57 protein-coding genes and 1 pseudogene (1 of these 58 cut by a window edge) are annotated in these 56,710 nt (G+C 50.8%); 24 read left to right on the top strand and 34 right to left on the bottom strand.

What is annotated here, in order from left to right; translation table 11 throughout:
• Positions 1-658, top strand: partial view of a murein transglycosylase A gene (gene mltA / locus AACR41_RS09070; RefSeq protein WP_030006869.1) — the 3' portion only. The gene continues 491 nt to the left of window position 1, outside the view; the window shows 658 of its 1,149 coding nt (coding positions 492-1,149); its start codon lies off the left edge, out of view; the stop codon is at positions 656-658.
• A 79-nt stretch (positions 659-737) separates the two neighbouring features.
• On the opposite strand, the gene AACR41_RS09065 is transcribed toward mltA, so the two are convergent.
• Both AACR41_RS09065 and AACR41_RS09060 read right to left on the bottom strand, forming a co-directional pair.
• Positions 738-1,301, bottom strand: a complete 564-nt coding sequence (locus AACR41_RS09065) for a hypothetical protein (RefSeq protein ID WP_012307965.1) — start codon at positions 1,299-1,301, stop codon at positions 738-740.
• Positions 1,302-1,611: 310 nt separating this feature from the next.
• Positions 1,612-1,935 carry a thioredoxin family protein gene (locus AACR41_RS09060; protein WP_012307964.1) on the bottom strand — a complete coding sequence of 108 codons (324 nt, stop codon included), beginning with the start codon at positions 1,933-1,935 and terminating at the stop codon, positions 1,612-1,614.
• Between the two features lie 109 nt (positions 1,936-2,044).
• Here AACR41_RS09060 and fabG point away from each other — a divergent pair, with 109 nt between their 5' ends.
• Positions 2,045-2,809: a 3-oxoacyl-[acyl-carrier-protein] reductase gene (gene fabG, locus AACR41_RS09055; protein WP_030006868.1), complete on the top strand. Its 765-nt coding sequence runs from the start codon at positions 2,045-2,047 to the stop codon at positions 2,807-2,809.
• Between the two features lie 9 nt (positions 2,810-2,818).
• Here fabG and AACR41_RS09050 read toward each other — a convergent pair whose 3' ends face one another.
• Positions 2,819-3,418 (bottom strand): methyltransferase domain-containing protein, encoded by a 600-nt coding sequence (locus tag AACR41_RS09050; RefSeq protein ID WP_030006867.1) that lies wholly within the window; start codon positions 3,416-3,418, stop codon positions 2,819-2,821.
• 179 nt (positions 3,419-3,597) lie between these two features.
• Between AACR41_RS09050 and AACR41_RS09045 the strand changes: the two genes are divergently transcribed.
• The 3 genes from AACR41_RS09045 (at position 3,598) to AACR41_RS09035 (ending at position 7,535) form a co-directional block, all read left to right on the top strand.
• Positions 3,598-4,716 (top strand): PAS domain-containing sensor histidine kinase, encoded by a 1,119-nt coding sequence (locus tag AACR41_RS09045; protein ID WP_030006866.1) that lies wholly within the window; start codon positions 3,598-3,600, stop codon positions 4,714-4,716.
• A gap of 33 nt (positions 4,717-4,749) precedes the next feature.
• Entirely contained in the window at positions 4,750-6,558 is a 1,809-nt protein-coding gene (locus AACR41_RS09040; RefSeq protein ID WP_030006865.1) for a putative bifunctional diguanylate cyclase/phosphodiesterase, read from the top strand.
• An 86-nt stretch (positions 6,559-6,644) separates the two neighbouring features.
• A complete protein-coding gene (locus AACR41_RS09035; RefSeq protein WP_030006864.1) occupies positions 6,645-7,535 on the top strand; it encodes a S1 RNA-binding domain-containing protein in 891 nt (296 codons plus the stop codon).
• Between the two features lie 109 nt (positions 7,536-7,644).
• Here the strand turns inward: AACR41_RS09035 and AACR41_RS09030 are convergent, their stop codons facing one another.
• A complete protein-coding gene (locus AACR41_RS09030; RefSeq protein ID WP_012307958.1) occupies positions 7,645-7,989 on the bottom strand; it encodes a DUF760 domain-containing protein in 345 nt (114 codons plus the stop codon).
• Positions 7,990-8,193: 204 nt separating this feature from the next.
• Here AACR41_RS09030 and AACR41_RS09025 point away from each other — a divergent pair, with 204 nt between their 5' ends.
• Genes AACR41_RS09025 through rsmI form a run of 3 tightly spaced genes read left to right on the top strand, consistent with a single transcriptional unit; the run spans position 8,194 to position 11,104 of the window.
• Complete coding sequence (locus tag AACR41_RS09025; protein WP_030006863.1) at positions 8,194-9,117, top strand: class I SAM-dependent methyltransferase; 924 nt, start codon at positions 8,194-8,196, stop codon at positions 9,115-9,117.
• A gap of 3 nt (positions 9,118-9,120) precedes the next feature.
• Complete coding sequence (locus tag AACR41_RS09020; protein WP_030006862.1) at positions 9,121-10,224, top strand: NAD(P)/FAD-dependent oxidoreductase; 1,104 nt, start codon at positions 9,121-9,123, stop codon at positions 10,222-10,224.
• 34 nt (positions 10,225-10,258) lie between these two features.
• Positions 10,259-11,104: a 16S rRNA (cytidine(1402)-2'-O)-methyltransferase gene (rsmI, locus tag AACR41_RS09015; RefSeq protein WP_030006861.1), complete on the top strand. Its 846-nt coding sequence runs from the start codon at positions 10,259-10,261 to the stop codon at positions 11,102-11,104.
• A gap of 2 nt (positions 11,105-11,106) precedes the next feature.
• Here the strand turns inward: rsmI and AACR41_RS09010 are convergent, their stop codons facing one another.
• The 5 genes from AACR41_RS09010 to AACR41_RS08990 form a co-directional block, all read right to left on the bottom strand.
• Positions 11,107-11,940 carry a helix-turn-helix domain-containing protein gene (locus AACR41_RS09010; protein WP_045441842.1) on the bottom strand — a complete coding sequence of 278 codons (834 nt, stop codon included), beginning with the start codon at positions 11,938-11,940 and terminating at the stop codon, positions 11,107-11,109.
• Positions 11,937-12,716 (bottom strand): pseudouridine synthase, encoded by a 780-nt coding sequence (locus AACR41_RS09005; RefSeq protein ID WP_030006859.1) that lies wholly within the window; start codon positions 12,714-12,716, stop codon positions 11,937-11,939. Before AACR41_RS09005 ends, AACR41_RS09010 begins: the two co-directional genes overlap by 4 nt.
• 191 nt (positions 12,717-12,907) lie before the next feature.
• Positions 12,908-14,392, bottom strand: a complete 1,485-nt coding sequence (locus AACR41_RS09000; protein ID WP_030006857.1) for a TldD/PmbA family protein — start codon at positions 14,390-14,392, stop codon at positions 12,908-12,910.
• Between the two features lie 30 nt (positions 14,393-14,422).
• Positions 14,423-15,664: an NAD(P)/FAD-dependent oxidoreductase gene (locus AACR41_RS08995; RefSeq protein ID WP_030006856.1), complete on the bottom strand. Its 1,242-nt coding sequence runs from the start codon at positions 15,662-15,664 to the stop codon at positions 14,423-14,425.
• A gap of 6 nt (positions 15,665-15,670) precedes the next feature.
• Positions 15,671-15,940: a hypothetical protein gene (locus tag AACR41_RS08990; protein WP_198158652.1), complete on the bottom strand. Its 270-nt coding sequence runs from the start codon at positions 15,938-15,940 to the stop codon at positions 15,671-15,673.
• Between the two features lie 36 nt (positions 15,941-15,976).
• On the opposite strand from AACR41_RS08990, the gene leuB reads away from it, so the two are divergent.
• Positions 15,977-17,062 carry a 3-isopropylmalate dehydrogenase gene (gene leuB, locus AACR41_RS08985; protein WP_030006854.1) on the top strand — a complete coding sequence of 362 codons (1,086 nt, stop codon included), beginning with the start codon at positions 15,977-15,979 and terminating at the stop codon, positions 17,060-17,062.
• A gap of 204 nt (positions 17,063-17,266) precedes the next feature.
• Entirely contained in the window at positions 17,267-19,858 is a 2,592-nt protein-coding gene (gene clpB / locus AACR41_RS08980; RefSeq protein WP_030006853.1) for an ATP-dependent chaperone ClpB, read from the top strand.
• A gap of 350 nt (positions 19,859-20,208) precedes the next feature.
• On the opposite strand, the gene AACR41_RS08975 is transcribed toward clpB, so the two are convergent.
• The gene (locus tag AACR41_RS08975; protein WP_152550989.1) at positions 20,209-21,585 is read right to left on the bottom strand and encodes a choice-of-anchor I domain-containing protein; all 1,377 of its coding nucleotides are present in this window, start codon (positions 21,583-21,585) and stop codon (positions 20,209-20,211) included.
• A 443-nt stretch (positions 21,586-22,028) separates the two neighbouring features.
• Here AACR41_RS08975 and AACR41_RS08970 point away from each other — a divergent pair, with 443 nt between their 5' ends.
• The gene (locus tag AACR41_RS08970) at positions 22,029-22,862 is read left to right on the top strand and encodes a DUF3598 family protein (RefSeq protein ID WP_030006851.1); all 834 of its coding nucleotides are present in this window, start codon (positions 22,029-22,031) and stop codon (positions 22,860-22,862) included.
• Here the strand turns inward: AACR41_RS08970 and AACR41_RS08965 are convergent.
• Positions 22,825-23,799 (bottom strand): CHAD domain-containing protein, encoded by a 975-nt coding sequence (locus tag AACR41_RS08965; RefSeq protein WP_030006850.1) that lies wholly within the window; start codon positions 23,797-23,799, stop codon positions 22,825-22,827. The two genes, AACR41_RS08970 and AACR41_RS08965, sit on opposite strands and share 38 nt — an antisense overlap.
• A gap of 130 nt (positions 23,800-23,929) precedes the next feature.
• A complete protein-coding gene (locus AACR41_RS08960) occupies positions 23,930-24,334 on the bottom strand; it encodes a DUF4332 domain-containing protein (RefSeq protein WP_030006849.1) in 405 nt (134 codons plus the stop codon).
• Positions 24,335-24,406: 72 nt separating this feature from the next.
• Here AACR41_RS08960 and def point away from each other — a divergent pair, with 72 nt between their 5' ends.
• The 5 genes and pseudogenes from def (at position 24,407) to AACR41_RS08935 (ending at position 28,511) form a co-directional block, all read left to right on the top strand.
• Positions 24,407-24,970 carry a peptide deformylase gene (def, locus tag AACR41_RS08955; protein ID WP_030006848.1) on the top strand — a complete coding sequence of 188 codons (564 nt, stop codon included), beginning with the start codon at positions 24,407-24,409 and terminating at the stop codon, positions 24,968-24,970.
• Positions 24,971-24,977: 7 nt separating this feature from the next.
• Positions 24,978-25,100, top strand: a complete 123-nt coding sequence (locus AACR41_RS08950) for a hypothetical protein (RefSeq protein ID WP_255447914.1) — start codon at positions 24,978-24,980, stop codon at positions 25,098-25,100.
• Between the two features lie 472 nt (positions 25,101-25,572).
• Entirely contained in the window at positions 25,573-26,439 is an 867-nt protein-coding gene (gene bchL / locus AACR41_RS08945) for a ferredoxin:protochlorophyllide reductase (ATP-dependent) iron-sulfur ATP-binding protein (RefSeq protein ID WP_397427743.1), read from the top strand.
• Positions 26,440-26,622: 183 nt separating this feature from the next.
• Positions 26,623-26,976: a DUF5331 domain-containing protein gene (locus AACR41_RS08940; protein ID WP_012307942.1), complete on the top strand. Its 354-nt coding sequence runs from the start codon at positions 26,623-26,625 to the stop codon at positions 26,974-26,976.
• A 117-nt stretch (positions 26,977-27,093) separates the two neighbouring features.
• A pseudogene (locus AACR41_RS08935) lies at positions 27,094-28,511 on the top strand (ferredoxin:protochlorophyllide reductase (ATP-dependent) subunit N).
• A gap of 56 nt (positions 28,512-28,567) precedes the next feature.
• On the opposite strand, the gene AACR41_RS08930 reads toward AACR41_RS08935, so the two are convergent.
• From AACR41_RS08930 to AACR41_RS08915, 4 genes are read right to left on the bottom strand one after another with little or no spacing between them, the layout of a single operon-like run.
• Positions 28,568-29,890 carry a DUF3370 domain-containing protein gene (locus AACR41_RS08930; RefSeq protein WP_030006846.1) on the bottom strand — a complete coding sequence of 441 codons (1,323 nt, stop codon included), beginning with the start codon at positions 29,888-29,890 and terminating at the stop codon, positions 28,568-28,570.
• A gap of 58 nt (positions 29,891-29,948) precedes the next feature.
• A complete protein-coding gene (gene map, locus AACR41_RS08925; protein WP_030006845.1) occupies positions 29,949-30,791 on the bottom strand; it encodes a type I methionyl aminopeptidase in 843 nt (280 codons plus the stop codon).
• On the bottom strand, positions 30,788-32,113 hold the full coding sequence (locus AACR41_RS08920) for a peptidoglycan-binding protein (protein ID WP_072007982.1): 1,326 nt from the start codon (positions 32,111-32,113) through the stop codon (positions 30,788-30,790). Before AACR41_RS08920 ends, map begins: the two co-directional genes overlap by 4 nt.
• Entirely contained in the window at positions 32,052-32,381 is a 330-nt protein-coding gene (locus tag AACR41_RS08915) for a hypothetical protein (RefSeq protein ID WP_045441838.1), read from the bottom strand. The genes AACR41_RS08920 and AACR41_RS08915 overlap by 62 nt, the downstream gene beginning before the upstream one ends.
• Between AACR41_RS08915 and sbcD the strand changes: the two genes are divergently transcribed.
• Positions 32,349-33,575, top strand: a complete 1,227-nt coding sequence (gene sbcD / locus AACR41_RS08910; protein ID WP_030006842.1) for an exonuclease subunit SbcD — start codon at positions 32,349-32,351, stop codon at positions 33,573-33,575. The two genes, AACR41_RS08915 and sbcD, sit on opposite strands and share 33 nt — an antisense overlap.
• Positions 33,576-33,587: 12 nt before the next feature.
• Here sbcD and AACR41_RS08905 read toward each other — a convergent pair whose 3' ends face one another.
• The 5 genes from AACR41_RS08905 to AACR41_RS08885 all read right to left on the bottom strand — a co-directional run bounded on the left by AACR41_RS08905 (position 33,588) and on the right by AACR41_RS08885 (position 38,451).
• Positions 33,588-34,937, bottom strand: coding sequence for a UDP-glucose dehydrogenase family protein (locus tag AACR41_RS08905; RefSeq protein WP_030006841.1), 1,350 nt, complete (start codon positions 34,935-34,937; stop codon positions 33,588-33,590).
• Between the two features lie 28 nt (positions 34,938-34,965).
• Complete coding sequence (locus AACR41_RS08900; protein WP_030006840.1) at positions 34,966-35,895, bottom strand: UDP-glucuronic acid decarboxylase family protein; 930 nt, start codon at positions 35,893-35,895, stop codon at positions 34,966-34,968.
• A 66-nt stretch (positions 35,896-35,961) separates the two neighbouring features.
• Positions 35,962-37,452 carry a BCD family MFS transporter gene (locus AACR41_RS08895; RefSeq protein WP_030006839.1) on the bottom strand — a complete coding sequence of 497 codons (1,491 nt, stop codon included), beginning with the start codon at positions 37,450-37,452 and terminating at the stop codon, positions 35,962-35,964.
• Between the two features lie 48 nt (positions 37,453-37,500).
• The gene (locus tag AACR41_RS08890) at positions 37,501-37,923 is read right to left on the bottom strand and encodes a YraN family protein (RefSeq protein WP_030006838.1); all 423 of its coding nucleotides are present in this window, start codon (positions 37,921-37,923) and stop codon (positions 37,501-37,503) included.
• Between the two features lie 9 nt (positions 37,924-37,932).
• Complete coding sequence (locus AACR41_RS08885) at positions 37,933-38,451, bottom strand: hypothetical protein (RefSeq protein ID WP_030006837.1); 519 nt, start codon at positions 38,449-38,451, stop codon at positions 37,933-37,935.
• Between the two features lie 248 nt (positions 38,452-38,699).
• On the opposite strand from AACR41_RS08885, the gene blaOXA reads away from it, so the two are divergent.
• Positions 38,700-39,470 carry a class D beta-lactamase gene (gene blaOXA / locus AACR41_RS08880; RefSeq protein ID WP_223209905.1) on the top strand — a complete coding sequence of 257 codons (771 nt, stop codon included), beginning with the start codon at positions 38,700-38,702 and terminating at the stop codon, positions 39,468-39,470.
• A gap of 533 nt (positions 39,471-40,003) precedes the next feature.
• Here the strand turns inward: blaOXA and AACR41_RS08875 are convergent.
• From AACR41_RS08875 to serS, 5 genes are all read right to left on the bottom strand, one after another.
• Positions 40,004-41,161: an aminotransferase class V-fold PLP-dependent enzyme gene (locus tag AACR41_RS08875; RefSeq protein ID WP_030006835.1), complete on the bottom strand. Its 1,158-nt coding sequence runs from the start codon at positions 41,159-41,161 to the stop codon at positions 40,004-40,006.
• Positions 41,162-41,201: 40 nt separating this feature from the next.
• Positions 41,202-41,759, bottom strand: a complete 558-nt coding sequence (locus AACR41_RS08870; protein ID WP_223209904.1) for a hypothetical protein — start codon at positions 41,757-41,759, stop codon at positions 41,202-41,204.
• A gap of 113 nt (positions 41,760-41,872) precedes the next feature.
• Positions 41,873-42,667 (bottom strand): type 1 glutamine amidotransferase, encoded by a 795-nt coding sequence (locus AACR41_RS08865; RefSeq protein ID WP_030006833.1) that lies wholly within the window; start codon positions 42,665-42,667, stop codon positions 41,873-41,875.
• Positions 42,668-42,722: 55 nt separating this feature from the next.
• A complete protein-coding gene (locus tag AACR41_RS08860; protein ID WP_445260568.1) occupies positions 42,723-43,403 on the bottom strand; it encodes an urease accessory protein UreF in 681 nt (226 codons plus the stop codon).
• A 14-nt stretch (positions 43,404-43,417) separates the two neighbouring features.
• Entirely contained in the window at positions 43,418-44,701 is a 1,284-nt protein-coding gene (serS, locus tag AACR41_RS08855) for a serine--tRNA ligase (RefSeq protein WP_030006831.1), read from the bottom strand.
• Between the two features lie 405 nt (positions 44,702-45,106).
• On the opposite strand from serS, the gene AACR41_RS08850 reads away from it, so the two are divergent.
• Positions 45,107-46,759, top strand: coding sequence for an NAD(P)H-quinone oxidoreductase subunit 4 (locus AACR41_RS08850; RefSeq protein WP_030006830.1), 1,653 nt, complete (start codon positions 45,107-45,109; stop codon positions 46,757-46,759).
• A 160-nt stretch (positions 46,760-46,919) separates the two neighbouring features.
• On the opposite strand, the gene petF1 is transcribed toward AACR41_RS08850, so the two are convergent.
• Together petF1 and AACR41_RS08840 are read right to left on the bottom strand one after the other, a co-directional pair.
• A complete protein-coding gene (gene petF1, locus AACR41_RS08845; RefSeq protein ID WP_012307922.1) occupies positions 46,920-47,213 on the bottom strand; it encodes a ferredoxin PetF1 in 294 nt (97 codons plus the stop codon).
• Between the two features lie 363 nt (positions 47,214-47,576).
• Positions 47,577-47,870 carry a ferredoxin gene (locus AACR41_RS08840; protein ID WP_012307921.1) on the bottom strand — a complete coding sequence of 98 codons (294 nt, stop codon included), beginning with the start codon at positions 47,868-47,870 and terminating at the stop codon, positions 47,577-47,579.
• A 116-nt stretch (positions 47,871-47,986) separates the two neighbouring features.
• Here AACR41_RS08840 and AACR41_RS08835 point away from each other — a divergent pair, with 116 nt between their 5' ends.
• Together AACR41_RS08835 and AACR41_RS08830 are read left to right on the top strand one after the other, a co-directional pair.
• Positions 47,987-48,946, top strand: coding sequence for a Gfo/Idh/MocA family protein (locus tag AACR41_RS08835; RefSeq protein WP_030006829.1), 960 nt, complete (start codon positions 47,987-47,989; stop codon positions 48,944-48,946).
• Positions 48,947-49,021: 75 nt separating this feature from the next.
• Positions 49,022-49,657, top strand: a complete 636-nt coding sequence (locus AACR41_RS08830) for a hypothetical protein (RefSeq protein ID WP_030006828.1) — start codon at positions 49,022-49,024, stop codon at positions 49,655-49,657.
• Here AACR41_RS08830 and AACR41_RS08825 read toward each other — a convergent pair.
• Both AACR41_RS08825 and AACR41_RS08820 read right to left on the bottom strand, forming a co-directional pair.
• Complete coding sequence (locus AACR41_RS08825; RefSeq protein WP_030006827.1) at positions 49,654-50,019, bottom strand: hypothetical protein; 366 nt, start codon at positions 50,017-50,019, stop codon at positions 49,654-49,656. The genes AACR41_RS08830 and AACR41_RS08825 overlap by 4 nt on opposite strands.
• Positions 50,020-50,060: 41 nt before the next feature.
• A complete protein-coding gene (locus AACR41_RS08820) occupies positions 50,061-50,813 on the bottom strand; it encodes a TIGR00297 family protein (RefSeq protein WP_030006826.1) in 753 nt (250 codons plus the stop codon).
• Between the two features lie 111 nt (positions 50,814-50,924).
• Between AACR41_RS08820 and AACR41_RS08815 the strand changes: the two genes are divergently transcribed.
• From AACR41_RS08815 to AACR41_RS08805, 3 genes are all read left to right on the top strand, one after another.
• Positions 50,925-51,446 (top strand): DUF411 domain-containing protein, encoded by a 522-nt coding sequence (locus tag AACR41_RS08815; RefSeq protein ID WP_030006825.1) that lies wholly within the window; start codon positions 50,925-50,927, stop codon positions 51,444-51,446.
• Positions 51,447-51,458: 12 nt separating this feature from the next.
• Complete coding sequence (locus AACR41_RS08810; protein ID WP_030006824.1) at positions 51,459-52,898, top strand: multicopper oxidase family protein; 1,440 nt, start codon at positions 51,459-51,461, stop codon at positions 52,896-52,898.
• A gap of 84 nt (positions 52,899-52,982) precedes the next feature.
• The gene (locus AACR41_RS08805) at positions 52,983-55,214 is read left to right on the top strand and encodes a heavy metal translocating P-type ATPase (RefSeq protein ID WP_030006823.1); all 2,232 of its coding nucleotides are present in this window, start codon (positions 52,983-52,985) and stop codon (positions 55,212-55,214) included.
• Here the strand turns inward: AACR41_RS08805 and AACR41_RS08800 are convergent.
• From AACR41_RS08800 to AACR41_RS08785, 4 genes are all read right to left on the bottom strand, one after another.
• Positions 55,198-55,419: a hypothetical protein gene (locus AACR41_RS08800; RefSeq protein WP_030006822.1), complete on the bottom strand. Its 222-nt coding sequence runs from the start codon at positions 55,417-55,419 to the stop codon at positions 55,198-55,200. The genes AACR41_RS08805 and AACR41_RS08800 overlap by 17 nt on opposite strands.
• A 27-nt stretch (positions 55,420-55,446) precedes the next feature.
• On the bottom strand, positions 55,447-55,719 hold the full coding sequence (locus AACR41_RS08795; protein ID WP_223209903.1) for a YgiT-type zinc finger protein: 273 nt from the start codon (positions 55,717-55,719) through the stop codon (positions 55,447-55,449).
• Entirely contained in the window at positions 55,689-55,994 is a 306-nt protein-coding gene (locus AACR41_RS08790; protein WP_052349656.1) for a DUF4258 domain-containing protein, read from the bottom strand. Before AACR41_RS08790 ends, AACR41_RS08795 begins: the two co-directional genes overlap by 31 nt.
• A 76-nt stretch (positions 55,995-56,070) precedes the next feature.
• A partial coding sequence (locus AACR41_RS08785) for a type IIL restriction-modification enzyme MmeI (RefSeq protein ID WP_397427742.1) occupies positions 56,071-56,710 on the bottom strand: 640 nt, incomplete at its 5' end.

The following is a 56,710-nucleotide window of genomic DNA, read 5'->3' as shown; positions in this document are numbered from 1 at the left end:
GCAACCCCACCCCGGTCGTGTAGCCTTAGAAGGCCGTGATGGTATTCCGCCGAGCGATAGTCCCTTGCGGGGGCATGAATTGGTTTGGCTAAAAAGTCGCCTCGAAGCCTACCTAATTCAGGTGCAAGGTTCTGCCCGGTTGCAACTGACCAATGGCCGCACCATGACCATTGGTTTTGATGGCAGCACCGATTATGAATATGTCAGCTTGGGCAAAGAATTGATTAACGAGGGCATTTTTCAGCCAGAAGAATTAAGCCTCCCCAAATTAATTGACTATTTTGAGGCGAACCCCGCAGAACTCAGTAATTACATTCCCCGCAATAATCGTTTTATCTTTTTCCGGGAAACCTTTGGGTCGCCGCCCATCGGTAGTATTGGGGTACCCGTCTTGGCAGAGCGGTCGATTGCCACCGACAAAAGCATTTTTCCCCCAGGGGCGATCGCCTTTATTGCGACCCAGCTTCCTTACCAGCGGGCCAATGGAGACTGGTTAAAACTTCCCGTCAGTCGTTATGTCCTCGATCAAGACACAGGCAGCGCGATCAAAGGGGCTGGCCGGGTTGATATTTTCCTCGGCACCGGGCCAAACACCCAAACCCGCGCTGGTCTCGTCAACGATCCGGGTAATCTTTACTATCTCCTCCTCAAGGATTAAGCCTCGCCCAATTTCTCGATCAAAAATCCCCCTAAATTTTTTCATCTAGGGGGACTGAATCTTAAGGTTCAAAAGCGTGTTAAATATCAACAACGGCCTTAGTTGGCGCCTGGAAATCGGCACATTCTTTGAGCAGGGCATAATCTAGCTCACTAGGAACATTGATCGGTTGGAAACCCGCCGGAACCATTTGCAATGTCGGGCGATCGCCACCAGCGGCGACAAACCCCTTAGCCACATAATCTAATTGGTAATCATAGGCCACCTGTTCGTAGGGATCGAGGACGGCTAAATCTAACTTACCGTTGTTAATCGCGCCCGAAAAGCAAGCATATTCCGAATTCACTTGGTAAAAGACCCCTTGCACCCGGTTGTTGTCATTTACCTGAAGCACCATGTAGTCCTGGCCTAATTGTTGGGCAACGGGAGAAGTTCCATAAACAAAGACGGCACTTTGCTGCTGGGCAATCAAGCGGGTATTTAGGGACGCAAAAAAGTTTTCACTCCGACTCAGGGCACGGTGTTCGAGGGTTGCTCCCTGGGCTAAATTTGGGGCGATCGCCGTCAGACCTAAACCCAGCAGCAGCGCCACTGGCCGCGCCACGAAATGACCTGCGAATTTTCTTAACTTTTGCCACACCATATTGCGCTCCCTAAATCTCTATCAACTGCCAAAAATCTCGATTATGTCCCGAAAAATTCCCCAATTTTTGGATTACTGGCAAAAAATTTTTCTGTGACTTTATTTGATTTCCTTATCTCTGACTGTAACGTAAATCGAAACCCTAATGGAAGGGGAAAAAAGCCTTTCTTCTCATAAGTTTACGATGTGATTTTTTGCTCACAAAAAAAGACCCGGCCGGGTCAAGAAATGTAAATATTCCCTGGGATTTAGATTGAATATTTTGAGCGGTAACCGTTAAGCTCACCACCAGGGGAGTGATGTTAAAGGCTTAATTTTGGAGGGCGCGGCGGATTTGTTGCATCAGTTGTGGCGCGGCAACGGCCCCTTCGATGCGGGAAACTAATTGTCCTTTGTTGTAGAGCACGAGGGTGGGATAGGCATGGACACCGTGGTGGGAGGCAAGGGCCGGATAGCGATCGCCGTCTACTTTAACGATTTGAATTTCATTGGCCATTTGGGGACTGATTTCTTCGAGGGTTTTGCCCATAATTTGGCAGGGGCCACACCAGGTTGCATAAAAATCGACTAAAACAGGCTTTTCGGCAGCCTGTAACATTGCTTCAAAACTGGAAAATTGTTTTTTGACAGCCATGGAAAATAGCTCCGAAACGAGATTGCGAGGGGAATTGTTGCGATCGCACGACCCTAACTCCTATGATAACCCAGTCATCAAAACGCAAAGACTTTTGGAGAGATAGGCAATGGAGCTTTTACCCGCCGCGCAACAACGTCTGAAGGATCAAGTGGCCATCGTCACCGGGGCGTCTCGGGGGATTGGTAAAGCCACGGCGATCGCCCTCGCCACAGAAGGTGCAAAGGTGGTGATCAACTACGCCCGTTCCAGTGCTGCTGCCGAGGCATTGGTCGCGGAAATTCAGGCCGCCGGAGGCGAGGCGATCGCCCTCCAAGCCGATGTGTCCCAGGAAGATCAAGTCAACGATCTCGTCGAAAAAACCCTCGCCCAATGGGGCCAGATCGATATCCTCGTCAACAACGCCGGAATCACAAAAGATACCCTACTGATGCGCATGAAGCTCGATGCCTGGCAGGCTGTCATTGATCTCAACCTCACGGGCGTCTTTCTCTGCACCAAAGCCGTCACCAAACCGATGATGAAAAAACGCCGGGGCCGGATTATCAACATCACCTCTGTGGCCGGACTAATGGGGAACCCTGGTCAAGCTAACTACAGCGCCGCCAAAGCCGGGGTGATTGGTTTTACGAAGACTGTCGCTAAGGAACTGGCCAGTCGAAATATCGTGGTTAATGCCGTGGCCCCTGGTTTTATTACCACTGACATGACCGAAGGCCTCGAAGCCGATGAAATTCTCAAGTACATTCCCCTGGGCCGCTATGGTCAACCGGAAGAAATTGCTGGGATGATCCGTTTCCTCGCCGCTGATCCCGCCGCCGCTTACATTACAGGTCAAACGTTTAATGTGGATGGCGGCATGGTGATGCATTAAAGCGATCGCCTATTTCTTTTGCAAGATCCCCCAATGTTCATCCCCTTGCCGACTCGGCACAGAATTTTGAATCGGATCGAGGGCAAGAATCGTAAATTGTGGGGAAAACAACTGAATTACTTCCTGGGGGGTTGTGCCAAAGGGCGGGCCTCCCGTTTTGTTGTGGGTGTAGAAAATGCCGTAGAGTTTGGCCCCTGGTTTAAGGATTGTGGCCGCCAAGGTAACGTAGTCGGGACGCTGCTCTGGGGCGATCGCACAGAAACAGGTATGCTCGAACAGATAATCAAAGTGACTTTTATGACTTTTTTTGAGATCAAAAATATTTTCTTCGAGTAAAGTAAGGGTAACACCATGCTCTTGGCTTAATGCTTTCGCGGCGGCGATCGCCGCTGGGGCAAAATCAACCCCTGTTACTGAGAACCCCTGTTTTGCTAAAAACACAGCATCATGGCCCTGGCCACAACCCAAAACCCCCCATTCCCCTTGGGGTAATGGCGCTGTCTTTGCGAAAAAATCCTGGAGCGGTGGCGCTGCTTGGCCGAGATCCCAGCGATGTTGAGCCGTTTGATATTTTTCTTCCCAAAAATTTTTTTCCCGAACCATTACCATCGCCCAACCTTAAAGCTTAGTTGCAAAGCACTAATGAGTTTATTTAATCAGTATTACACTAATTTCCAGAGGCTTTCTGATCAAACTTTTCAAATTGATTGCCGTTTAGGGATCAGCAATCCCCCATCATTTCTCGTCTGATTTTTCTTTTTTTCTGTGCGTCTTATCCCACCCTGCCCATGCAATATAATCCTGCTCTAATTCAAGCCCTTGGCGACATCGTCTATGAACGCTGTTTAACCTCAGGTGCAATGGTTTGGTACGGGGATTTTACACGGGTTTTGGGGTATTCGGCGGCGGAAATGGGTAATGATTGTCAAACTTGGCTAGAGCGGCTCTATCCGGACGATCAAACGAAAGTTTTGGCCACTCTCGAACAAGCCTTCGCTCAACAGCAAGCCTACGAGTTGGACTATCGATTCCAGCACCATGACGGCTCCTATGTTTGGATCCAAGACCGGGGAGTGCCCAAAGATATTACTGCGCAAGATTCGGATCAGTTTTGGGTGATTGGGGTGATGCGTGACATTAGCGATCGCAAACAGGTAGAGCTAGATATGCACAATGCCCTGATGCGCGAAAAAGAACTCAATCAACTGAAAACCCGTTTCATTGACATTGCCTCCCATGAATTCCGCACCCCTTTGACCTCGATTTTGGGCTTTACTGAACTCCTCGAACAATACGCTCACAAATTCAACCCAGAAGCGCAACGGCGGCATCTACAGCGAATTAAAGGGGCGGCCCAACGGCTCCAAACCCTCGTTGACGATGTCCTTTCGGTCAGTCGCGTCGATGCAGGACAACTCACCCTAGAGCCAGCGCCCGTGCATTTTGAAGGGCTGTGCCAGGACATTATCGAAGAGTTGCAAGTGGTGTTTGGCCATACCCACCCGATCCAGTTTGATTTCGTTCCCCAATACCAAGGCGATCGCCGCCTCTTACCCGTCCTAGACGCCAAGATTATTCGCCACATTCTGTCTAATTTACTCTCGAATGCCCTCAAATACTCCTTTCCCGGTGAAGCCGTCAGCCTAGTAGTTTGTTGTGGCGATCGCCAAATCAGCATCACCATCACTGACCGGGGAATTGGCATTCCCCAAGCCGATTTACCCCATTTATTTGAACCCTTTCACCGGGCTCAAAATGTTGGCAAAATTCCAGGCACAGGCTTAGGGCTACACATTGTGAAACGTTACATTGACTTACACAATGGTACGATTATGGTCGCAAGTCTCGTGAATTCTGGCACCACATTTCGCGTTAAAATTCCCTGCTCTTTCGTGAGTAAACCCTGACTGACGCATCAAGTCCCATGAGAAACATCTACTATGGTTGCCTCCTCACTTTCTCCTACCATTCTCGTTATTGAAGACGAAGATTCGATCCGAGAGCTCATCGTCACCTTGCTCATCGCCGAAGATTATCAGGTGCTAGAAGCAGAAAATGGACAAATTGGCGTCGGCCTCGCCATTGAAAATTGTCCAGATTTGATTATTTGCGACATTATGATGCCAGGCATGGACGGTTATAGTGTCTTAGAAGTGCTCCAAGCAGATCCAGAAACCGAAACGATTCCATTCATTTTTTTAACGGCCAAAGGTACGAAAGAAAACATTCGTCAAGGGATGAACTTGGGGGCCGATGATTACCTCACAAAGCCCTTTACCACCTACGAGTTACTTGACGCTATTAAAACACGTTTGCGGAAACATCGCTCCTGGCAGGGGTATTTTCAGCAAAAAAAACAAGCTGGCGATCGCCAACAAATCAACTACGCCGTTACCCACGATCCCATTACCCAGCTTCCCAATCAACTCGCCCTCCGGGATGACCTCAACCGCCTCCTAAAACAGTGGGAACCGTTCGTTCAGCAGCAACTCCAACCCCATGAGTCGTGGCAAATTCCCATTTTCTATCTGAGCGTTGATCGCTTTGAAAAAATCAACGAATTATTTGGCTATCAATTTGGTAATGCTGTCCTCAAACATATCGTGCGCCAGTTGGTGACGGTGGTAGCCGAGGAGGCCTATTTAGCCTGTTTAAATTACACAGATTTTGTGGTGATTTATCCCCCCAATTGTGCGGTGCATGAGGCCGAACTCAATCAAATGGCAGAGCAGATCCTAGAAGCCTTTAGCAGCCCCCTGACGGTCAATGGGCAAAAGATCTTGATCAATTGGTACATCGGGATGATTACCATGCCCTACCGGGAATACAACTTCGATAAGTACCTCAACCAAGCAAAAGAGGCGATGGAAACGGCGCGTCAACGGGGCAGCACGAACTATTATTTCCATTTCCAAGAAGCGCAAATTAATGCCAATCACCAAAATCTACTGCTTGATGCGGATCTCTACGACGCGATCCAAAACAATCAACTGACCTTGTATTACCAACCTAAAATTAGTACGACGACGGGCAAAATTGTTGGTGCAGAAGCGCTCATTCGCTGGTTTCATCCCACCTTAGGTATGGTCTCACCGGCGAAGTTTATTCCCCTCGCTGAAAAAAATGGTTTGATCGCCAGCATTGGAGAATGGGTGTTTCGGGCCGCCTGTCACCAGGCTCAACAATGGATGCAAAGGGGCATGAGCGATCTTAGGATCGCTGTTAATCTTTCTGGACGGCAATTTTATCAGGCTCAACTGGTGGAAAATCTGGTCGAAATTACCCAGCAATATGGGATTAATCCGGCCCAAATCGAACTGGAAGTGACCGAAAGTATTTTGATCTCGGATGTGGAGTTGGCGATCGCCCATCTGCAAGCCCTAAAAAACTCCGGTTTTCCCATTGCCATTGATGATTTTGGGACAGGCTACTCCTCCCTGAGTTATCTCCAAAATTTCCCCTTCGATATCCTTAAAATAGACCGCTGCTTTGTCCGCAACGTCGCCCACAACATTACCAACTCCACCATCGTCAAACACATCATCATGATGGCGAAACAACTCGAACTGACCACCGTCGCCGAGGGAGTCGAAACCATGGCCGAATTAGAATTTCTCAAGACGCAACATTGTGACGAGATTCAGGGATTTTTGTTTAGTCCGCCGGTACCCGCCGAAAAATTTACAGCAATGCTCCAGGCCGACCAAAACTTTTACGAGCCATGTCCCATCTCGCCTAATCCCGCCTAGCTTCCGACCCTGACGCTACGAAAGAACCGGAGTACGATAGGATTAAGCCTATTCCAAACTTTTTTCGTATCAGACATTTATTCACAATGACTGCAGAGCCTAATCCCGCGATCGCCTTTTCCATGGACGACTTTGAGCATGCCCTCACCGAACATGACTACCATTTCGAACAGGGGCAAGTGGTCACAGGAAAAATTTTTGAACATCTATCCGATGGCGTCCTCGTGGATATTGGTGGAAAATCACCTGGGTTTTCTCCCCTCCGGGACGCACTCCTGGCAGGCGAAACAGATGCCCATACGGCTCTGCCCGTGGGCGAAACCGTTGAATTTTTGATTGTCCGGGGTCAAAACGCCGAAGGCCAAGTCACCCTATCCCGCCGCAAATTAGCCGAACAACGGGTATGGGAAGATCTCGCCCAGGCCGCCGAAGCAGGCAACTCTGTCCAGATGCGGGTCACAGGTAGCAATCGGGGCGGCGTCACTGGTGATGTCCAAGGTCTGCGGGGCTTTATTCCCAATTCCCACCTAGTCGATAAAAATATTGATAATCTGATGGGACAACTCCTGACGGTTAATTTCCTGGAGTTTGACCAAGAGCGTCGCAAATTGGTTCTGTCCCAGCGCTATGCCGCCCAAGCCGAAGTGATGCGTCGCCTGTCGATTGGGGCTTTAGTCAGTGGCACCGTGGTAAACATTAAACCCTACGGCGTTTTCATTGAACTCGATGGCATGACCGGGCTGCTCCACCGCAGTCAAATTAGCGCCAAGCCCGTTGACCAACTCGAAGCCCTTTTTAGTATCGGCCAAACGGTGCGGGTGCTGATCACGGACATCGAAGAAAACAATAATCGCATTTCCCTTTCTCTCCAGGCCCTCGAAAAATTCCCCGGTGAAGTGATTGAACAGTTTGACGCAGTACAAACCAACGCCGAGGAACGGGTAGAGACAGCCCGCAAAAAACTCAATCTGGTTTAAGGCATAAAAAATAAGGGAAAAGTTTCCCTTGTGAACCGAAATCAAACAATTTGATTATTTGAGGTGGTTTTTTTAGACCATCTTTTTTTTGGGCAAATTTTGCCAGTGACTATTCAAAATCTAAGTCCGTATGGAGAGAACCTGATTCAACTAAGCTCGATTCTAGGTTCATGCGTTGTTCCATCTGACCGAGGAAATAGCCCGTCATCATGGCGGACGCCAGGAGATTTGCTAAATTTTCGCGGTCGGTGGTGATGCTCACTTGAAAATCATCTGGGGGTAAGACACCGATTAAGCCTCTGACATTGTGGGCGATGATATCTTTTATCTCCGAGCTAGCGGACTGGGCCACCCGTGCAAGTACGTCCGGATTTTGCTGTTGCAAGTATTCCATTAAATTGTTTGCGGCTTGTTCGTCAACGTCGGCGGAAAAGAAGTCAGAGTTAAAAATCATTCCTTAGTCCGAAAATATTTACTGCTCACCCCCCACTTTAGCTTTTATTTATCGGACTGTACATGGTGGGTAACCGGAGAGCCCAGAGAGAGCGTTAGGGGCCAATGGTGTGAATCACGAAGGCGATCGCCCCCAAAAATTCCCCAGGGAAGATCACCTGTAAAATAGATTACGCCCACAAACCCTGTTGTATTCATTTCAACGATGACCGTAAGCCCGCCTCGCCAACCCACTGATTTCCGTGTCAAGCTAGTCAACGGCCTTTTAGCGATCCGACCAATCGCCGCCCTGGCGAAAAACCGTGCTAGGGCAATGATGATTCAACGGGCCGAAAAGTTAGGGGTGCCCTGGCGAGAAACTGTGGCGACCCTACAAAAACGGGATTGGCAAGCAGATCTCGCGGCGGTTGAAAATCCAGATTTAGCTTATCCCGAATACTACCTGCGTTCCTTCCATGCCTATGAGTCCGGAAATTTGGGTTGGGAGCCGGCCCTAGAGGTCGAGTCGGCGGCCTATTCTGTCCATTCAACCTTGTTTGGGGAACCGAACGTCCAAGGGGATGCGTTGTTGCGGGATAGTTATCACCAAATTTTGAAATTCAACATCGATATTACCCCGGAAAAAATTGTTGATATTGGCTGCAGTGTGGGCATGAGCACGGAGGCGCTACAGCAGGTTTTCCCCAATGCTCAGTTAACAGGGGTGGATTTGTCGCCCTATTTTCTCGCAGTGGCAAAATATCGCACCGCTCATCACGCTGATCAGTTTACCTGGTGCCACGCGCCCGGAGAGGACACCCAACTGCCTGGACAATCGTTTGATTTAGTCTCCTGTTCTTTGATTTTCCATGAGCTTCCCCAAACAGCGGCGATCGCCATTTTCCGGGAGGCGAAACGACTCCTCAAGCCCGGCGGTTACTTCGCGCTGATGGACATGAACCCCCAGGCGGAAGTTTATAAAAAAATGCCCCCCTATATTTTGACGTTGCTCAAAAGTACAGAACCCTATTTGGATCAATATTTCGGTCTCGATGTGGCCCAGGAATTGCAGCGGGCTGGGTTTGAAGCGCCCTTCATCCAAGAAAATACGGCTCGTCACCGCACGGTCATTGCCAAGGTTCGGGATTAAGCGATGGTGAAACGGGTTGTGATTTTAGGGGCGGGGGTCGTTGGGGCGGCGATCGCCTATGAATTGAGTCAACTGGATCAGTTCGAGATTACGGTTTTGGACACAGCCCAACCCGCCAGGGGCTCGACGGGGGCGGCCTTGGGGGTGCTGATGGGGATCATCAGTCGCAAAACGAAGGGACGCGCTTGGACTTTACGCCGCCGCAGTATGGAACGTTTCCCGAGACTTTTAGAAGAGCTTGCCGCTGCGGATCAGCCAGTACCCCACAATCCCCACGGCATTTTGAAATTATTGCGGGAACCAGAGGAACTGGAAAAAGGCGATCGCCTCCGGGAATTGCGCCAAGCATCGGGTTGGCAGTTGGCAATCTGGGATCAAGAAATCATTCAACAACATTGTCCCCACCTCCAAGCCAAGGAAGCCGCTGGCGGCATTTTTTCGCCCCAGGATTTCCAGGTGCAGCCCATCCCCTTTACCGAAGCCTTACTAGCCGTCGCCCAACAGAATGGTGCGCATTGCCACTTTGGCATTTCCCAACCCAAGTTGGAGATAACGGATCAACATTGTCAAAAAATTAGCACAGATCAAAACAGCTATCCTTGCAATTGGCTCATTGTTTCAGCGGGTCTGGGTTCCCTAGAAATTACGAAACATCTAACCGAAAGCCTGTCCCTGGGGCCAGTGTTGGGGCAAGCCTTTCACCTGCGCGTGCCAAAAAATCTTGAACCGCAAACTCTTTTTCAACCCGTGGTTAGCTTTGAAGATATCCATGTGGTACCCCTGGGCCAAGGGGAATATTGGGTGGGGGCGACGGTGGAATTTCCCGCTGAAACAGGTGGAATCACTCCAGACACCACCCTCGCTGATCAAGTGCTCCAAAAGGCGATCGCCTTCTATCCGCTTTTAAAAAATGCAGAAATTCTCCGGCATTGGTCAGGGAAACGGCCCCGGCCCAACGGTCAAGGCGCTCCCGTTCTCAAAGGGTTAGCGGATTACGACAATATCCTCCTGGCCACAGGCCACTACCGCAATGGCGTCCTCCTGGCCCCAGCGACGGCCCTAACGATTCGCGATTGGCTCCTGGCCCCAGAAACCATCCCTTTTTAGTTTGTCCCAGTCCCTAATTTTTCTCACGTAAATCATGACGACCTCCGGCACCCTTTATCTGGTGGGCACCCCCATTGGCAATCTCGATGACATGACTTTCCGGGCGATCGCCACCCTCAAAAACGTCGATCTAATCGCCGCCGAAGACACCCGACACACCGGCAAACTTCTCAAGCATTTTCAAATTGCCACCCCCCAAATTAGCTACCACGACCACAACCGCCACCAACGGCAGGCGCAACTCCTCGAAAAATTACGCAGTGGGCTAAATATTGCCCTCGTGAGTGATGCCGGATTACCGGGGATCAGCGATCCGGGCTTTGAGTTGGTCACCAGTGCGATCGACGCAGAAATTACGGTGGTGCCCATTCCTGGGGTCAGTGCCGGACTCACGGGCTTAATTGCCTCTGGATTATCGCCGGAAAAATTTGTCTTTGAAGGTTTTTTACCTCCGAAAAAGAAGGATCGCCACCAGTTACTAACACAGCTATCCCAAGAACCCCGCACCCTGATTTTCTATGAAGCACCCCACCGATTGGTGAAAACCTTAACGGATTTGCTGGAACATTTTGAAGGCGATCGCCCCCTTGTCTGCGCCAGGGAACTGACAAAACTCCATGAAGAATTTCGGCGCGGCACCCTCGAAACCGCCCTCACCCATTACCAGCAGCACAACCCCAAGGGAGAATTTACCTTGATCTTGGCCGGAGCAAGCCCACAAACTGACCACGAGGCACTGACCGATGCTGAAATTTTGGCCCAACTTCAGGCGTTAATGCAACAGGGCATGAGTCGTTCTGGGGCTAGTCGCACCCTCGCCCAACAGCTGAATTTATCCCGCCGCCACATTTACCAACTCAGCACAGAGCTAGAGGGTTAATTCTAGGAAGACGCTTGGGTTTTGGGCTTGTTGTTGTCTGCTTTAGCCTGGTAAGTAAATTCTTCGACGGCACCGGGTTCCCCTAAACGGTGGGGTTGCTGGTTGTTGATGGTGATATAAACGGCCCCTGCATTGCCAGAACGGACGCGCACACTTTCATCGGCGATCCATTGTTTTTGGGTGCCCTTGGCGAGGGTGCCTTCAAAGGCCGTTTGACCATCGATTTCGACGCGCATCCAGGCCATTTCCTGGGCGCGAATATCCACCACCACGGATTCTGGTACATCTGCCCCATTATTATTGGAGTCGATCGGGGCGGTGACTGACGGGGATAGTGCTGTGGTCTGGGCTGTGTTACGTTCCTGGCGGGCTGGGGTTGTGCTCTCTAGGAGGGCTGGATCAAGTTGGGGCGTCAGACTGGGGTTTTGGTTACGGACGATGTTGCCCAGGGATTGCACCGTGGCAACAATGATCAACAAATAGGCAAGGTACAGATGACTCGGCCGCAACTGGAAATGGTAAATAAATTGGCTCCAGCGGGGAATATGCCAACGGTTCTGGGTTTCGGCTTGGGGAAATTCCTGGGCGATCGCCGTGCCATCGAGGCCAAGACATTCCGCATAGCAACGCAGGAGACCTTGGAGATAAACCGGTTCTGGGAGTTGCTCTAGGCGACCCGCTTCAATATTTTCAAGGAGTGCCCGACGAATGTTCGTTTTACGGGACACAAAGGCGAGGGACCAGTCTTTGGCGAGGCGTTGTTGCTGCAACTGGACACCAATTTGGGCGAGGTATTCTTGCTGGGGGATGGGGGAATGGATCGCTGTCTCCTTCATGCTTGGTACTCCCGGACTGGGGCGGATGAATGGAATGGGAAATTAGAATTATATTGGGATCGGAGCTGTTTGATCTCCGCTTTCGTTAGGGGACGGGCTTGACCCCGTTGCAGATCGCCCAAGTGTAGGCTACCAATGGCGAGACGATGGAGTTTTACCACAGGAAAACCGAGCTGTTCAGCGACCCGACGGATCTGGCGGTTGCGCCCTTCGGTAAGCATGATATCAATACAGGTTTTATCTTGGGTAATGGTTTTGAGGTGAATTTGGGTGGGCAAGGTACGGCGATCGCCCAACATTACCCCCTGACGCCACTGATCGAGGACATGTTCTGGTACTTTCCCCTTGAGCCAAACGCGATAGGTTTTGGGAATGTGGTAGCGGGGGTGAGTCAGGGCCAGGGTGAAATTACCGTCATTGGTCAGCAGCAACGCCCCTGTCGATTGGGCATCGAGGCGGCCGATGGGATGGATTCCCTTTCCCTGTCGGAGCGGAGGGGGCAGCAAATCTAAAACCGTCGATCGTCCCTTGGGATCAGCGCAGGTGGAAACCACCCCCTTGGGTTTGTGGATCAGGTAATAGTAATGTCGCGGGCGTTCGGTCGCCTTGAGGGGTTTACCGTCAACACAGAGGCGATCGCCTTCTGGATCCGCTTGATCACCCAATTGAACGGGTTTGCCATTGAGGGTCACCCGTCCAGCGAGAATGAGTTTTTCTGCTCCCCGCCGTGACGCAATGCCCCAACGGGCGAGAATTTTTTGCACCCTTTCAGCCATAGATTATGGAGTGCTGGTTTTTAAAAAGCCAGGAAAATTGCAAGTCATATTTTACAAATCTTAGCAGGTGTTGTTTCCCCGCATAAATACCTAAAATCAAAGGCAGATGTCGAAATTCCTTGACAAAAGTAAGCCAAAGCGTGGGCTGACCTTGATCGTTTACCCACGACGTCCGGCGTAATTTCGTCGGCTTAACGACCAATGGTGATGTTCCCCACCCGGATGGGGACGCAGGCGTGGGTCATTTGGGCAATTTGCATCGGTTCGCCTTTGCCGCACATATCGGTGCCGCGCTGTTCTAATTCTGAGGCCGGGGCGATCGCCTCGACTTTATTCCAAAATTCTGTGGTCATGCTCTGGTAGGTGAGATTTTTGACCATGCCTTGAAGCTGGCCATTTTTAATCCGCCAGACGCCATTGCCGCCAAACTGGAAATTCCGCCGTTGTTGGTCAATGGAAAAAGTATCATCCCCATCGATGAGGTAACCATCTTTGGTATCGGCGATCATGTCCGCGAGGGTTGCCGTGCGATCGCCCCCTGCTTCCCCAGGTTCGAGGCCGAGATTCGGAATCCGTACCATGGGGACACTGGCCCAACTGTCGGCAAAGGCACAGCCGTTACTTTCCGGACGACCAAGGCGGTGGGCGGTTTCCCGGTCGGTGAGATAATCCGTCAAAATGCCATCTTTAACCACGTACCATTCCTGGGCCTTGACTCCTTCGTCATCATAGCCAGCGGTGCTGCGGCCACCGGGTTGGGTGCGGTCGGCTTTGAAGTTGACCCAAGGGGCAGCGTATTGCAACTGGTTTAGATGGTTCGTCGTGGCAAAACTTGTCCCGGCAAAATTCGCCTCATAGCCATAGACCCGGTCTAATTCCGTGGGATGGCCGACGGATTCGTGGATCGGCAGCCAGAGATGACTGGGTTTGAGGATCAAGGTGGTTTCACCGCTGGGTGCTGCGGGGGCATGGACTTTTTCGATGGCTTCCTGGGCGACGCGCGCGACATTGTTCCGGAGGGTTTCCGGTTCGATGTGTTCGTAGCCGAGGTTCAAAGGCGATCGCTCATATTTACGACCTTGGGCGTCCCCATTGGCCACAGCCGTACAGCCCATCCCAGCGCCACTGCGATAGAGTCGTTGTTCAATTAACGACCCTTCCGTAGACGCAAAAATTTTGTCCTCTTGGGTAAAGCTCAGATAAGCATAGGCTTTTTTAATCTGGGGATCATGGCCCAAGAACCGATCCGTTAAATCGAGCAGTAAGTCTGTTTTTTCCGTAAGGGACACAGCAAAGGGATCGATTTGAATTGGCGTTTCGTAGCGATCGCGGTAGGCCGGCACTGGCACCAGACGAATCGGTTCTCGTTGGCTGAGGCGACTGCCTTTGGCAGTATCGATGGCCAACTGCACAACGCGCACGATCTCTGCGGTCGTCCGCCGGTAACTCGCGGCAAATCCCCAGGCTCCCTGCCACAGGACCCGCACCCCAAAACCAGCGCTCACATTATCACTGAGGCGCTTGAGGGAACGATCCTGGGCCCAGAGTCGCTGCTTACGGTAGGTACAAAGACGAATTTCGCCGTACTCACAACCCTGCTGCCGAATAAACTGAATTGCGGCCTGGGCAAGGTCGGTAAAGGTCATGTGCTGGGGGTGAGGCGCGGCTTGGACCATGGTTTAAAAAAGAATGAGGTTGTTGTGATCTTAATGAATATTTTTGGCGATCGCCTGACCCGCGAGCCAACTGGTCGTCCAAGCACTCTGGAAATTGAAGCCCCCCGTAATTCCATCGATGTCGAGCACTTCCCCGGCGAAAAAGAGGCCAGGACAACGGCGACTTTCGAGGGTTTTGAAGTTCACTTCCTTGAGGGAAACGCCGCCACAGGTGACAAATTCTTCTTTGAAAACGCCTTTCCCTTGGATGTTGTATTGGCCCTGGGTTAATTCTTGGCAGAGAACATTTAATTGTTTCTTTGATAAATCCGCCCAATTTTGATCGAGGCTGATCCCCGCAGCTTGGGTCAAACTTTGCCATAGACGCTTGGGAATATCCACTGGGGCGAGGGTTGTAATTTTCTTTTTGGGATGTTGGGTTTTAAAAGTTTGGATGTCTTGACGGAGGGTTTCCGGATTGATGTCCGGGAGCCAGTTGACCGTGAGGGGCATTGTGTAACGGTGTTCGGCTAAAGCGCGCGCCCCCCAAGCCGAGAGTTTTAAAACCGCTGGCCCACTGAGGCCCCAATGGGTGATCAGGAGTGGCCCCGTTTGCGCGAGTTTTTTCTTGGCATCTAGCTTAATACTCACAATGGCCTTGGGCACACTCACTCCAGCTAGCCCCTGAAGTCGGGGATCATTAATCTGAAACGTAAATAACGATGGTTGCGGTGGAATAATTTTGTGGCCCAGGGCGGCAGCGAAACGGTGGCCAGAAGGGTGACTGCCCGTTGCTAATAAGATGTATAAGATGTAGTCGGCAAAAAGGCGATCGCCTCCCTTGAGATTCACCTGAAATTGTCCTGTTTCATCTTTAACAATGCTTTGCACAACAGCCCCGGTGCGACATTGAACCTTTGCCTGGGTTGCCGCTGCGAGAAAGGCGCGAATAATTGTTTCGGAATCGTCCGTCACCGGGAACATTCGTCCATCGGTTTCGGTTTTGAGCTTGACCCCTTCGGCCTTGAGCCAAGCAATCATGTCCTGGGGTTGAAACTGACTGAAGGCACCCCGTAATTCCCGCTGGCCCCTCGGATAGGCCTTGACTAATTCCACGGGATCAAAGCAATGGTGGGTGACATTACAGCGGCCGCCCCCAGAGATTTTCACTTTACTGAGAAATGTTTTACCCGCTTCGAGGATAATCACCTCTAACTTTGGGTTCGTCCGGGCAGCGGCGATCGCCCCAAAAAAACCCGCCGCACCACCCCCAACGACGATTAATCTTGCCATGGTTTGTTAGTAATTCTTTGTCCACTCCAGCCCATAGAGGATCCCAGAAAGGAGCGTCAGGAGCAACATGATATTGATAATGCCCCCCGGCAGTAGCGTAAAGGGCGGCACCCCAAACCCCCGCAAAATCCAGAGCAATAAAAAGCAGACGAGACAAGTAATAAAGAGGTAGAGAACACCGGAAGAATTGGAGCGATTCACAGGGCGACACACCGGGTCAAATAACGTCTCTAGTTTAACATTTGCCCCTTGGGGCCGCCCAAAACCCGCTATCATAAACAGTTGCAAAAATATCTAGATCAACACCCTCCTATGACCCAGCAATACCGGATCACCCTCCTCCCTGGCGATGGCATTGGCCCCGAGATTTTGGCCGTGGCAGTGGACGTTTTAAAAACCATTGGCCAACAATTTGATCTAGAGTTTGTTTTTACCGAAGCTTTGATGGGGGGCGCGGCCATTGATGCCACCGGGGAACCCCTCCCCCAAGCGACCCTAGATGCTTGTAAAGCCAGCGATGCGGTATTGTTTGCGGCCATTGGTGGCTACAAGTGGGATAACCTGCCCCGGGCGCAACGGCCAGAAACGGGTCTATTGGGTTTGCGGGCGGGCCTGGGTCTGTTTGCAAATTTGCGTCCGGCCACGATTTTGCCCCAGCTCATTGATGCCTCTACCCTGAAGCGGGACGTGGTTGAAGGGGTCGATATCATGGTGGTGCGGGAACTTACTGGCGGTATTTATTTCGGGAAGCCCAAAGGCAGCGTCACTTTAGAAACGGGCGAGAAACGGGGCTTCAATACCATGGTCTATGACGAATCGGAAGTGGATCGCATTGCGAAAGTCGCCTTTGAAATTGCCCAAAAACGGGGTAAACGTCTCTGTTCTGTGGATAAGGCGAATGTTCTGGATGTGTCGCAACTATGGCGCGATCGCCTGAATCTAATGGCCGAAAATTATCCCGATGTGGAACTGTCCCATCTCTACGTGGATAATGCCGCCATGCAGCTTATCCGCGCTCCCAAGCAGTTTGACACCATTGTCACAGGGAATTTATTTGGGGACATTCTTTCCGACGCGGCCGCCATGCTTACGGGGAGTATCGGGATGTTGCCCTCGGCTAGTTTGGGGGCGGATGGCCCTGGGGTTTACGAGCCAGTCCATGGGTCTGCGCCGGATATTGCTGGCCAGGATAAGGCGAATCCTCTGGCGATGGTGCTCAGTGCGGCGATGATGTTGCGCTATTCTTTTGACCAACCAGAAGCAGCAGCCAAAATCGAACAAGCGGTACAAACGGTCCTCGATCAAGGCTTCCGCACCGGCGACATTATGTCCGAGGGCATGACTCTCCTGGGTTGTAAAGGCATGGGCGAAAAACTCCTGGCGGCCCTCAATGCTTAGGTCTTACCCTGGGTGTTGATGCCGGGAAATAATTCGGTGAGCCATTTTTAAAAAATGCTTTTTGGCCATGGGGAACCTGAACTTTTCGAGACGGATTCCCCTACTGTCAAATTCTCCAGACAAAAATACAATAAATGGGTAAGTTCTAGGGTTTCTTTTCGGAGAAGCGATGGGACTTTATCTTAATATTTATTGTTCTGTCCTATGCAACCCACTAACCCGAATCAATTTACCGAAAAAGCCTGGCAGGCGATCGCCCAAACGCCGGATCTTGCCAAACAAAATCAGCAGCAGCAGATCGAATCTGAACATCTGCTACAGGCACTGCTAGAGCAAGACGGCCTCGCGAAAAGTATTTTTACCAAAGCAGAGATTCCCCTCGCCAAATTGCGAGACCGCACCGCAACCTTTATTGCCCAGCAACCGAAAATATCCCAACCGAGCGAATCGGTTTATTTAGGGCGGAGTTTAGACCTCCTTTTAGACCGCGCCGATCAACACCGAAAATCCTTTGGGGATGACTTTATTTCCGTTGAACATTTAATCTTGAGCTATGCCAAAGATGACCGTTTTGGCAAAAATCTCTACAAAGAATTTGACCTCACAGAAAATAAATTAAAGACGATCATTACGCAAATTCGAGGTAATCAAAAGGTGACCGACCAAAACCCGGAAGGGAAATACGAATCCTTAGAAAAATATGGCCGTGATTTAACGAGTCTCGCCCGCAACGGCAAACTAGACCCGGTCATTGGTCGCGATGATGAAATTCGCCGCACGATTCAAATTCTCTCCCGCCGCACGAAAAATAATCCGGTTTTGATCGGGGAACCAGGGGTCGGGAAAACGGCGATCGCCGAAGGATTAGCCCAGCGGATCGTTAACCGTGATGTCCCCGAATCCCTAAAAGACCGCACCTTGATCGCCTTGGATATGGGGTCACTCATTGCTGGGGCAAAATATCGCGGCGAATTTGAAGAACGCCTCAAAGCTGTTTTAAAGGAAGTCACCGACTCCGAAGGGCAAATTATTCTCTTTATCGACGAAATCCACACCGTTGTCGGTGCTGGGGCGACCCAGGGGGCAATGGATGCCGGGAACCTGCTTAAACCGATGCTCGCCCGGGGTGAACTGCGCTGTATTGGCGCGACGACCCTCGATGAATACCGTAAATACATCGAAAAAGATGCGGCCCTGGAACGGCGCTTCCAGTCGGTGATGGTCAACGAACCCAATGTGGTCGATACCATCTCGATTCTGCGGGGTCTGAAGGAACGCTACGAAGTGCACCACGGGGTCAAAATTGCTGATACAGCCCTCGTTGCTGCCGCGATGCTCTCCAACCGTTACATTAGCGATCGCTTTTTACCGGACAAGGCGATTGATCTGGTGGACGAAGCCGCAGCCAAACTGAAGATGGAGATCACCTCCAAGCCAGAAGAACTGGATGAAATTGACCGGAAAATTCTCCAGTTGGAAATGGAAAAACTCTCCATCCAAAAGGAAAAAGATGAAGTGTCCCTCGAGCGGCTCGCCAAGCTGGAAAAAGAACTGGCCAATTTTAAGGAAGAGCAGTCCCAACTCAACGCCCAGTGGCAATCGGAAAAAGAATTTATCGACAAAATTCGCTTTCTCAAGGAGGAAATCGATAAAACCAACCTAGAAATTCAACAGGCCGAACGCAATTATGACCTCAATAAGGCGGCAGAGTTGCGCTACGGGAAGTTGACGGAACTGCAACAGAAAATCAAAGATATCGAGAGCAATCTCGCGGCCCAACAGGTAACTGGAGAATCTCTGCTGCGCGAAGAAGTGATCGAGTCGGATATCGCTGAAATCATTTCAAAATGGACAGGTATCCCGATTAGTAAATTAATCGAATCGGAAAAAGAAAAGCTGCTCCACCTCGAAGCAGAACTCCACCGTCGGGTTGTCGGCCAAGAAGAAGCCGTTACCGCCGTTGCCGAAGCGATCCAGCGATCGCGTGCCGGACTTGCCGATCCCAACCGGCCCACCGCCAGTTTTATTTTCCTGGGGCCGACGGGGGTCGGGAAAACGGAACTTGCCAAAGCCCTTGCCCAATTTCTCTTTGATACCGAAGAAGCCCTCGTGCGGATCGATATGTCCGAATACATGGAGAAACACGCCGTTTCCCGTTTAATGGGAGCGCCTCCAGGCTATGTGGGCTATGAAGAAGGGGGCCAGTTAACGGAAGCAATTCGCCGCCGTCCCTACTCGGTGATTCTCTTTGACGAAATTGAAAAGGCCCATGCCGATGTGTTTAATGTGATGCTGCAAATCCTGGATGATGGCCGTTTGACCGATTCCCAGGGGCGGACAGTGGACTTTAAAAACACGGTGATCATCATGACCAGTAATATCGGTTCCCAATTTATCCTCGATATTGCCGGGGATGATGCCCGTTACGAGGAAATGCGCAATCGGGTAATGGAGGCGATGAATGCGAACTTCCGGCCGGAATTTCTCAACCGCATCGATGAACTGATTATTTTCCATGGTCTACAAAAGGATCAACTGCGCTCCATTGTTCAACTTCAGGTGAATCGCCTCGCTGAACGTCTCGCCGAACAAAAGATCAGTATTCAACTCACCCCAGAAGCCTATGATTTCATTGCCGAGGTGGGCTATAACCCGGTCTATGGTGCGAGACCCCTCAAGCGGGCCGTCCAGAAATATGTCGAAACGGCGATCGCCAAAGGGATTCTCAAGGGTGAATTTAAAGCAGGCAGTGCCATTACAGTCGATGTGAAAGATGAACGTTTGACTTTTATTTAAAGGCAATGGGTTGAAATCCCCGCCCCTTGGGGCGTAATCCTCTATAATCATGGTGTTGACATGGCAACAGATAGCGAAAACCAAGCTAGACACATACAAAGTATTTTTTGTGACCATGAGCTTTGCCCTCAGGAACTGGGGAGTCAGCCTATCGCCAGAATATTAAGACTCGCTATTCCTCGGAATAAAAAGCTGTTCTTTGGGTAGGAAGCTCCGCTGCTTGCGGCGGGGTAGTTCACACGCCTTTGAAATTCATCTTCATAAATGAACCCTGTGTTAAAAGCTTAGAAGCTAACACAGGGTTTTAAGTTTCTAGAATTTATTTACGTCAACTCAACGCAAGAAAAAGCCTAGCGTGGCATCACATTGATGTTTACCAAGCTCATGGCGTTGCCTTCTGGGTTGGAGACAATCACTTGATTCGTTGCAGGAATAAATTCAATCCCTTCTGGCTCAAACCCAGCCTCTTGATCGGCCCGAACAACATCAGGGTTGAGAACGACAGTATCGAGTAGCTGAACATTTCTAGGGTTGGAAATGTCATGGATTGTGATCGCATCTGAACGCTCGATCGCCACGAATGCTAGGGTACGACCATTTACAACACCAACAGAAACAACCTCAGGTTCCGGGCCTTTGCTGTTACAGCGCTGGGGCAAGCCGAGGGCAATGATGCTTTCTTCGATGGAATTGCCGCTATCTCCCAAAAGTTCACCCGTGGTTGCGTCAAAGACACTAATACTGCGGGTACCATGGGGACTTAAGGGAATTCCTTCGTAGGACTGGTTATTGACATTGGTCAAATTATCTTCATCGGCAGTGACAAAGTAGCGACCATCTGGGGTAATGGCAATGCCATCGGGTTCACGGGCAGAGGTAAATTCTTGTCTGAGGGATAGGTCATAGCTGCCAGAACGACAGCTTCCTTCTTCAACTTTATCTTGAACTAAACCGAAACCCGTACGAACGCCGACATCAAAGTTTTGCACCGAAAAGATATCATGGGTTAGACGTCTGGGTAAAGGAGAGGGAATTTCAATGCGAGCGACAGCATTATTTTCTTGTAGTGTGGCGACAATAAAAGAGCTATCAGCCGCGATGCGAACCGTCTCAGGCTGTGGGTCGTGGGGGAAAAAGGGAATATTGTCGGGGGGAATGGGCACCTCGATCTGGGTCATGCGATTGGGGCCACGTCGGAGATCAATGATCGAAACGGTTCCAGCGCCATTTTCTAGGTTCGTCAGATCTTCTTCGTTTTCTTCATCTTCATTGGCGACGGCAGCAAACTGACCGTTCGGGGCGATCGCCACGGAGTCTGGGCCGCGACCTACAGTTACGTGCCCAAGGGGTTCTAGATCGGGGAGAGAGAGGGCCACGACCTTGCCTGGCATTTCGTCAAAGGTATCCAGATTTGCGTCATCTGCGTCTTTGACCCCGATGAGTGCGAAGGCCCCGTCTGGGCTAATGGAAACTCCAGTGAGTTCGGCGTCCGCAGAACCTGCGGGCAAAAATTCATCCGTTAGGGTCCAAGTCCCTTCGACGGTTAAGGCATTATCTTCGATCGCCACTAAGGTCGCTGTTTTTGCGCCGACCACAAGGGCGTGGCGACCATCTTTTGTGACAGCGAGCATTTCTGCACCGGCGAGATCCGTTAATGTGAAAACAACTTCACCTCGAATGGTTGCGTTTTGGGCGATCGCTTGGGGCGGAAAGATTAGCGTGCCCAATGGAAGGCCGGCAAGAGTCGATAAGAGAGCTAACTTGAAACTAGCTTGTAGCTTGGGCTTCACCATTGATGCCACTAAGCTTTTCACACCACTATTTAAGTTCATTACCTAATATTTATTTGATTAATACCACGACCCCAACGATACAATGGAAAGAGAATTGATTGAGTTAAAAAGAAACTAAGCAAAGTTTAATTTTAGATTTTGTAAAGACTATTTTTCGTGATTTTATTGTTGTTTTTTAGTCAAATATTTTTTAGTTAAGGTGCAACTAAAAGTAATTAAATCAAGGGGATAATGTCTTACATTAGGCGAAGGGATTAGAGCCATGCTGAAGCATTGTTAACCTTGACCTTCCCGCATGGATCCATGATGGAGTTGCTTTCCCTTTTCTTTCTCCGGCACAATAGAAGACCGTGCAGTTTAGTCAGGGAAACATAACGATGGCCAGTCAGTGGGAAAATTTTCTAAAAAATCTGGGGAACTGGCGCGGTTCCTTTGCGGGGGTCAATCTAGATGGCGAGATCACCACGGAAGTCCCCTCTATTTTGACCCTATCACTCATCGACGGGAACCGGGATAAGGTGCTGTTTACCCTGCGGCGCTTTGAAAATGGCGGCTATGACAGCGAACCCACCAGCAATATGTCCCAGGAGTTTACCGGATTGGGGCGGCACACGATGTTTTTCGATACGGGGTCTTTCTCGAAAGGTTCCATGTGTCTCTCGTCCATCTCATCGTTCATCGCCGAATATGGATTTATCAAAGGCGATCGCCGGATGCGGATGGTGCAAATGTATGGCGATGCCTTTACCTTCAATAAATTGGTCTTTATCCGAGAATTTCGCGAGGGAAGCAATGCCCAGGAACGACCACCACTGACTGTGGAACAACTTTTGGGTACCTGGGAAGCGGAATACCACGTTTACACCCCCGATCTCGATCCCCCCAAGATGCACCAGAGCCGCTTAACCCTCAGCAAAGAAGGCGATTATCTCCACCAGACCCTCGAATTAGAACACCAAGCCATCGCCTCTAAAGGACAGATCCAAGGCAACACAATCCGCTTCACGGAAGGCAGTACGCCCCGCAATCTGGTGCTATTACCCGATGGGGCTTCGATGAATGTGCCGCCCCAATTGGCCCAGCGGCAAGCTTTTTTTGTGGAAGCAGGTTGGCTCGTCAGCGACAACGAACGACAACGGATCATGCGCAATTACAATGACCGGGGTGAATGGGTTAGTTCGACGTTGATTTTTGAGCGACGGGTGGCCTAGGCTGCGGTTGGCAGAGGGTTTGGTGTAGTTGATAGCGGTATTCGGCGTCGAGAAATTGGTGCTGGAGTTTTGTCCACTGGTGCCAAGTCTGGTGGCGATTATCGTGGAAAATCTCACAGAGGGTAGGTAACTCCTGATCAAACGTTTTACCGAGGGCTTTTTCTAGAAATGCTTGCAGCACTGCATCATCCTGGAGCAAACCGATGAGGGTTTGGACTTTCTTAATCGCCTGGAGCTGATCGGCATAATCTTCGCCATAAAAAGGCGCAAAAATTTCCATGGTGTAGCGCGATCGCTTGGCGGCCTTGCGGAGGTCATGGAGAATTGGGCTGTCGGTTGCAAAAAGCGTTTCTAATTGTTTTTTGGAAAGCTTCTTCGGACTGTAACCGACCCACCAACCGGGATGGAGCAACAGTTCGCTGAGTTGGGGCAAGAGTAAATCCGGCAAGATCAGTTGAATATCCACCGAGGCGATCGCCTGATATTGGGGTTGATCTAACCAGGCCTGGGTCGCCCCTTTGAATTCCCCATAACGGGCCGAGTTGAGAAATTTCCGCACCTTAGTCAGTTGTTTTTGACGACGCTTGGCTAATTTTTTGAGGGCAATTTCGAGAATTGTGACTTCAACGGTCGGCAGTTGGGGCAGATATCGCTCCCGAAAAGTCAGGGTCATCACATCCACATCCCGCAACTTCCCCAAAACCCGACCATAACGGCCCACCTGTTTCGGGGTCAGAGCTTCCGGTAAAACCAGGGCAGGGGCAAACCCCAACAACACACTCCGCAAGCGCCGCATCCCCACCCGCATTTGGTGCAATTCTTCCGGATCACGGTCAGCTAAAACCCCCGCTTCGTGGCTGAGGATTTTTTTGTAATGCTTGGCGATCGCCTTATGTGCCCAATCGCCAAAACTTTGTGTTTGGGGTGGCTGCATCATTTATGCCCAAATCAATCTCACCACTTCGATCTTAAGAGGTGCAATTTTAAAACCCGATTAAGAACACACAAGGCTTAATGATTCTGGGTTGCAGTGTTTTTCCTCCCAAAGCAAAGCCCTAGTCCAATGTCTAAAGGAACTGTCGTGCTTCTGTCACCCATTGCTTGACCAACCCCAGGGGCGGCGCCAAATCCTTGCGCTGGAGATTTGCCACCTGTAACTTCATAATATTTTGGTGGAGTCGCGAAAAGGATGTTTGGGCAAGCTGATTTACCGATGCCACGCCACTGTGCAATACTAGGCCGCAATATTGTGTGCCAATACTCGGTACTCTCGCCAGATCCGCCAGGGCCACCCATTTCAAAACGTAATTGGGATGAATTTTGAGGCGACGGGCTAACTGTTGTTTTGCCTGGGGTGTGCGAGTAGCTAACAAAAGCTGATGGGTGGTGCGAATCCCTTGGGCGGCGAGTTGGGTCTGTTGTTCTTTGCTCAGGCCGGGTAACTCCGCAATCCGCCAATTACAGGAAGCCATAGGAATCCTTGTTAAAATGGAAGCACATGATATCAAGAAAAATTGTCGTTACCCTAAAACTTTAGAAAATTTATGACTGTTGGTATATCTGTCGAAAAAGGAAAGCAAGATACTCCTCCCTTAGAACTCCATTACCTCGGCGACAAAGTGCTACGCCAAAAAGCAAAACGCATCGCCAAAGTGGATGACGAAATCCGCACCCTGGCGAAGGAAATGCTGCAAACCATGTATTCTTCCCAGGGAATCGGTCTGGCTGCGCCCCAAGTTGGTGTTAATAAGCGTTTAATCGTCATTGATACCGATCCAGAAAATCCGGCCAATGAACCACTGGTTTTAATCAACCCTGAAATCAAAAAATTTGGACAACAGCTTTGTCCCTTTGAGGAAGGCTGTCTCAGCATTCCTGGGGTTCACTTAGATGTCATTCGCCCCGATGAAATTGAAGTAAGTTACCGAGATGAACAAGGTAAACCCAAACGTATCAAAGCTTCTGGCCTGTTGTCCCGGGTGATTCAGCATGAAATTGACCATCTCGATGGGGTGATGTTCGTCGATCGCGTCGAAAATGAAATTGCCCTCAGTAGCCAATTAAAACAACGGGGATTTGCCCTGAAATCGGTACAGCGCATCACCTAAATTTTTTTTGGCCTTTTCCACGTTTCAACATGACGGCAACTTAGTACTCTACGACGTTTGTGTGAGGCGATCGCCGTCCAGTGAGATAGACGTTCTGCCCCGTGAGGTGGTCGTCTTTTTTATTGCCTAATATTTGGCAAGGTTGCGTTTTGTATCAAACAGCGAAAAATTTACGTTTCGTTAGCAAATGCCTGGGGTAGTCCAGAAGGATCGTTGCCACAAACATTGTTTTGAATCTTAGATTTTACAAAAGACAGAAGCTGGCTTTCGTCTATGGAAGGCGATTCACCTACTGCGGGGATTGTGTGGGGGCATCAGATTTGGCGATCGCCTTTTTGGATAGAACCCGCATTTATACTCAGGTTTATTTGTAAATCTATTTTTTGTGTATTGTCTTTATTTATATAAACTAAAGACATAAATATTATCTTTGTAAAATATTTAGAGATTTTTACTGACTTTTAAACTTTTGAATGTCTATAAAAGCTTCCAAGTCTCTATAAGTCTGTTTGAATGCTAGATCCCAAACAGTCGCGCCTTTCCATTCCCCCAAGGATTGCCAATAATGCAGCTAACGGAATTTTTTAGGAGCACGCAATCCCATGACAATGACCCTCGCGGTTTACGGCAAAGGTGGCATCGGCAAATCTACCACCAGTTGTAATATTTCCGTCGCCCTCGCCAAACGCGGTAAAAAGGTTCTCCAAATTGGCTGTGACCCTAAGCATGACAGCACCTTCACTTTGACGGGCTTTTTGATCCCGACGATCATCGATACTCTCCAGGAAAAAGATTTTCACTACGAAGACATTTGGCCGGAGGATGTTATTTACAAAGGCTATGGCGGCGTTGATTGCGTGGAAGCAGGCGGGCCTCCGGCTGGGGCAGGCTGCGGCGGTTATGTGGTCGGGGAAACGGTCAAACTCCTGAAAGAACTCAATGCCTTCGATGAATACGATGTGATTTTGTTCGATGTGTTGGGAGACGTAGTTTGTGGGGGCTTTGCGGCACCACTCAATTACGCAGACTACTGTTTGATCGTGACGGACAATGGCTTTGATGCATTGTTTGCGGCGAATCGCATTGCGGCTTCTGTGCGAGAAAAAGCGCGGACGCACCCCCTCCGGCTGGCTGGCTTGATTGGGAACCGCACCTCGAAGCGGGATTTGATCGAAAAATATGTAAGCCATGTGCCGATGCCCGTGCTGGAAGTGTTGCCCCTCATCGAAGATATCCGGGTGTCGCGGGTGAAGGGAAAGACCCTCTTTGAGATGGCAGAAGGGGACTCGATGTTGGATTATGTCTGTGATTTTTATCTCAATATTGCCGATCAAGTCTTAGCGGCTCCAGAGGGAGTTGTGCCCAGCGAAGCTTCGGATCGGGAATTGTTTAGTTTGCTCTCGGATTATTATCTCAATCCGCCCGTCGAAAAGGCCCAGGAGGATGAGCTGGATCTAATGATGGTCTAGGCCAGAGGATGCTGGGCTTGGTCTCGAAATCGCTGATCCGACAATCGTTCACCTGGATCGTCCTCATGGGTTAAATTTTGCTTCAAAATAGAGGCGATCGCCCTAAACGGCACTAATGATCAAAAAAGGCGATCGCCAATGTCAAACAACCCTTGCAGTGGATTTACGAGGAGAGTAAATATTGTGAGCTTTTTCGAGCAAATTAAACCCAGCATCAAAACCAAATGGCTAGATTATTTTGAAAATAACCAAGACTGGCTAAATATCCTGATGGATCGTGGCGAATCTGTGGCGACCCCCGACGGTGGCCGCCGCCCCCAAGGTTCCGTGATTCTCGGTGCCATCAGCGCCAAGGAACCCCGCCTCGCCGAAAGTCTTTATCTGTTTTCTTTAGTTGAAGCGAATTTTGACACGATTGTTGATGTTTTAGGGCTAAACTTTGACCCACTCTTGGAACTCCGAAACCTAGAGGAAAAAGGAGCGGCAGCAAAACCAATGATTACGCCCCCAAGCCCAACCGTTTTACCCACCGAATAATTTCTCACCGTTTGCCCTTCATTTCTTTGGAGGGCATCCCCTGAGCAACAATCGTGTCACCCCATTTCTAATTCACCATTGCCAAAACTGTTTGCAAATCTATTTAGGAAAATTTTTATGACCGTTGCTCAAGAAACCCCGAACTTAACCTTTGATTGCGAAACAGGCAATTATCACACCTTTTGTCCGATCAGTTGCGTCGCTTGGCTTTATCAGAAAATTGAAGATAGCTTTTTCCTAGTCATCGGCACCAAAACCTGCGGCTATTTCTTACAAAATGCCATGGGCGTGATGATCTTCGCCGAACCCCGCTACGCCATGGCCGAACTCGAAGAGGGTGATATTTCTGCCCAACTCAACGATTACGACGAACTCAAACGGCTCTGTCTACAAATCAAGCGCGATCGCAATCCCAGCGTGATTGTCTTTATCGGTACCTGCACCACCGAGATTATCAAAATGGATCTCGAAGGCTTTTCGCCGCGCCTCGAAGAAGAAATCGGCATTCCCATCGTAGTCGCCCGTGCCAATGGCCTAGATTATGCTTTCACCCAAGGCGAAGATACCGTCCTCGCAGCAATGGCGAACCGTTGTCCCAGCGAACCCCCGGCCCCAGCAAAAGAAAAAGAAGAAGATGCTGCTGCCGCCACTCGCTTCCAAAAACTTTTGAATTTGGGCCTCAAAAAAAAGAAGACGCGCCCCCTGTGGCCACAGAACAAAAAGAGCATCATCCCTTAATTTTGTTTGGCTCTTTACCCGATCCCGTGGCGGCAAACCTAGAACACGAACTGAAGAAACAGGGCGTTAAAGTCTCTGGTTGGCTCCCCACCAAGCTCTATACAGAATTACCCGTTGTGCAAGAAGGCTATTACGTGGCGGGAGTGAATCCATTTCTCAGCCGCACTGCCACTACCCTGATGCGTCGCCGTAAATGTAAGCTCGTTGGTGCTCCTTTCCCCATTGGCCCCGACGGCACCAGAGCCTGGGTTGAAAAAATCTGCTCCGTGCTGGACATCGAACCCCAGGGCTTGGCAGAACGGGAAGCACAAATCTGGGAGAGTTTAGAAGACTATCTACAACTCATTCGCGGCAAATCGGTCTTTTTTATGGGGGACAACTTACTCGAAATTTCCCTTGCCCGGTTCCTAATTCGCTGTGGTATGACCGTCGCTGAAATTGGCATTCCCTACATGGACAAGCGTTACCAAAAAGCAGAACTGGATTTCCTCGCCCGCACCTGCCAAGAAATGGGAACGCCGATCCCCAAAATTGTCGAAAAACCCGACAATTACAACCAAATTCAACGGATTAACGCCCTGCAACCGGACTTGGTGATTACAGGCATGGCCCATGCGAATCCTTTGGAAGCGCGGGGAATCAATACGAAGTGGTCAGTGGAATTTACCTTTGCCCAGATTCACGGCTTTACCAATGCGCGGGATATTCTCGAACTGGTCACGCGCCCCCTACGCCGTAATACAAACCTCAAGGATTTGGGCTGGAATAAGTTAGTCCGCGAAGAAGTGCTCACCTGAATAACACCACAATTTGAGTGCTCAACAAAGAGAATCATCAAGACGATGGTTCTTTTTTATTGGGTTTTAACGGTTAAAACTTGAGGTGGCGTCGCATCAGGAGGATAGCGCAGTTGGATATTCACTAAACGGCGATCGCCTGGGGGCATTTCCAAGGTGACGAGGGGTTCCCCGGCTTGGCCACGCTTTTGTACGAGGTGGAAATAATCGGTACGCAAACGGCCCGTATCGTCTTTGTAGTTGACCCGCACTGGCCCCCGGAAAAAGGTCGCCGTCGGCAGGGGATCAAAAAAGCGCAAAGCCTCGTCGGTGACATCTTGTTTGATAGGAGTTTCAAGGGCGATCGCCACGGTTTGGGTTGCCTCGGTGGGATTGTGGAGGGGCAGGGTCAAATCGTAGAGCACCCCATAGTTGCCGTGGGCAGCATAGGCGGTATCAGGATAGCGACGCAACATTTCTGCCGTTTGGATCTGGGCCGAGCCATGGGTGCCGCCGACGAGGGTGCTAATGCCGTAGGAAAAAGCTTCCCCTGGGGCAGGAATCGTGAGATCCCAGGTGGGACTGTCATAAATTTGGGTTTTCCAAGTGCTGCCTTCAGAAACGCCAGCCACCCGACCATAGATTAGTCCCCCTGGAGCACCGGGAACGGAGGGAGGGCGATCGCGGGGGCTAGAGAGTTCCCCCATTTCTAAGAGCGCTTGCCATTCTGCCAGGGTGGGAGGCCGGAAATCACCTTGACCATCAGGTTTTTCAAAGAGGGCTAAACTCGCCACATAAACGGGGCCAGTGCTGGTTAGCTCCAGGTAGGTCGAACGGCCATTGAGGGGCGGTTCCAACTCCCGCACCGGAATCGGTAGATCAAAAATCATCTGGTAGCTCTGGGGGGCGATGGTCAACTGCTTCGGGAACTGTTCCTGGAGACGACGGCGCAGCAGATTATCCATTACCCGACTGCCCGGCCCGGCGTAAACATTCCCCCTCGGATTCGGCACTTGGGCATCGAGGGCAATAAAAGGGGCATCCGGTTGACTTAAATAACTGGCTCCATTGAGAAAATAAAGGGTAACGGGTTGATCGCTCGGATTGTAAGCGATCGCCCCAATGTGCAGACTGCGTAGATCCTCCGGGGAACCCTGGGCGACGTGGTGGGCAAACAGATCAAAGCGGCCTGAAAAAGGAAAATCTAGGTGGGCATCTGGATGGGTTTTGCCAGTGGCGGGAAATGTGGACAGCAGAATTCCTTCCCCCAACACCTTTTCTGGGCTGTTGCTATTAAACACAGGGATTTGGTCTAACTGCCCTGGTAAAACTCGTACTTCCTGGGGACGGACAATTTCGACTGGGGGCGGCGCTTGGGCAACAAAGAAGGGAAAAAACATACCAACATTCCACACACATTGCCGCCCATTGTATTGAGTTTTTTCGCTTTTTGGGTAATTACACCAGATCGCGATCCGTGAGGATTTCGTAGCCTGTTTCCGTCACCAGCACCGTATGTTCAAACTGGGCCGACAGGGACTTATCGGGGGTAATCACCGTCCATTTATCTTTGAGGGTAATGGTTTCCTTGGTTTTGGCATTGACAATCGGTTCGATCGCCAGCACCATGCCCGCTTCTAGGATGACATTGGGCAGGTCACGGGTACGGAAGTTAAACACCGATGGCTCCTCGTGGAGCGCTTGGCCGACCCCATGGCCTGTAAAATCTTCCACCACCTGGTAACCGTAGCTGTGGACATGGTCTTCGACGGCCCCGGCAATATCCAGGAGCGTATTGCCTGCTTTTACCTGCTCAATGCCTTTGTAGAGCGCTTCTTCGGCTGCCTGCATTAGCCGTTTGGCCTCTGGTTTAATCTTTTTGCCAACGCCGACGGTAATACAAGAATCGCCATGGTAGCCATTGAAGAAGGCCCCCGTATCGACTTTGACGATATCCCCTTGGTGGATGCGTTTATCGGCCCGGGGAATGCCATGGACAACTTCATCGTTGATCGAGATACAGATCGAACCGGGAAAACCGTAGTACCCTTTAAAGCTCGGTGTCGCGCCCATTTCGCGAATCCGCTGTTCGGCATAGGTATCCACTTCGAGGGTCGTCATCCCCGGCTTGATGATCTCACTCACTTCCTTAAGGACGGTGGCGACAATCCGCGCCGATTGCCGCATAATCGCAATTTCAGCGGCGGTTTTGATTTTGACTTTGCTTTTTTTACGGCGACGGGGGAGGCCCACTTGGGCTTTTTTGGGTTCGGGGATCAGAAGATTGAGTAACTGTTTCAATGGAGTACCTTGAAGAAATCAATGGCAGATTGGGCAATTATTGCGGCGGCGGGATCGAGATCCGCGACAATGCGCCGGGCATGGTAAAAATCTTGGCGATCGCCATTGAGGTAATCGTCTAATTTTTGGCCCGTAAACGAACCGTCGCGTAGCCCCAGCACGAGGATGCTCGCCGCGAGGTGAGGTTCAGCAGCAAAGTCTGGGTGATCGACAAGGTTAACCCCGGTGCGATCGCCCCACCGGGTATAGTTTAACCGACCCGCAATTTTTACGAAGCCCCGGCCCTGGTAGCGCAGTCCATCGCCCGGTTGGATATTCCCCAAATCGCGGCGACTTTCGAGGGTTGAGTCTGGGGTCGGCTCCACAAGACTGGTACCAAAATTCCCTGCATGGCCCGCCGTAGCGAGAATATAAGCCACTTGAGTCGGTTCAATGATCCCGCAACGTTGGCAGGTTTCTAAAAGCATCGGGATCGTTTTGCGGGCGGCATCCTGATGGGGATGATTTTCTAAGGAGGCAATCAGGCGATCGCCATAGCTTTTGAGGGGGCGTAGGGGCAGATAAACTTCCACCCATTGATTCAAAAGCGTCATCCAAGTTTGAGCACCAACGACGCCATCAATGGTTAATTCTGCAATCATCTGAAAGCGTTTAACCGCCTGTTCGGTTTGGGGGCCAAAGTGACCATCAATGGGGAAATGCTCCAGGGACAGCAGCCGCTGCAACAAGCGTTGTAAATAGCGCACCGAGGCGTGGAGTTGAGGCGTCGCTAAACCATCGCCCAAGTGAAGGATGGGATATTTGCGGTCACTGGCTTGGAAGTCCCCAGTGGCAAAATGTTGCAAATCAGCATATTTTTTGGCGATCGCCTCTTGATCCCAAACGAATTTCTCCAAAGCTTCCCAGGTGGACAGCCCCACAATGCCGTCGGCCACCAGTTTTTGGCGCACCTGAAAAAACTTCACCCCATTTTCCGTTTGCCGACCAAACTTTCCGTCCAGCTTAGCCGTTTCTGGGATAAATAAACCCCGTTGCAGCAATTTTTGCAGGTAATATACGGCCTGCTGTTGGGGCGAAATTTCAAAGCCAGCCCCCCGGCGCAACAGAAGCTTTTCGGGCCGATCTTGTTGTAAAAGGGAAGTGGCTTCTGGGGCCTGTTCGGAGGGAGGTTCAGCCGTCGCGGGAGAAGCTAAAAATAATTGTTGGTAACGTTCAATGGTTTGCCAGGTGCGGGGATCAACGGTGCCTGTTTTCGGCAATTTATTCGCCCGTTGAAATGACCGCACCGCCGCTTCCGTGGTGCGCCCAAAAAATGCCGTCAATCACCGCTGAACGGGGTAAAAATCCGGCGGCCCGCAAAAAAGCTTGCAAATAACCCACATCATCATTGGCGATCGCCTGGCATTGCAGTTGCCGGGGGCGTTTGAGGGAGGGACGTTCACAGACAGTGGTGGCGGACTCACGGTGACGCTTCATATTATGATTGGGGGTGATGGGAGGGGCGATCGCCTTCCATTGTAAGAAATGAAAAATTAGGCCATCCAAACTACCGCCACCATGTTCAGAATTCTTCACTTCGCCGATATCCATATGGGCAGCGGTTTTTCCCATGGCCGGGTGAACCCAGAAACCGGACTCAATTCCCGCCTCGAAGATTTTGAGCAGACCCTAGGTCTCTGTATCGACCGGGCGATCGCCGACCCCGTAGACCTCGTTATTTTTGCTGGGGATGCCTTCCCCGATGCCACCCCCGCCCCTTACATTCACGAAGCCTTTGCGGGACAATTTCGCCGCCTCGTCGCCCACAATATCCCGGCGGTGCTTGTCGTCGGCAACCATGACCAATATTCCCAAGGCAATGGGGGCGCCAGTTTAAATATCTATCGCACCCTGGCGGTGCCTGGTTTTATCGTGGGCGATCGCCTCCGCACCCACACCCTCGAACTGCCCAAAGGCCCCCTGCAAATCATTACCCTGCCCTGGCTGAACCAAGCCACCCTCCTCACCCGGCAACAAACCGAAGGCAAAACCCTCAACGAAATCCACCAGATCCTCCTTCAGAAACTCGAACCGATCCTCGAAGCAGAAATTCGTCGCCTCGATCCCGAAATCCCCGCGATCCTGGTGGGTCATCTCATGGCCGACCGCGCCAACCTGGGGGCCGAGCGCTTCCTCGCTGTAGGCAAAGGCTTTAATATTCCAGTGGCCTTCTTGAACCGTTCCGAACTTGATTATGTAGCCCTCGGCCATGTGCACCGCCACCAAAACCTCAACCCCAGCAATGATCCCCCCATCATCTATCCTGGCAGTATTGAACGGGTTGATTTTAGCGAAGAAAAAGAAGCAAAGGGCTATGTTTTAATCAACCTCCGCAAAGGTCAAGCGGATTGGGAATTTGTGCCCCTCCCGGCCCGGGCATTCCGCACGATCAAAATTGATGTAAGCGACGTAGACGAGCCAGAAACCGCGATTCTCGACGAAATTGCACAGGTTTCGATCACCGATACCGTTGTCCGTCTCATCTACAAAATTCGTCCCGAACAAACAGAACTCATCGACCAACGTGCCCTCAGAAAAGCCCTCAAAGCCGCCCACCAAGCTTCCATTCAAGCGGAATTGGTGAGCCAACTGTCCCGGCCCCGTCTACCGGAACTGGGCATTGGTCAATCCCTCGATCCGATGAATGCCCTAGATACTTACCTCACGAACCGCGAGGATTTACAGGATATTGCCCTGGCTATGCGCGAAACCGCCACAGAACTGATGTCACAAACCTCAACTTGAAGCTTACAACACTTAATGGCCAATGCCCACATAGCGGAACCCCAGGGCTTCGAGGGCGTCTCGGTCGAGGAAATTCCGGCCATCGATAATCAACCGATTTTGGAGGCGATCGCCTAACTGTCCATAGTCGAGGTGCAAAAATTCTTGCCAGTCTGTGACTAAAACCAGAGCATCACAGGTATCTGCTAACATTTCTGGGCTATTTTCAATCAATACGCCCGAAAGACCGTGACTAATGCCATTTTGGGACACAATCGGATCGTAGGCTTTTACCCGTGCTCCTAGACGATTAAGTTCTGCAATCAGCTTCAGGGATGGAGCGTCGCGCATATCATCGGTGTCTGGCTTGAAGGTTAACCCCAACAAACCAATGGTTTTCCCCTTAAGAATTTTCAATTCCTGTTGAAGCTTTTCGACGACGATTAATTTTTGCCGATTATTCACCGTCACTGCCGCTTCGAGGAGTTGCGCTTGGTAGCCATAATCTTCGGCAGTGTGTACTAAAGCGGCCACATCTTTCGGGAAACAGGAACCGCCCCAACCCAAGCCTGCCTGGAGAAATTTATTGCCAATGCGACTATCGAGGCCGATGCCCTTCGCCACCTGGAGAATGTCTGCCCCCACGCGATCGCACACATTCGCCACTTCATTAATAAAGCTAATTTTCGTTGCAAGGAAAGCATTGGCGGCATATTTAATCATTTCGGCGGAATTTAGGTCAGTTTCCACCACCGGAATCGGTTTGGGATGTTCTGGCGCGCTAAATTGCCCTTGGATGAGGGGATCATAAAGCTGTTTCATCAAGGCGATCGCCTTGGAGTTGCTACTACCTAGAACAATGCGATCGGGGTTAAAAGTATCGAAAATTGCTGACCCTTCCCGCAGAAATTCGGGGTTACTAACCACATCAAACTGCACCGTATGGCCGTTTTGTTTCTGTTTGACTCCATCGAGGACAATCATCCGCACCCAGTCCCCCGACCCAATCGGAACCGTTGATTTGTTAACAATTACTTTGTAACTATCGGCGGGTAAATGTTCACCAATACCCTTCGCCACGGCCTCCACATAGCGGGTGTCGCTTTCCCCCGTTGGCAAGGCTGGGGTACCCACAGCGATAAACAGAATTTCCCCATGATTGACACCAAAACTGAGGTCTGTACTAAACTGCAAGCGTCCGGTGGCCATTTCTTGCTGCATTAGTTCCGCTAGACCGGGTTCATAAATCGGCGATCGCCCCGCCTGCATGAGCTTGATTTTCTGCTCATTATTATCAATACAGATGACATCATGGCCCATATGCGCCAGGCAAACCCCTGTGACCAAGCCCACGTAACCCGTTCCAATTACACAAACTTTCATCGCAATTTCTAGTGTTGTTGTCCGTAAATTATTCTGCGAGGCGATCGCGGAAATAGGCGATCGTTTTTTCTAAGCCCACCTTGAGGGGCACCGTCGGCTGCCAATCCAAGTAGGTTTTAGCACGGGTAATGTCCGGTTGCCGTTGACGCGGATCATCCTGGGGCAGCGGCTCAAAGACCACCTCAACATCAGGATTGACCATATTCTGAATCGTTTGGGCCAACTCCAAAATCGTGTACTCATCGGGATTCCCTAAATTGACAGGGCCGATAAAGTCTCGGTTCATCAAACGAATCAAACCTTCGACCAAATCACTTACGTAGCAAAAACTCCGGGTTTGGGAACCATCCCCATAGACCGTCAGTGGTTTGTCTTGCAAGGCTTGGACGATAAAGTTACTCACTACCCGCCCATCATTCGGCAACATATTGGGGCCATAGGTATTAAAAATTCGGGCGACACGGATATCAACATTATTAGAGCGGTGGTAATCAAAAGCCAGGGTTTCCGCCATCCGCTTCCCCTCGTCGTAACAGGAGCGAACCCCAATTGGATTCACATTGCCATGGTAAGTCTCGGGCTGGGGATGAACTTCTGGATCGCCATAAACTTCTGAGGTGGACGCCAACAGAATTCTCGCTTTGACCCGTTTGGCTAACCCCAACATATTTAGGGTGCCCATGACGTTGGTTTTAACGGTTTTAATGGCGTTGAACTGGTAATGGATCGGTGAGGCAGGACAAGCGAGGTGGTAAACCTGATCCACTTCGAGGCGGATCGGTTCGGTGATGTCGTGGCGCACCATTTCAAAGTAGGGGTTGCCAATCCACTGCAACAGGTTATGCTTGCGGCCTGTGTAAAAGTTATCGAGGCAAATGACTTCATGGCCTTCGGTCATCAGGCGATCAATGAGATGGGAGCCGATGAACCCTGCGCCGCCGGTCACTAGAATTCGCATGGTTAGTTCTGGAACGATGACTGTTCAGATGGTTTTCCTAACGGTAGCGAGAGATAGACACTTTGTCTAGCCATCTAGTTCTCCTTCGAGGATCGTGGCGATCGCCTGCCTGGTATTTTCTTTGAATTCGCGGATATTCACGTTATTGAGAATAAAAATGGCACTGAACATCCCCACGGCTTGGAGCACAAAAACAGAACTGTAGGCCAAGAGGGGGGTTTGAAAAATTGCCCGCCCAATATCTAACACGACTCCCCCCATTAAAGTGGCGATCGCCCGGGACATCGCTTGGGCCAGCGCCCAGGTGCCAATGAAAGTACCAGCGGTTTCGGCGGCGGTGAGATCAAGCATTAAACTAATCGCGCCAATGGTGCCGATCCCCGTGGCCATCCCAAAGAGGACGAGGGCATATCTGAGGATCTGGGGCTGTTGGGTGAACCCTGCCAAAATAATTAAAAAGAAACAAGCCGCTGTGAGCAAACAACCTAAACGGGCAGTATTTTTTTTCCCCAGGCGCGGCACCACCAAAAATCCGGTCACGCTATAGCCCACGAGAACACCGATCCCCCAGTAGGAATTGAGCAGGGTACTTTCGCCGATGGACATCCCAAACACTTCACCGCCATAGGGCTCCAGCACCGCTTCTTGCATAAATAGGCTGATTGTAAAAGTTACCAGAAAGCTAAAGAAAATGGCTGTTTGTGGACTGCTACGGACGACTTTAATAGAATCCCGAAAGGTGATTTGGTCTTCCCGCGTTGTGGGGGCAGTCCGTCGACTAAAGCGAGAATATTTGCGTTCGATCCCAAGGATACCGAGTAGCCCCAAACCAAAGGCGATCGCCGGCACGACTAGAAAGAGAGAATTAATTGGCCCCTGTAAACTTTCGATGGGCGTATTCAGGAGCTTTTCCCCTTGGGTGATAATTGCCCCGGCATTGGCCCCCAGGATGACCCCGGCCTGTTGCACCTGATCGAGGAAAATACTGCCACTGATCCCGCCAATCACAACCCCCAACAGCAACATTGACCAGACCACCGCCACAATTTTTGAGCGGTTATTTTCATCGGAAATATCCACCAACAGCGCCGTAAAAGGAGTGGACGTAGAGCTCAGGGCAAGGCCATAAAAACCGAGCACTGCCCCCAGGGCGATCGCCCATAGCAACATCTCCCCAGACCAGGCCCAGCCGCCATTTTCCCGCACCGCTAGGGCCAACTGCCAGACAATTTGTACCGCCACAAAAACCGCCGAACCGAACAACACCGTCCCAATCCAGACATAACCACTGCGGTGGAGCTTAAAAATCTTTTTGCTGTCGGACAGTTGCCCGAACCACACCCGCGCGGGGGCCATAAATTGTGGTACCGCCAAAGCCCCTGCCGTCACCGTCGCCGGAATATCCAGCTCACTAATCATCACCCGGTTGAGTACCGCCAGGGTCAACACCGCCATCAGACCCAAGCCCAGATTAAAAAGTCCCAGGCGAAACATGGTAAAGGGACCAACAGTGGGTAAATTTTGCGCGGAGGTGGGGCTAAGTTCAGAAGTGGTCATGGGGCGATCGCCACAGGGCTTTAAGAATCACGGAAAACACCCTACATTCTAGGACGCATCGGCCTCGAATGCCCCTTCCAAGTAAGTATCTAGGCGGAAATCCTGGGGAAAGGTTGCAGTTTTGCTGTAGGTGACAAGGGCCACATCAAAGCGACAACCGTAGGTTTCATATTGGGGAAAATTGCCGAGAAATTGCATCGCCGCCCGGATAGTTTTGCGTTGTTTGCTGGGGGTGATCGCCAGTAAGCCTTGACAATCCAAGCTGTGCTGTCGTCGGGTTTTGACCTCTACAAAAGCGAGAATTTTTGTCTGGGCATGGAACGCCACCAGATCCAATTCTCCCCAACGACAGCGCCAACGGGTTGCGACAATTTGCCAACCTTGGCTTTCGAGGTGCTGCTCTACAAAAAGCTCTCCCTGTTCACCAACAGCGAGGGCCGCTAATTTTTTGGGTGGGGGCGTATCGGCCATGGTAGAGGCTTACATCCCTCCAGATTCTGAATAGCCCTGGAGATTTTCCGGATTTTGTTCCTGGAGGAGCCGGGTCACCAAATCGCGGTATTTGTTCAACTCATATTTATAAATCACGAGGTATTTCCCAGCATTGAGTCGATTGCGATAGGGTAGGGCATCGCCACTCTCCACCGCCAAGCCAACGGTTGTGCCAACGAAATAGCTCCCCATGGCCCCGCCAACAGCCCCAGCGAGACCCCCAACAATATGATTACCCGGTGTACCAGCCCAGGCGAAGGTATCTAACCCCGTAATGTAATCGAAGACAAAACCCCCAAAGAAACCGAAGGGGATTAGCCAATAGGCCATCAATTTTGCTCGCTTGCGCCCCTGCTTAGAGGGATCGATAAAGCCAAATTCATCGGCGGTTTGGTAGCCTTGACCAACGATGGCCAGACTTTTGGTGGGAACTTTAGCTTTTTCCAGTTGGGTATAGGCTTCTTCGGCGGTCATACGGTCTGGGAATACGGCGATCAGATAATTCATAGCAACGACAAACCAATGGAATCTTCAAAGTTTGATTGTAGGCGATCGCCTTGAATGATTCTTTGGGAACATCGACAAACAAGGCATGAAACCAAATTCAACGTAACTCTTTGGCCCTAGGATGAAGTGATAAGCGATTACCCTGTGCAATTATGCCTGCCTTGATCCCCCTCCGAACCGTAGCATTGCTGATAGGAACCTCCTTATCCTTCATGGGGATATACACCCTGTCTAACAATTCACCAGGATTGGCAGTAGCGCCCCCGTCCCTTACCACAGTATCGGAGACGGTTGATTTCCAGCAGCATTTCCAAGCCCTAAGGCTGGAGGGATCGATTCTAATCTACGATCTGAAAGCCAACCAGACTTTTCAGTACAATGCCCACCGCAACCGCACCGCCTTTCCGGTCGCGTCAACTTTTAAAATTCCCAATTCCTTGATTGCCCTCGAAACAGGAGTCATTCCCCATGAGCTGGCGTTGCTCACCTGGGATGGGATTACGCGGGAATTACCGGTGTGGAATCGAGATCTGAATCTCAAGGAAGCCTTTAAACATTCGGCGGTGTGGTTTTACCAAGTCCTCGCACGGCGGACGGGCCATAACCGGATGAAACAGTGGATCGAGGCGATCGCCTATGGTAATCAAACCATTGGCACTCCAGAGAATATTGATCAGTTTTGGCTTAATGGCACATTACAAATCACCCCCCAAGGTCAAGTGGACTTTTTGCGCCGTCTCTATGCCAATGAATTACCTTTTTCGGAAAAGGCGATCGCCATGGTCAAGGAAATCATGATCGCTGAACAAACCCCCAATTACACGATTCGAGCCAAAACAGGCTGGTTTGGTTTTGGGAACCCCGGAGTTCAGAATATCGGTTGGTATGTGGGCTATGTGGAACGGGGCGATGATGTGTACTTTTTTGCGACCAACATTGATATCAATAGTCCCCAAGATGGTTCCGCTCGCCTGGAGGTTACCCGTCGCTGTTTACAGGAATTGGGGATTTTGCCTTGACCGCTTCCGCCCTTCAGCGTGGCAATTGATCAATCGGCTGTATTCTTTCCACCGCACCATGCTGTCCCAGGCAACTACAGGTTTGTCCGCCAGAGTTCTGTGGCGATGTGCTGCTGGATAGATAGCCATGATAACGACAATAGTCGTGACAACGTTCTTGTGGAGATTTGGGGCCGAGGTTGCCATTACCCAACTGATGGAGCAAGATAATCGCGATTGGTAGTAAGGTTGCCCATAGAGATAGCCAAAGGTGTTTGCTTTTAAACCCTGACCTCGCCTCTAATTTTTTGCCGACACGGTAGCCCGCTACGGTAATTGTTAGCCATGAGCCAGAGAATATTAACAAAAACAAGACAGATATCAACGGCTCTATCCACGTTGGCCATGGATTGTCGCCAAAGACATATAACCAGAGTATTCCGAGGACAGTACCCATTATGATCCAAGTACCCAGTAGAGAGACAGAGAAGCCAGGTAATAGGAACAATAATGAGTAAATATAGCGCTGTTTCATGTAAAAGGTTTTGGGAGCCTCAGGTGAGGGTGGTGAGGGCGATCGCCAATTGGTCGATGTCTGCGGTGGTAGTGAAGTAGTGTGTACAGGCGCGGATACAGTCCGGAAAGCGGATCGTCCGGAGACAAAACCCCTGGGCTTCGAGGGCCTTGACAATATCACTGTGGCTTTGGGCGGTATCGACTTGAAAGGAGACTAACCCCGAAGCGGGTGGCGTAGCCTTGAGACATTGCACCTGGGGGAGCGCGTTGAGTTTTTCCCAACAGTAGGCACTGCGATCGCAGATTTGTTGATAACGGCTGGCCGTATCACCCCATTGTTGATGGAAATGGATCGCCTCCATTAAGCCAACGTAGAGAGGATAAGCGGAAGTTGCGACTTCATAACAGCGGGCATCCTGGGCAAGGGCCACTTCAGTTGTTGTCTCCCACTGGGTTACCCCCCGCCAGCCAATAAAGGTCGGTCGATGCTGGGCGATCGCCTCGGTGGAAATATAAAGTCCGCCGACCCCAGCCGGGCCGCACCACCACTTATGACCCGTAAAGGCATAGAAATCGACCCCCAACCCTGGCAAATCGAGGGGCAGCATCCCGAAGGATTGGGCCGCATCCACCAGCACCAGGATATTTTGGCTATGGCAGAGGGTACAAATTTCCTTTAAAGGCAATATCTGGCCTGTATTCCAAAAAAGATGGCTAATCACCAAGAGGCGAGTTTGGGGGGTTAAATGTTGGGCGATCGCCGCCGTAGGATCACCACCATTGAGGGTGTCGAAGAGGGGACAGATGCGAATCTTCACATCGAAGCGGGCCGCAATCTCCTGGACAATGCCGACAATGCCTGGATGTTCACAATCACCGAGGAGGATTTCGTCCCCCGGTTGCCAGTCGATTCCCCAGAGGGCAATGTTGCAGCCAGCAGTTACATTTTCGGTGAGGGCAATATTTTGGGGTTGAGCCTGGAGTTCAGCGGCGATCGCCCCCCGCAATTTTTGAATGATGCCCGTTTCCCATTGACCCTGGGCGAGGGAAAAAGGCCCCTGGCGATCGCCCTGGTGATAACTGTCGAGGATGGCATTAAGGCTCGACTGGGGTAACGGCCCCTGGCCACCGTAGTTAAAGTAAGTTTTGTGGGCGAGGGCAGGAAACTGTTGGCGATGTTGGTGCAGATCGGGCATGGGAGAATGAATTAAATTATGGGGGTAAAAATGAACAGGATTATTGCTGGGGCGAAAATTGACGGGTATTGGGATCGTAGCGCCAGGAAATATTATCGGGATCTTTAGCCTGACTCCATTCAGCAAAATTATCACGGCCCCGGCGTTTACGGAGGGTGCTGGGATGTACGGAAAAACGTTTCGCGAGTTCCGTTTGAATCATCGGTGCTGGCGGTGATTTTGGAGTTAAGGGTGGTGGCGTGGGTTCCTGGGGATCTGGCTCTGGGATTTCGGGATCACTGCCATTGAACATACTGCCCAGGGCACCGCTCGTCAAAAAATAATAAACAATGCCTGTTTTTTGATAAACCACAGCCTGGGCGGCGTACTCCTTTGCTTTGCGTTCGAGAAACCAACGGACATCATTCCCCGATAAGCCCGTAGCAAGGGTTAAGTCGGCTACGGTAATTTTCCCTTGGTTGGCTTCGATCAGGCGACGGAAATCGGGGGTGAGGGTGATTGAGAGTTGTTGCCAGCGGTACTGTTGCCAGAGATACCAGGCCACCACACAGGCGATCGCCACCACACAGATCGTCCAAACACTGAAAAAAACAGTCATTAACAGGGTGCAGGGAATGATCAGGATCAAGGGGCTTTTCGCATCTTTCTCCATTGGTTTTGTCAGGCAGTGCTGGTGAGAAGGGTCTACTTGCTAAGTTTAAACGGGGTTGCTTAAATGGGGCTGCTCGATACAGACAATGTGAGGCGCTGGAACATGGTCTGGCGTGCTTGGCGGGCCAGTTGATCATCGAGGGGATCAAGGTGAATTTCGGTGTTGTACTTCCGTTCCAGGGCTTTTTCGAGGAGCCAATCGGCCAGGAACGGATTTTTCGGTAGCAGTGGCCCGTGGGAATAGGTGGCGATCGCCTTTTGGTAGAACGCCCCTTCCCAACCATCTTCGCCGTTGTTACCGTAGCCCTTGAGGACTTTTCCTAGGGGTTGCACCTCTCCTAAGTAAGTACGCCCACCGTGGTTTTCAAAGCCGATGGCAATGGGGCGATCGCCGAGCTTGACCTTTAATTCTGTGGCGAGGGGTTCAGCGGTGATTTCAAAGGCGACATTCCCGATGCAACGTTTTGCCCCAAAGCCCGGATGCTTGCTGACAAGATCTAAAATGCCGAGACCTTCGATGCGTTGGCCGAGGGCAGGTTCATAATATTTACCGAGCAGTTGTGGTGAACCGCAGGTGAAGACGCCTGGCACCTGATCCGCGATGAGGGCTTTTAATTGTTCGGCCTTGGCCCCCTGGAGATCCCGCATGACAATCTCCTGCTGGCGGTCTTGGGCGCCGCCGCCCACAATCAGATCGACCTCTTCCCAAGCGTTTAGGGGCGCTTCTTTATCGAGGGGGATCACGTCAACGGTAATCTGTCGCCATTGGGCGCGTTTTTCTAGGCAAATCACATTACCGCGATCGCCATAGGTGCCCATGAGGGTGGGGTAAAGCCAGCCGAGCTTGAGGTGCATCGTCATTGAGCCATTCACCGAAAAAAAGAATGCCCCTTATCTTAACCCCTGGGGGTCAACTCCGAAAAAGGCGGGTGTATTGGGTTTCGTGGTTCATACTCGCCAAACTTAAACCCCAGGTACAGGCATAAAGATCCATTTCCGTTTGTGTCACCAAAGTCTCTGCTGTCTCAACAATTAGGGGTTGTAACTGGTAGATGATCCGTTGGCCCTGGGTCTGACCCAAGGGGATCATTTTTACTCCCGCACTCACCAAGTTACTCAGCCAGCTATGGAGATAACCTAAAACGGCCTGGTGCGGCTCAATGTCCCAGAGGGCGATCGCTATCCCAAAGGCGATCGCATAATGGCAGTTTTTGCCGATCTGCTCCCGGCAAGCCCCTAGCTGTGGTCGTTTGTTTTCGTCTAAATCCCCCAATAGTTTCAACAAACTATTGCCCATCTGGATACTTTGTTGCCGGAGTTCCTTGGTTTCCCGCGTCCCATTCAACCAACTATTCCAATACTGCAATTGGGTCAAATCATCAGCGGCGATCGCCTGTACAATCCGCAGCACAACGCTCACTTCAGCGCGGATCGAACCATAACGCAGGTGCAACCCCAACCAATCCTGAAAGCTTCCTATCTCAGAACATCCAGCCGACTCTACCAAATATTCCAAACCCTCCGAATAGTTATAAGCTCCAAGGGGAAAGTTTGAATTAATCAGTTGCCAGAGAATCAGTTGTTGCACCAGTGACCCCGTATGGACTAGAGAAAATCACGCTTAAGGTAGGGCCGCAGCACCTCCGGTACAGCTACCGTTCCGTTCGGTTGTTGATAATTTTCGAGGATTGCCGCCATGGTGCGACCGATCGCCAACCCAGAACCGTTGAGGGTATGGACAAACTGGGTGCCTTTTTTCCCTGCTTCCTTAAAGCGAATCCCCGCCCGTCGCGCTTGGAAATCATAGAAATTAGAACAACTAGAAATTTCCCGGTAGGTGTCTGCGGAGGGAAGCCACACTTCCAGGTCATAGCATTTCCCGGCACTGAAACCGAGATCGCCACTACAGAGTTCAAGAACGCGATAGGGCAGCTTGAGGGCTTGGAGAATCGCTTCGGCATTGGCAACGAGTTTTTCGTGTTCTGCCGCCGAGGTTTCAGGATGGACAAATTTTACAAGTTCGACTTTATTAAACTGATGCAGCCGAATTAGCCCACGGGTGTCTTTGCCATAACTACCTGCTTCCCGCCGAAAACAAGGGGTGTAGGCACAATGGTAAATGGGCAAATTTTCCGCTTCGAGAATTTCATCGCGGTAGAGATTTGTGACGGGCACCTCAGCAGTGGGAGTTAGCCAGAGATCATCGTCAGCACAGCGGAAACTTTCCTCGGCAAATTTTGGCAGTTGTCCTGTTCCAGTAAGGGAGTCACTATTGATCAACACCGGGGGCATTACTTCCACATAGCCCGCCGCAATTTGCTGATCTAACATGAAGTTGATCAAAGCCCGTTCTAGGGCTGCTCCTGCACCGACGAGGCTCACAAAGCGACTTTGGGCAACTTTTACGGAGCGGGCAAATTCGAGGATGCCAAGCTGTTCACCAATTTCCCAGTGGGGCAAGATGTTTTCATTGGTGGGCTTATGTTCTTCTCCCCAGCGGCGCACTTCGACATTTTCAGTTTCGTTGGTGCCCACGGAGGTGCTTTGATCCGGCAGATTCGGCAGCGCTAACAGCAGATTGTAAATTTGGGCTTTGAGTTCTTTTTCCTGGGGTTCGAGGTCAGCGAGCTTTTGTTTGATTTCATTCCCCTCCGCTTTGAGGGTGGCAATTTCTTCGCCTTTGGGATCGGCACCGCCTTTAATCTTTTGGCCGATGAGTTTACCGATCTCATTGCTGCGGGCCTGGAGTTGGCTGCGATCGCCTTCGAGGGTGCGTTGTTGAATATCTAGATCAAGAATTGGTTGAATATCGTATTCTCCCGCTTTACGGGCATCGAGGCGTTCTTGGACAAGGGTCGGATTTTCGCGGAGGAGTTTAATGTCTAGCACGGACTTTGCTTTGCTGCGGTTGAATCACCCAACATTATTCATGATGGGCTAGTAATAATCAATCGAATTCTGCTTGGTACTGTCTCTAGGGACACCCCTCTAGCTCCCCTAACGGAATAGTCACCCTCCGCCTTCGGCACCTCCCTCTAGGGAGGATTTTTAGAACTTTCCAGTGCACCGGCTAATTATCCCCTCCTGGGAGGGGCTACGGGTGGGTTATCAATAACTGACTGAGAACACCCCTCTAACTCCCCCTGCGAGGGGAGAATGGCACCCTCCGGTCTTCGACCACCTCCCTCAAGGGAGGATTTGGGCAGGGGGATTGCGACATTTTGCGGAGAAAGCACACCTCTTTGGTATGATGCTGGGATTCTAAACATTTCTACATATAGAAGCGAACAACTCATGGCACCAGATTTCCCATGGTTGACGGCAATCATTGCCCTGCCAGCTCTTTCGACCCTATTGATCCCGTTGCTTCCTGATAAAGAAGGAAAAACTGTACGTTGGTACGCCCTAATCGTCGGTTTAGTCGATTTTGCGCTGATGTGCTTTGCTTTTTGGCAACATTTTGACCCCCAGGCGACGGAGTTTCAATTGGCAGAAAGTTATAGTTGGCTGCCGTCCTTGGGAATTCAGTGGAGTGTAGCGGTAGATGGAATTTCCGCGCCCCTTGTTCTCCTTGCCGGTTTTGTGACGACCCTCGCAATGTTTTCGGCCTGGCAAGTCAATCAACGCCCCCGGCTTTTTTATGCGTTGATGCTGCTGCTCTATTCGGCGCAGATTGGGGTATTTGTCGCCAAGGATTTATTTTTATTCTTCCTAATGTGGGAGATCGAACTGATCCCTGTGTATCTCCTCGTTTGTATTTGGGGCGGGAAACGCCGTCGTTATGCAGCGATGAAGTTTCTCCTCTACACAGCCGCAGCTTCTATTTTTATTCTCGTTGCGGCCCTGGCCCTGAGCTTAAATCTTCCCGGTGGCCCGAATTTTGACCTGGGGGCGATCGCCCAACAGGATTATCCTCTGGGATTACAAATGTGGCTCTATGCTGGGCTGTTAGTTTCCTTTGGCGTGAAGTTAGCGATTTTTCCCCTCCACACCTGGTTGCCCGATGCCCATGGCGAAGCTTCCTCTCCCGTTTCCATGCTCCTGGCTGGCGTCCTGCTGAAGATGGGGGGCTACGGTCTCATGCGCTTCAATATGGAACTGCTACCCGACGCCCACGTGCGGTTTGCGCCCCTGTTGGTGATTTTGGGGGTGGTCAATATTGTTTATGGTGCGTTTAGTTCCTTTGGCCAGACCAACATGAAACGCCGCCTCGCCTACTCCTCTGTGTCCCACATGGGATTTGTCCTGATTGGCATTGCCTCCTTTACGGATCTAGGGATCAATGGGGCGATGCTGCAAATGCTCTCCCACGGCCTGATTGCGTCGGTGCTCTTTTTCCTCGCTGGGGTGACCTATGATCGCACGAAGACGATGGTCCTTGCGGAGGTGGGGGGCCTTGGTCAGGTTATGCCCAAGGTTTTTGCGATGTTTACGGTGGGGGCTTTGGCTTCCCTGGCACTACCGGGCATGAGTGGTTTTGTGGGAGAGCTCTCGGTATTTGTGGGCCTCGCCACCAGCGATACCTATAGCGCAACCTTCCGTACAATTACGGTTTTCCTTGCTGCCGTCGGCGTAATCCTCACGCCCATTTATCTGCTCTCGATGCTCCGGGAAATGTTCTACACCCGCGAGATGGATCTCAGTTGCGATCTTGGTCAACCGACCAATGTGGCGATCGCCGGGAATGCCCCCGTGTGTTTTGGGAATGACTGCGTATTACCGAGCAATGCCATTTATGAAGATGCGCGACCCCGGGAAATCTTTATCGCCACTTGTTTTACCGTTTGGATTATCGGCGTGGGACTCTATCCGAAACTGCTGATGCAAATGTACGATGCGAAAACCCAAACCCTCAATACCAGCGTGCGTCAGGCCCAGGCGATCGCCAAGCAACCCAGCGAACCCATCGCCACTTTACAAGCCCCAGAATTAAGCCCCCTGCGCTAAATTTGTGTGCAGTTTTCAATGAAGTAATATCCCTAAGTCCCCGATCCGTCGGGGATTTTTTTGTGCTTGAACCCGAGGCGCAAAAAAATAGAAGCGCTTCCCAGGGGAAACACTTCTAAATGTTCTATTTATCTAATTGCCCAAGGTGGGCCGAGAAATTCTAGTAGAGTTCTTCCTCTTTGTTAGTTTCGATGGTGACATCAGATTGAGGATAAGCAATACAGGTCAGAACGTAACCTGCTTCAATTTGATCATCATCGAGGAAGGACTGTTCGGATTGGTCAACAGTACCGGAAACGATCTTACCAGCACAGGTGGAGCAAGCACCGGCACGGCAGGATGCAGGAAGGTCATAACCAGCATCACCGGCGGAGTCTAGAATGTATTCATCATCGGGAGCGTCGTAGGATACTTCGCCGTCGGGAGTGATGAGTGTAACCTTATATGTAGCCATTAGTGTTTCCTCTGGTGTAACAGGGTGTTTACAAGGATTTCATCCGGCCATTCGAGAGTGTGCTTGGGCCTAAGCCTTGGGCAACCCACTCAATGCCTTCTGAAATTGATGGATCATTTTCTGATGATAAAGGAAAACAAAAGAGAACGAATGTCGCATTAGGAATGAAGTTAGCCCACACACTTTATATAAGACTGGCTTATGTCTTTTGGAGCAACAAAATTAGGGCAATAGAAGAATCCCTATAGCTTGCAAATCCGAGTGCTTCAGCGACCTAAGTCATGGAATGTGGTTATCGCCCCTTGTCATCTTCCTTTAAAACTGCATCAGGAATACTTATGCGATCGCCGCTGGATCGCCCAATTAGTAGAGATCTTCTTCTTTGTGAGTCTCGATCACACAGTTAGATGTGGGGTAAGCGATGCAAGTGAGCACATAACCTGCGGCCACCTGTTCAGGGCTGAGGAAATTTTGATCACTCTGGTCAACGGTGCCCGAAATCAGTTTCCCGGCACAACTAGAACAAGCCCCGGCCCGACAGGAATAGGGAATATCGATCCCTTGGTTTTCGGCTTCGTCGAGGATATACATATCATCGGGAACGCTGACGGTATATTCACCTTCGGGGGTTTTCAGAGTAACTTCGTAACTTGCCATTGCGGTAATGTAATTTTGCAACTAGGGTTTTCAGTTTCCATTAAACCCGTTTGGGGGCTCCGGGAAAATACCTGCCCCAGCAAGCACACAGCAGTTTGAGGAAAAAGTGTTAGGCGATGGCAAAATTTCGAGTGGGCATTGTCGGTACTGGTTACGCAGCTAAACGGCGGGCAGAGGCCTTTTTACGGGATGGACGGGCAGAACTAATGGCCGTGGCGGGTCAATGGCAAACGGCACGGGAGCAGTTCGCCAGCAACTATGATTTAGCGGCGATCGCCTCCTGGGAAAACCTGATCCAGCGGGACGACTTGGATTTAATCGTTGTGTGTACGGTCAACCGACGCCATGGGGCAGTGGTGCGGGCGGCCCTCGAAGCGGGTAAACATGTAGTGGTGGAATATCCTTTATCCCTCGATCCCACCGAAGCGGCTGAATTGATTCAACTGGCCCAGGCGAAAAAACGACTCCTCCATGTGGAGCATATTGAACTGTTGGGGGGACTGCACCAAACGATTCGGCAGACCTTACCGGAACTGGGCGCGATCGCCTATGGCCATTACATTACCCTTGCTCCCAAAGCGAAAACCCTACCCCACTGGACATATCACTACGAAGATTATGGTTTTCCCTTTGTGGCGGCCCTGTCGCGGGTGAACCGATTGCTGGATCTCTTTGGCACGGTCGAAACAGTCACCGGGGCGGCCCAATTTCTCCCGGCAGAGTTGCCCGGCTACTACCAAAATTGCCTCTGTACGGCGCAACTGAAGTTTCAAAGTGGTGTGATTGCCCATCTCACCTACGGTAAAGGAGTCTTGATCCCCACAGGCGATCGCCGTTTTAGTCTCTATGGCGAAAAAGGCACTTTAGAATTCAACGGCAACCAAGGCATTCTCACCCAAGGCGATCGCCAAACAAACCTCGATGCGGGCAGTCGGCGCGGCGTCTTTTTGCAGGATACGGTGGCGGTGCTGGATTATTTAACCGCAGGCAAACCCCTCTACATTCAGCCAGAACAAAGTTTGTACGCTCTCCAGGTGGCCGCCCAAATCCAACGGGCTGCCCTGGGCCAAACCTAAATATTTCCCCGACTTCGCCGCTCTCGGCCCAGGCCGCTCGATAAAATAGAGTCACGATTTACCCTGGGGAAAATTATGGTTGCGTTGTTCTCTGCCCAACACAGGACAAAATTTTGGGGGCCAGTTCTGCTGCTGACTTTGATGCTGCTGAGTAGTTGTGGTGGTGGTGAAAATTCCCCAGAGGAGGCCGTTGTCCCTGAGTCTCAACCCCTGCCCACGGAAGAAATCCCCGTAGAAAATGCGCCCCAAGTTCCTAACGCGAAAAATAACAATAGCCCCCCCAAAGATAATCTGGTGGTGCAGGGGGAGCCGATCCAAAATGCGCCCGCCGACAGTGCCGCCCCCAAGATCACCAATAAAACGACCCTAGAGGCCGGGGCCTATTGCTACCGCACCGAAGAGCAAACCATCCAGGCGATCGCCGAACTGCTCGTAGAACCCACAAACGATGTCAGCGGCACCCTAGAAGCGACGATTACCAACGATGAAGCAGGCTACTACACTTCCTACAATCAAAGAATTGCCGGGGTCTTGGACACAGAAACCCTAAGCGCCGCCGTTGTCACCAACATTGAAAACGATGTGCAAAACTCCCAGGAAACCTGGACGTTGAATCGCAATGTGTTTAGCAATGGCCGGGATATGAACCTGAAGCGGGTGAGTTGCGAAGAAATTATTGCCCTGAAAGCTAACCGCAAAAATAGTCCCTAATGGCTGTGGTCATGGCTGGGTTCTGCCAGCGGTGCAGCGGTGGGCATCGTTGAGTTTTCGCTCGGTAAACTGTGCTGGTGGGGCTGGTTGAGAGTCATATTTTGCCGCCCAAAGGAATAAAGCCCCATGGAAACGGCCCCCACACTCAAGGCTCCCATGGAAACCAGGCCACAGGAGATCACCCCCATCGCCACAACTCCTAGGGAAATAATGCCGTGGGTGGCAACCCCAATCGCAACGATCCCGTGGGCAGAGATACCAATCGCAATGGTGCCGTGGGCGGAGATGCCAATGGAAAGAAATTTGGTTTTCGAGAGGGGAGAAGGCTTGGTGATTTGGGTTTCTGGGTTAAAAGTCGTCATCAGTACTGCACAAAATAATTTTTAAAAAGAGGATTTAAAACCTAAGAAGTTACCGCCCAATATAACGAAGCTAAGGCGATCGCCACCGTTGCCCCCACCAAAGTATTGAGAATGTTCACCACCTCATTGGTAAGAACCGCAAATTTTTCTTGAACCGTTGCGCCGATTACGCTTTCGATATTCGTCGCCACAAAAGCCGCTACCACACACCAGAAGATTCCCAGAGGATCGATTAAGCCGACCCCATACCCCACCAAGGCGATCGCCACCGAAGCCACCATCCCAGCTAGGGTTCCTTCTAAGCTCACGGCCCCTTCTGTGCCCCTAGGGACGGCTTGGAAAGTGGTGATTAAAAATGTGCGTTTCCCGTAGGCTTTACCCACTTCACTGGCGCTGGTATCCGAGAGCTTTGTGCAGAAACTCGCCACATAACCGAGCAAGAGTAGAGGTTGAATGGTTTCTGGCGCAATTAGAGTGCCCAGGGCGCAAATAGTGCCAATTAAGGCCGAACCCCAAACATTTTCTGGCCCCCGCAAGCCGCCCCGACCTTCAGCGATCCCGGCAGCTTCTTTAATGTTTTTGCCAATTTTTGTTACCCCGACCCCCACGAGGAAATAAAACATCACCACCCCGTAGCCCTGCCAACCGAGACAACCCCACACCAACACCCCCAACAGCCAAGCGTGGAGATAACCCCAGGAGGTTAGTAACTTTTTCGGCACTAAAAAGGCAAACAAAATCAGGGTTGAATTCAAGGCGATCGCCACAACCCAATTGTTTGTTAGAACGTCCATCACAAAAACCAAACTTACTTTTCAATATCTTATTGAATCGCCTGACCCCGTTGACTTTCTAGCTGAGGGGAGAGTCTATGATGAAAGTAAATTGTATTTGCGGTGTTAGTAATGGTGAAAAAATCTTGGTTTGCTGTCGGGGCGATCGCTCTTTTACTGGGTGTTGGTGGGATCGCGGCCTTTAGTCAATCCCAGGCCCAGGGAGATCAACGCCGCCTTGTTGAAAGTCAAATACCGGTGCCCAGCCAGGCGATCGCCGCAGAGGTTTACCGGACGCCCACCTGCGGTTGTTGTGGTGCCTGGGTGCATCATGCTGAAGCCAATGGTTTCACCTTTACAGACAACATCCAGCCGGATATCACCGCCATCAAAGAACAATTTGGCATCACCCCAGAACTTGCGTCTTGTCACACCACCATTGCCAATGGTTACGTGTTTGAGGGTCATATTCCCGCCGCCGATATTCAACGGTTTTTAGCAAATCCTCCTGCCGATGTGCTTGGGTTAACGGTGCCAGGAATGCCCATCGGCTCTCCGGGGATGGAAGCAGGCGATCGCCAACAGCCCTACCAAGTTCTCGCGCTCCATGAAGATGGTACGACTTCTGTCTTTCAGGAATATCCAGGTAATTAAGGGTTACAGACAATGGGCATTAAGCGGCGTGAGTTTCTCGGTTTAACGGCCTTGGGCGCAACGGGAGCATTGCTTTGGCAGGGGCGCAATCTCCTGACGGGAAAAACCTCTAGCCCTTTGGCGGCAACAGCATCAGAGATTTATCGCAGTGAGGGAGGTTCCCTGGAAATTAACCTCGAAGCCCGCTATGAAGATGTAATCCTTGGGGGAGAACCCACGCGCAACATGATGACCTACAACGGTCAGCTCCCTGGCCCTCGCCTAGAAGTTCAACCGGGCGATCGCCTAATTATTCACTTTAAAAATAGCCTCGATCAACCGACAAATCTACACTTCCACGGACTGCATCTTTCCCCAGAGGGCAACCAGGATAATGTATTCCTCCACATCGAACCAGGGGAAACTTTTCACTACGAACTGGAAATTCATCCCCAACAGCGGGCTGGCACTTACTGGTACCACCCCCACCACCATGGTTTTGTCGCCGAACAGTTATTTCAGGGGTTAGCTGGGCTGATCGTTGTGCGGGGGGACTTGGATGAACTGCCAGAAATCCGTGCCGCCCAAGAGGAATTTTTCGTTCTCCAGGATTTTAACCGTGATCGCCCACCCCAAGGAATGATGGGCTCCCACATGAATTTGATGGCGGGTCGAGAAGGGAATCTAATTACGGTCAATGGCCTTTTTCACCCAGAAATCGCTGTGACCAAAGACCTGGTGCGGCTGCGTTTGCTAAATGCGTCCCCCTCGCGGTTCTATCGTCTCCAACTCTATGGCCAAAAGTTAATGCAAATTGCTGGAGATGGTGGTGCTTTTTCTCAACCCCTGGAGCGGGATGAATTACTTTTAACCCCAGGTCAACGGGCGGAGGTGCTCATCAAAACCCAGGATCTACCGAAAACGCCGATCCATTTACTCAACCTTCCTTATCAACGCGCCCAGATGGGGATGATGGGCCAGCAATACAACAATGCCACTGTGGCGATCGCCGATTTTACCCCCAGTGCTCAAACCTTCGCCCCGGTGCAAATTCCCGCCCAATTAATTTCCGTTGAACCTTTACCGGAGCCGAGCCGAACCCGTCGTTTTACCCTGAACCATGGCATGGTACCAGGACAGGGAATGGCTTTTTTGATCAATGGGGAAGCCTACCGGGATCAACCCCAAACCACCGTCCGCTTGAACGATGTGGAGGATTGGGAAATTGTGAATACGGGCACAATGGATCACCCCTTCCATGTCCATGTGAATGGCTTTCAAGTGGTGAGCCGCAACGGTGTACCGGAAGAAAATATTGCCTGGGCGGATACGGTATTGGTGCGGGTCGGGGAAACGGTCAAAATCAGAATCGCTTTCCGGGATTTTGCAGGGAAGACGGTTTACCACTGTCACATTCTCGACCATGAAGACCTCGGCATGATGGGCCAATTGGAAATTCTACCCGCTTCATAAAACGTGAAATTGCGGCCTTGACTCTCCAGTGCACTAGAGCTTTTATCCTGGAGCCAGCACTTGAATCATCGAGGAAAGTTCGCCATGGAAGCCCGCCAGTTTCAGATCAAAGGGATGGGCTGTGCTGCCTGTGCCACCACCATCGAAACCGCCCTCCAAAAAACCGCCGGGGTACAGGTTGCCCAAGTGAATTTTGCTGCCGAGCAGTTAAGGGTGGAATTTGACGGCAGCCAACTCAATGGCGAAACCCTCCAGCAGGTGGTCAGTGATGCGGGCTATGAAGCAATTCCCCTCATGGCAGGCGATCGCCAAAGTCAGTTAGACCAACAGGAACGGGAACAGGCGCGGCAACTGCGCCAACTCAGCCGCAAGGTTTGGTTGGCGGGAGCCTTAAGTGCGGTGCTAGTAATCGGCAGTCTGCCGATGATGCTAGGAGTCAATATTCCGGGGATCGCCCATTGGTGGCACAATCCTTGGTTGCAGTGGGCCTTAACGACGCCGATTATGGTTTGGCCGGGCCAGGGCTTTTTTACAGGGGCGTGGAAAAGTCTCAAAAATCGCACCGCTGACATGAATACCCTGGTGGCTCTGGGGACGGGGGTGGCCTATGGCTATTCGGTGCTGGCGACGGTGTTTGCGGCCCAATTCCAGACTTGGGGTTTGACGGGGGATGTGTATTTTGAAAGTGCGGCGGTCATTATTACCTTGATCCTCTTGGGGCGCTTTTTAGAACGACGGGCAAGGGGGAAAACGGCGGCGGCAATTCGTGAACTTATGGGCCTCCAGGTGAAAACGGCGCGGGTGCTGCGGGGCGAAACTACCGTTGATATTCCCGTAGAAGAGGTGCAGGTGGGCGATCGCCTGTTGATCCGACCGGGGGAAAAAATTCCGGTGGATGGCGAAATTTTAGAAGGGGATTCTACCCTCGATGAAGCTTTGGTGACGGGGGAATCGCTGCCCGTGGAAAAAACCGTTGGCGATCGCGTCATTGGTTCGACGTTGAATAAAACAGGCCGTTTGATCCTAAAGGCGACCCATGTGGGGGAAGATACGGTTTTGGCGCAGATTATTCGCCTCGTCCAGGAAGCCCAGGGGAGCAAAGCACCGATCCAAAAGTTAGCGGATCAAGTGACCGCTTGGTTTGTGCCCGCAGTGCTGGTGATTGCGCTGGTTACTTTTAGCCTTTGGGCGATCGCCGGTAATCTTTCCCTGGCGATCACAACCCTGGTGAGCGTTTTGATTATTGCTTGTCCCTGCGCCCTGGGTTTAGCGACGCCCACCTCGATCATGGTCGGTACGGGGGTTGGTGCCCAGCACGGCATTTTGATTAAAGATGCCCAAAGCCTCGAACTTGCGGCTCACCTCAGTACTATTGTCCTCGATAAAACGGGTACCCTTACCCAGGGGAAACCCAGCGTCACCAACTGCCACAGCCTGATTGATGAGGCGCAACTGTGGTCTTGGGTCGCCAGCGTGGAACAATCTTCGGAGCATCCCTTGGGGGAAGCAATCTTTCAGCACGCCCAAGCAAAGGATATTCCCCTCGTGCCCCTGGAAAATTTTCAATCCCAAACGGGGCAAGGGGTACAGGCCACAATTCAGCAGCAAAATATCTACATTGGTACGGCCCATTGGCTACGGGATCTAGGCATTGACACAGCACAATTACAGGCCCAGTCAACAGCCTGGCAAAACGAAGGGAAAACGGTGATTTGGGTCGCCATTGACCAGCACCTCGCGGGCCTGATTGCCCTGGCTGACCAGCTTAAACCCACTAGCCCCAACGTCGTCAAACAGTTGCAAAAACTGGGTTTAAAGGTTGTCCTGCTCACCGGAGATAATCCCCGCACCGCCGCGGCGATCGCCAAACAGGTGGGCATTGATCAGGTGCAAGCAGAGGTGCGCCCCGACCAAAAGGCTGCTGTGGTGCAACAGTTCCAAAGCCAACGGGAAGTAGTCGCCATGGTGGGAGATGGCATTAATGACGCTCCAGCCCTGGCCCAGGCGGATTTAGGGATTGCCATCGGCACGGGCACCGATGTGGCGATCGCCGCCAGTGATCTCACCCTCATTTCTGGGGATTTAGCCGGGATTTTAACGGCGATTAAACTGAGTCGCGCCACCCTCCGCAATATCAAACAAAATCTCTTTTTCGCCTTCTTCTACAATGTCGCCAGTATTCCCATCGCTGCGGGGATTCTCAGTGCTTGGGGGATTTTCCTGAACCCGATGATCGCTGGGGCGGCCATGGCCTTTAGTTCTGTTTCGGTGGTGACCAATGCTCTACGTTTGAAAAAAGTTAGTCAACGGCTTTAAGGTTCACTGGATGACAATTATAGATTTCTTCACGGTTCAAGAATCCACTTACTTCAATGGGTCTTTCTGTAAGTGCTTCTAAGATGTCTTTTTCTTGATGATAAGAGGTGGTTTTTTTCAGTTGATTTTTAGACTTGAAAGCATTAATGATGACTTGAAGTTGATTAATTTGTTCAGCAGCCAATCCAGTAACATCAAATTGCATAATCCTTCCATTGATCAGAACAAGATTCTAAGAAGCGGCTTGATAGGAGAAAACGTCCATTGTGATTGTTCTTGCTGGCTGTTGATCTTCATGGAGCATTTTGCGGATTTTTTCTGTTGTTTCACGACTAAAAGTTTCTTCTCCGCACTGTTGGCAGACTTCCACAGGGATATTTTCAACTAAATAAAATTTACCGTTGATTTGAAAAACTTCACTGGTCACTTCTTGTTTTGAATGCTTAGATTGGCAGACATGACATTGAAACATTTCTACTTTCTCCTTATTTTGTAATTGTCCCATTCGTTTAAATCTGGTTCGTATAGAGTGATTATTTTTAATAAATTGGTTTCCAATTTTGAAACTTGTAAATGTAAAGCGCGATTATTATAGGTAAATCCAAGCAAAAGACAACTAGGGGAATATTTATCGTCAGGGTAATCTTCAATGATTTCTATGGTGTCGGCTATTTCTTTTAACTCTTGTTCACTGATATTTCTTTCAACTGCCCGTTTAAAAGCATGACGACTAAATTCAAATTGTCCTTTTTTGAGCTTATGTTTAATTTGATCGATAATCATTTTTGGCCATAATTCCGAATCATAAATTGAGAAATAAAACGTTTTATTAGATTATAGAATTTGGTTGAACTAATTATTTTAGTGGGTTATCGATCGCCCAGGGGCCAACTATATTTTCGCCATTTTTTTCTTTTTCGGCCAGGGCAAGGTTCAAGTCTAAAAGTTTTTCGAGAATGTCGTCGTCTTTTTTGAAGCCGTAGGCTTTGAGCACAAGGGCATCAAGCTTTTTGTGGAGTTTATAGAGTTGGCTGGCAGGTTCGTCGAAAAAGGCGTTGTAAAGTTTGGTGATCCCCCATTGTTTGGCTTCCATTTGGGCGGTGCGGTAGTCATGGAGATCGATCATCGCTTGGCGGATCTGTTGGGTGAGTTTTGCGCTCGCAGTCTGGGGAAAGGGAAAGGTTTCAAAACAAGTATTGTGGGTGTAACGGGTATCACCTTTGAGGGTAGAGCTTTGGGCCTTGACCCATTGGCGATGAACATCTGATGTCAAAATTCCCAACACATAAAAATCATCCGAAGCCACAACAGTTGTTGAATCAGCAGGAAGCCAATCTAATTTACAAGGAATAAAAATAAACCATTTAGAATGTCTAGGAACTGCAAAGTAAAGAGCTAGTAACTCGATTGCTTGACGCATTGCAGGCCTAGCTCTTGGAAATAACCACCAGTATTCCCTAGTTTTTTGATCTCTGTTATTTTCACGCTGAGGCTTA

The organism is Picosynechococcus sp. NKBG042902 (assembly GCF_963864045.1).
Classification (GTDB): Bacteria; Cyanobacteriota; Cyanobacteriia; order Cyanobacteriales; family MRBY01; genus MRBY01.
This window is presented reverse-complemented; position numbering and strand designations above follow the sequence as displayed.

Excerpts from the sequence above, each read along its gene's own strand:
- AACR41_RS09065 (WP_012307965.1), bottom strand. The coding sequence starts at position 1,301 with ATGGTGTGGCAAAAGTTAAGAAAATTCGCAGGTCATTTCGTGGCGCGG.
- AACR41_RS09060 (WP_012307964.1), bottom strand. The coding sequence starts at position 1,935 with ATGGCTGTCAAAAAACAATTTTCCAGTTTTGAAGCAATGTTACAGGCT.
- fabG (WP_030006868.1), top strand. The coding sequence starts at position 2,045 with ATGGAGCTTTTACCCGCCGCGCAACAACGTCTGAAGGATCAAGTGGCC.
- AACR41_RS09050 (WP_030006867.1), bottom strand. The coding sequence starts at position 3,418 with ATGGTAATGGTTCGGGAAAAAAATTTTTGGGAAGAAAAATATCAAACG.
- AACR41_RS09045 (WP_030006866.1), top strand. The coding sequence starts at position 3,598 with ATGCAATATAATCCTGCTCTAATTCAAGCCCTTGGCGACATCGTCTAT.
- AACR41_RS09040 (WP_030006865.1), top strand. The coding sequence starts at position 4,750 with ATGGTTGCCTCCTCACTTTCTCCTACCATTCTCGTTATTGAAGACGAA.
- AACR41_RS09035 (WP_030006864.1), top strand. The coding sequence starts at position 6,645 with ATGACTGCAGAGCCTAATCCCGCGATCGCCTTTTCCATGGACGACTTT.
- AACR41_RS09030 (WP_012307958.1), bottom strand. The coding sequence starts at position 7,989 with ATGATTTTTAACTCTGACTTCTTTTCCGCCGACGTTGACGAACAAGCC.
- AACR41_RS09025 (WP_030006863.1), top strand. The coding sequence starts at position 8,194 with ATGACCGTAAGCCCGCCTCGCCAACCCACTGATTTCCGTGTCAAGCTA.
- AACR41_RS09020 (WP_030006862.1), top strand. The coding sequence starts at position 9,121 with ATGGTGAAACGGGTTGTGATTTTAGGGGCGGGGGTCGTTGGGGCGGCG.
- rsmI (WP_030006861.1), top strand. The coding sequence starts at position 10,259 with ATGACGACCTCCGGCACCCTTTATCTGGTGGGCACCCCCATTGGCAAT.
- AACR41_RS09010 (WP_045441842.1), bottom strand. The coding sequence starts at position 11,940 with ATGAAGGAGACAGCGATCCATTCCCCCATCCCCCAGCAAGAATACCTC.
- AACR41_RS09005 (WP_030006859.1), bottom strand. The coding sequence starts at position 12,716 with ATGGCTGAAAGGGTGCAAAAAATTCTCGCCCGTTGGGGCATTGCGTCA.
- AACR41_RS09000 (WP_030006857.1), bottom strand. The coding sequence starts at position 14,392 with ATGGTCCAAGCCGCGCCTCACCCCCAGCACATGACCTTTACCGACCTT.
- AACR41_RS08995 (WP_030006856.1), bottom strand. The coding sequence starts at position 15,664 with ATGGCAAGATTAATCGTCGTTGGGGGTGGTGCGGCGGGTTTTTTTGGG.
- AACR41_RS08990 (WP_198158652.1), bottom strand. The coding sequence starts at position 15,940 with ATGATAGCGGGTTTTGGGCGGCCCCAAGGGGCAAATGTTAAACTAGAG.
- leuB (WP_030006854.1), top strand. The coding sequence starts at position 15,977 with ATGACCCAGCAATACCGGATCACCCTCCTCCCTGGCGATGGCATTGGC.
- clpB (WP_030006853.1), top strand. The coding sequence starts at position 17,267 with ATGCAACCCACTAACCCGAATCAATTTACCGAAAAAGCCTGGCAGGCG.
- AACR41_RS08970 (WP_030006851.1), top strand. The coding sequence starts at position 22,029 with ATGGCCAGTCAGTGGGAAAATTTTCTAAAAAATCTGGGGAACTGGCGC.
- AACR41_RS08965 (WP_030006850.1), bottom strand. The coding sequence starts at position 23,799 with ATGATGCAGCCACCCCAAACACAAAGTTTTGGCGATTGGGCACATAAG.
- AACR41_RS08960 (WP_030006849.1), bottom strand. The coding sequence starts at position 24,334 with ATGGCTTCCTGTAATTGGCGGATTGCGGAGTTACCCGGCCTGAGCAAA.
- def (WP_030006848.1), top strand. The coding sequence starts at position 24,407 with ATGACTGTTGGTATATCTGTCGAAAAAGGAAAGCAAGATACTCCTCCC.
- bchL (WP_397427743.1), top strand. The coding sequence starts at position 25,573 with ATGACAATGACCCTCGCGGTTTACGGCAAAGGTGGCATCGGCAAATCT.
- AACR41_RS08930 (WP_030006846.1), bottom strand. The coding sequence starts at position 29,890 with ATGTTTTTTCCCTTCTTTGTTGCCCAAGCGCCGCCCCCAGTCGAAATT.
- sbcD (WP_030006842.1), top strand. The coding sequence starts at position 32,349 with ATGTTCAGAATTCTTCACTTCGCCGATATCCATATGGGCAGCGGTTTT.
- AACR41_RS08915 (WP_045441838.1), bottom strand. The coding sequence starts at position 32,381 with ATGGATATCGGCGAAGTGAAGAATTCTGAACATGGTGGCGGTAGTTTG.
- AACR41_RS08905 (WP_030006841.1), bottom strand. The coding sequence starts at position 34,937 with ATGAAAGTTTGTGTAATTGGAACGGGTTACGTGGGCTTGGTCACAGGG.
- AACR41_RS08900 (WP_030006840.1), bottom strand. The coding sequence starts at position 35,895 with ATGCGAATTCTAGTGACCGGCGGCGCAGGGTTCATCGGCTCCCATCTC.
- AACR41_RS08895 (WP_030006839.1), bottom strand. The coding sequence starts at position 37,452 with ATGACCACTTCTGAACTTAGCCCCACCTCCGCGCAAAATTTACCCACT.
- AACR41_RS08890 (WP_030006838.1), bottom strand. The coding sequence starts at position 37,923 with ATGGCCGATACGCCCCCACCCAAAAAATTAGCGGCCCTCGCTGTTGGT.
- AACR41_RS08885 (WP_030006837.1), bottom strand. The coding sequence starts at position 38,451 with ATGAATTATCTGATCGCCGTATTCCCAGACCGTATGACCGCCGAAGAA.
- AACR41_RS08875 (WP_030006835.1), bottom strand. The coding sequence starts at position 41,161 with ATGCCCGATCTGCACCAACATCGCCAACAGTTTCCTGCCCTCGCCCAC.
- AACR41_RS08870 (WP_223209904.1), bottom strand. The coding sequence starts at position 41,759 with ATGACTGTTTTTTTCAGTGTTTGGACGATCTGTGTGGTGGCGATCGCC.
- AACR41_RS08865 (WP_030006833.1), bottom strand. The coding sequence starts at position 42,667 with ATGCACCTCAAGCTCGGCTGGCTTTACCCCACCCTCATGGGCACCTAT.
- AACR41_RS08850 (WP_030006830.1), top strand. The coding sequence starts at position 45,107 with ATGGCACCAGATTTCCCATGGTTGACGGCAATCATTGCCCTGCCAGCT.
- petF1 (WP_012307922.1), bottom strand. The coding sequence starts at position 47,213 with ATGGCTACATATAAGGTTACACTCATCACTCCCGACGGCGAAGTATCC.
- AACR41_RS08840 (WP_012307921.1), bottom strand. The coding sequence starts at position 47,870 with ATGGCAAGTTACGAAGTTACTCTGAAAACCCCCGAAGGTGAATATACC.
- AACR41_RS08835 (WP_030006829.1), top strand. The coding sequence starts at position 47,987 with ATGGCAAAATTTCGAGTGGGCATTGTCGGTACTGGTTACGCAGCTAAA.
- AACR41_RS08830 (WP_030006828.1), top strand. The coding sequence starts at position 49,022 with ATGGTTGCGTTGTTCTCTGCCCAACACAGGACAAAATTTTGGGGGCCA.
- AACR41_RS08825 (WP_030006827.1), bottom strand. The coding sequence starts at position 50,019 with ATGACGACTTTTAACCCAGAAACCCAAATCACCAAGCCTTCTCCCCTC.
- AACR41_RS08820 (WP_030006826.1), bottom strand. The coding sequence starts at position 50,813 with ATGGACGTTCTAACAAACAATTGGGTTGTGGCGATCGCCTTGAATTCA.
- AACR41_RS08815 (WP_030006825.1), top strand. The coding sequence starts at position 50,925 with ATGGTGAAAAAATCTTGGTTTGCTGTCGGGGCGATCGCTCTTTTACTG.
- AACR41_RS08810 (WP_030006824.1), top strand. The coding sequence starts at position 51,459 with ATGGGCATTAAGCGGCGTGAGTTTCTCGGTTTAACGGCCTTGGGCGCA.
- AACR41_RS08805 (WP_030006823.1), top strand. The coding sequence starts at position 52,983 with ATGGAAGCCCGCCAGTTTCAGATCAAAGGGATGGGCTGTGCTGCCTGT.
- AACR41_RS08800 (WP_030006822.1), bottom strand. The coding sequence starts at position 55,419 with ATGCAATTTGATGTTACTGGATTGGCTGCTGAACAAATTAATCAACTT.
- AACR41_RS08795 (WP_223209903.1), bottom strand. The coding sequence starts at position 55,719 with ATGGGACAATTACAAAATAAGGAGAAAGTAGAAATGTTTCAATGTCAT.